The organism is Emergencia sp. JLR.KK010 (assembly GCF_037018265.1).
Taxonomy (GTDB): Bacteria; Bacillota; Clostridia; order Peptostreptococcales; family Anaerovoracaceae; genus Senimuribacter; species Senimuribacter intestinalis.
In genome coordinates this window covers 1093076-1150746 of sequence record NZ_CP143550.1, presented here as the reverse complement: position 1 = coordinate 1150746, position 57671 = coordinate 1093076, and the positions used below count along the sequence as shown (strand labels likewise).

Annotated in this window: 55 protein-coding genes, 1 other RNA gene and 1 pseudogene (2 of these 57 running past the window's edge); 5 read left to right on the top strand and 52 right to left on the bottom strand. The window is 42.7% G+C overall.

Going from position 1 to position 57671, the window contains the following annotated elements:
- On the bottom strand, positions 1–219 hold the start of the coding sequence (locus V1225_RS05440; RefSeq protein WP_160203165.1) for an Asp23/Gls24 family envelope stress response protein. Its footprint begins 585 nt before the window's first position; the window shows 219 of its 804 coding nt (coding positions 1–219); its start codon is at positions 217–219; the stop codon falls past the left edge of the window.
- A gap of 70 nt (positions 220–289) precedes the next feature.
- On the opposite strand from V1225_RS05440, the gene V1225_RS05435 reads away from it, so the two are divergent.
- On the top strand, positions 290–460 hold the full coding sequence (locus V1225_RS05435; protein WP_160203164.1) for a 4Fe-4S binding protein: 171 nt from the start codon (positions 290–292) through the stop codon (positions 458–460).
- A gap of 75 nt (positions 461–535) precedes the next feature.
- Here V1225_RS05435 and V1225_RS05430 read toward each other — a convergent pair whose 3' ends face one another.
- The 12 genes from V1225_RS05430 to V1225_RS05375 all read right to left on the bottom strand — a co-directional run bounded on the left by V1225_RS05430 (position 536) and on the right by V1225_RS05375 (position 9999).
- On the bottom strand, positions 536–1204 hold the full coding sequence (locus V1225_RS05430; RefSeq protein ID WP_160203163.1) for a redox-sensing transcriptional repressor Rex: 669 nt from the start codon (positions 1202–1204) through the stop codon (positions 536–538).
- Between the two features lie 85 nt (positions 1205–1289).
- A complete protein-coding gene (gene acpP / locus V1225_RS05425) occupies positions 1290–1526 on the bottom strand; it encodes an acyl carrier protein (protein WP_160203162.1) in 237 nt (78 codons plus the stop codon).
- Positions 1527–1619: 93 nt separating this feature from the next.
- Positions 1620–3566, bottom strand: coding sequence for an ABC-F family ATP-binding cassette domain-containing protein (locus V1225_RS05420; RefSeq protein ID WP_338547740.1), 1947 nt, complete (start codon positions 3564–3566; stop codon positions 1620–1622).
- Positions 3567–3588: 22 nt separating this feature from the next.
- A complete protein-coding gene (tsaD, locus tag V1225_RS05415) occupies positions 3589–4605 on the bottom strand; it encodes a tRNA (adenosine(37)-N6)-threonylcarbamoyltransferase complex transferase subunit TsaD (protein WP_338547739.1) in 1017 nt (338 codons plus the stop codon).
- Positions 4606–4633: 28 nt separating this feature from the next.
- Positions 4634–4810 (bottom strand): hypothetical protein, encoded by a 177-nt coding sequence (locus V1225_RS05410; RefSeq protein ID WP_160203159.1) that lies wholly within the window; start codon positions 4808–4810, stop codon positions 4634–4636.
- A 67-nt stretch (positions 4811–4877) separates the two neighbouring features.
- Positions 4878–5321: a ribosomal protein S18-alanine N-acetyltransferase gene (gene rimI / locus V1225_RS05405; RefSeq protein ID WP_338547738.1), complete on the bottom strand. Its 444-nt coding sequence runs from the start codon at positions 5319–5321 to the stop codon at positions 4878–4880.
- A 3-nt stretch (positions 5322–5324) separates the two neighbouring features.
- Positions 5325–6122, bottom strand: coding sequence for a tRNA (adenosine(37)-N6)-threonylcarbamoyltransferase complex dimerization subunit type 1 TsaB (tsaB, locus tag V1225_RS05400; RefSeq protein ID WP_338547737.1), 798 nt, complete (start codon positions 6120–6122; stop codon positions 5325–5327).
- Positions 6110–6529, bottom strand: a complete 420-nt coding sequence (gene tsaE / locus V1225_RS05395; protein ID WP_160203156.1) for a tRNA (adenosine(37)-N6)-threonylcarbamoyltransferase complex ATPase subunit type 1 TsaE — start codon at positions 6527–6529, stop codon at positions 6110–6112. The genes tsaB and tsaE overlap by 13 nt, the downstream gene beginning before the upstream one ends.
- Before the next feature lie 16 nt (positions 6530–6545).
- Entirely contained in the window at positions 6546–7085 is a 540-nt protein-coding gene (locus tag V1225_RS05390) for an ECF transporter S component (RefSeq protein WP_160203155.1), read from the bottom strand.
- Positions 7082–8524, bottom strand: a complete 1443-nt coding sequence (gene pepV / locus V1225_RS05385) for a dipeptidase PepV (RefSeq protein ID WP_251631811.1) — start codon at positions 8522–8524, stop codon at positions 7082–7084. Before pepV ends, V1225_RS05390 begins: the two co-directional genes overlap by 4 nt.
- The gene (locus V1225_RS05380) at positions 8524–8748 is read right to left on the bottom strand and encodes a NifU family protein (RefSeq protein WP_160203153.1); all 225 of its coding nucleotides are present in this window, start codon (positions 8746–8748) and stop codon (positions 8524–8526) included. The genes pepV and V1225_RS05380 overlap by 1 nt, the downstream gene beginning before the upstream one ends.
- A gap of 42 nt (positions 8749–8790) precedes the next feature.
- Positions 8791–9999: an ABC transporter substrate-binding protein gene (locus tag V1225_RS05375; protein ID WP_251631813.1), complete on the bottom strand. Its 1209-nt coding sequence runs from the start codon at positions 9997–9999 to the stop codon at positions 8791–8793.
- A gap of 600 nt (positions 10000–10599) precedes the next feature.
- Between V1225_RS05375 and V1225_RS05370 the strand changes: the two genes are divergently transcribed.
- On the top strand, positions 10600–11010 hold the full coding sequence (locus V1225_RS05370) for a hypothetical protein (protein ID WP_251631815.1): 411 nt from the start codon (positions 10600–10602) through the stop codon (positions 11008–11010).
- Positions 11011–11022: 12 nt separating this feature from the next.
- Here the strand turns inward: V1225_RS05370 and V1225_RS05365 are convergent, their stop codons facing one another.
- The 9 genes from V1225_RS05365 to V1225_RS05325 all read right to left on the bottom strand — a co-directional run bounded on the left by V1225_RS05365 (position 11023) and on the right by V1225_RS05325 (position 22111).
- Complete coding sequence (locus tag V1225_RS05365) at positions 11023–11739, bottom strand: hypothetical protein (protein ID WP_338547736.1); 717 nt, start codon at positions 11737–11739, stop codon at positions 11023–11025.
- Positions 11740–11787: 48 nt separating this feature from the next.
- Positions 11788–12252, bottom strand: a complete 465-nt coding sequence (locus tag V1225_RS05360) for a sigma-70 family RNA polymerase sigma factor (protein ID WP_338547735.1) — start codon at positions 12250–12252, stop codon at positions 11788–11790.
- Between the two features lie 806 nt (positions 12253–13058).
- The gene (locus V1225_RS05355) at positions 13059–14138 is read right to left on the bottom strand and encodes a hypothetical protein (protein ID WP_251616326.1); all 1080 of its coding nucleotides are present in this window, start codon (positions 14136–14138) and stop codon (positions 13059–13061) included.
- Between the two features lie 190 nt (positions 14139–14328).
- On the bottom strand, positions 14329–16335 hold the full coding sequence (locus V1225_RS05350; protein WP_251631824.1) for a S9 family peptidase: 2007 nt from the start codon (positions 16333–16335) through the stop codon (positions 14329–14331).
- 21 nt (positions 16336–16356) lie between these two features.
- Positions 16357–18711 (bottom strand): ferrous iron transport protein B, encoded by a 2355-nt coding sequence (gene feoB, locus V1225_RS05345; RefSeq protein WP_338547734.1) that lies wholly within the window; start codon positions 18709–18711, stop codon positions 16357–16359.
- Between the two features lie 167 nt (positions 18712–18878).
- Positions 18879–19064: a hypothetical protein gene (locus V1225_RS05340; RefSeq protein WP_251616320.1), complete on the bottom strand. Its 186-nt coding sequence runs from the start codon at positions 19062–19064 to the stop codon at positions 18879–18881.
- 364 nt (positions 19065–19428) lie between these two features.
- Entirely contained in the window at positions 19429–20766 is a 1338-nt protein-coding gene (locus tag V1225_RS05335; RefSeq protein ID WP_338546076.1) for an IS4 family transposase, read from the bottom strand.
- 212 nt (positions 20767–20978) lie between these two features.
- On the bottom strand, positions 20979–21197 hold the full coding sequence (locus tag V1225_RS05330) for a cold-shock protein (RefSeq protein WP_160203232.1): 219 nt from the start codon (positions 21195–21197) through the stop codon (positions 20979–20981).
- Between the two features lie 206 nt (positions 21198–21403).
- Positions 21404–22111 carry a sulfite exporter TauE/SafE family protein gene (locus V1225_RS05325; RefSeq protein WP_338547733.1) on the bottom strand — a complete coding sequence of 236 codons (708 nt, stop codon included), beginning with the start codon at positions 22109–22111 and terminating at the stop codon, positions 21404–21406.
- Positions 22112–22302: 191 nt separating this feature from the next.
- On the opposite strand from V1225_RS05325, the gene V1225_RS05320 reads away from it, so the two are divergent.
- From V1225_RS05320 to V1225_RS05310, 3 genes are all read left to right on the top strand, one after another.
- Positions 22303–23832 carry a Na+/H+ antiporter NhaC family protein gene (locus V1225_RS05320; RefSeq protein WP_251616315.1) on the top strand — a complete coding sequence of 510 codons (1530 nt, stop codon included), beginning with the start codon at positions 22303–22305 and terminating at the stop codon, positions 23830–23832.
- Positions 23833–23947: 115 nt separating this feature from the next.
- Positions 23948–25342 (top strand): sigma 54-interacting transcriptional regulator, encoded by a 1395-nt coding sequence (locus tag V1225_RS05315; RefSeq protein ID WP_338547732.1) that lies wholly within the window; start codon positions 23948–23950, stop codon positions 25340–25342.
- A gap of 241 nt (positions 25343–25583) precedes the next feature.
- Complete coding sequence (locus tag V1225_RS05310) at positions 25584–26525, top strand: arginine deiminase family protein (protein ID WP_338547730.1); 942 nt, start codon at positions 25584–25586, stop codon at positions 26523–26525.
- A 460-nt stretch (positions 26526–26985) separates the two neighbouring features.
- Here V1225_RS05310 and V1225_RS05305 read toward each other — a convergent pair whose 3' ends face one another.
- The 30 genes and pseudogenes from V1225_RS05305 to V1225_RS05160 form a co-directional block, all read right to left on the bottom strand.
- Positions 26986–27207 carry a hypothetical protein gene (locus V1225_RS05305; protein ID WP_338547729.1) on the bottom strand — a complete coding sequence of 74 codons (222 nt, stop codon included), beginning with the start codon at positions 27205–27207 and terminating at the stop codon, positions 26986–26988.
- Between the two features lie 20 nt (positions 27208–27227).
- Entirely contained in the window at positions 27228–27614 is a 387-nt protein-coding gene (locus V1225_RS05300) for a DUF3592 domain-containing protein (RefSeq protein ID WP_338547728.1), read from the bottom strand.
- A gap of 11 nt (positions 27615–27625) precedes the next feature.
- Positions 27626–28267 (bottom strand): ABC-2 transporter permease, encoded by a 642-nt coding sequence (locus V1225_RS05295; RefSeq protein WP_161909526.1) that lies wholly within the window; start codon positions 28265–28267, stop codon positions 27626–27628.
- Entirely contained in the window at positions 28257–29126 is an 870-nt protein-coding gene (locus V1225_RS05290; protein WP_161909522.1) for an ABC transporter ATP-binding protein, read from the bottom strand. The genes V1225_RS05295 and V1225_RS05290 overlap by 11 nt, the downstream gene beginning before the upstream one ends.
- On the bottom strand, positions 29127–29495 hold the full coding sequence (locus V1225_RS05285) for a GntR family transcriptional regulator (protein ID WP_330588373.1): 369 nt from the start codon (positions 29493–29495) through the stop codon (positions 29127–29129).
- A gap of 156 nt (positions 29496–29651) precedes the next feature.
- Positions 29652–29810, bottom strand: a pseudogene (locus V1225_RS05280) (TnpV protein); the annotation flags it as partial.
- Positions 29811–30149: 339 nt separating this feature from the next.
- On the bottom strand, positions 30150–30404 hold the full coding sequence (locus V1225_RS05275; RefSeq protein ID WP_160203281.1) for a hypothetical protein: 255 nt from the start codon (positions 30402–30404) through the stop codon (positions 30150–30152).
- Positions 30405–30432: 28 nt separating this feature from the next.
- Positions 30433–31425: a virulence RhuM family protein gene (locus V1225_RS05270; RefSeq protein WP_160203280.1), complete on the bottom strand. Its 993-nt coding sequence runs from the start codon at positions 31423–31425 to the stop codon at positions 30433–30435.
- A gap of 771 nt (positions 31426–32196) precedes the next feature.
- Positions 32197–32556: a transfer-messenger RNA gene (gene ssrA / locus V1225_RS05265) on the bottom strand.
- A 123-nt stretch (positions 32557–32679) separates the two neighbouring features.
- Positions 32680–33888, bottom strand: coding sequence for a tyrosine-type recombinase/integrase (locus V1225_RS05260; protein ID WP_161909555.1), 1209 nt, complete (start codon positions 33886–33888; stop codon positions 32680–32682).
- A gap of 45 nt (positions 33889–33933) precedes the next feature.
- The gene (locus tag V1225_RS05255; RefSeq protein ID WP_161909554.1) at positions 33934–34353 is read right to left on the bottom strand and encodes a gamma-glutamylcyclotransferase family protein; all 420 of its coding nucleotides are present in this window, start codon (positions 34351–34353) and stop codon (positions 33934–33936) included.
- A gap of 283 nt (positions 34354–34636) precedes the next feature.
- Entirely contained in the window at positions 34637–34936 is a 300-nt protein-coding gene (locus V1225_RS05250; RefSeq protein ID WP_330588376.1) for an HU family DNA-binding protein, read from the bottom strand.
- 453 nt (positions 34937–35389) lie between these two features.
- Entirely contained in the window at positions 35390–35650 is a 261-nt protein-coding gene (locus tag V1225_RS05245; protein ID WP_161909552.1) for a helix-turn-helix transcriptional regulator, read from the bottom strand.
- A gap of 163 nt (positions 35651–35813) precedes the next feature.
- On the bottom strand, positions 35814–36395 hold the full coding sequence (locus V1225_RS05240) for a recombinase family protein (RefSeq protein WP_338547727.1): 582 nt from the start codon (positions 36393–36395) through the stop codon (positions 35814–35816).
- 273 nt (positions 36396–36668) lie between these two features.
- Positions 36669–37343, bottom strand: a complete 675-nt coding sequence (locus V1225_RS05235; protein WP_338547726.1) for a hypothetical protein — start codon at positions 37341–37343, stop codon at positions 36669–36671.
- 11 nt (positions 37344–37354) lie between these two features.
- Positions 37355–38647, bottom strand: a complete 1293-nt coding sequence (locus tag V1225_RS05230; RefSeq protein ID WP_338547725.1) for an AAA family ATPase — start codon at positions 38645–38647, stop codon at positions 37355–37357.
- A gap of 232 nt (positions 38648–38879) precedes the next feature.
- Complete coding sequence (locus V1225_RS05225) at positions 38880–39461, bottom strand: hypothetical protein (RefSeq protein ID WP_338547724.1); 582 nt, start codon at positions 39459–39461, stop codon at positions 38880–38882.
- A gap of 10 nt (positions 39462–39471) precedes the next feature.
- Entirely contained in the window at positions 39472–39678 is a 207-nt protein-coding gene (locus V1225_RS05220) for a helix-turn-helix domain-containing protein (RefSeq protein ID WP_201759567.1), read from the bottom strand.
- An 80-nt stretch (positions 39679–39758) separates the two neighbouring features.
- Entirely contained in the window at positions 39759–41195 is a 1437-nt protein-coding gene (locus V1225_RS05215) for an amidoligase family protein (protein ID WP_338547723.1), read from the bottom strand.
- Positions 41144–42007: a DUF4417 domain-containing protein gene (locus tag V1225_RS05210; protein WP_338547722.1), complete on the bottom strand. Its 864-nt coding sequence runs from the start codon at positions 42005–42007 to the stop codon at positions 41144–41146. The genes V1225_RS05215 and V1225_RS05210 overlap by 52 nt, the downstream gene beginning before the upstream one ends.
- A gap of 173 nt (positions 42008–42180) precedes the next feature.
- Entirely contained in the window at positions 42181–42348 is a 168-nt protein-coding gene (locus V1225_RS05205) for a hypothetical protein (RefSeq protein WP_338547721.1), read from the bottom strand.
- 501 nt (positions 42349–42849) lie between these two features.
- A complete protein-coding gene (locus tag V1225_RS05200; protein ID WP_338547720.1) occupies positions 42850–43947 on the bottom strand; it encodes a helix-turn-helix domain-containing protein in 1098 nt (365 codons plus the stop codon).
- 155 nt (positions 43948–44102) lie between these two features.
- Complete coding sequence (locus V1225_RS05195; RefSeq protein WP_338547719.1) at positions 44103–45125, bottom strand: hypothetical protein; 1023 nt, start codon at positions 45123–45125, stop codon at positions 44103–44105.
- A 67-nt stretch (positions 45126–45192) separates the two neighbouring features.
- On the bottom strand, positions 45193–46191 hold the full coding sequence (locus tag V1225_RS05190) for a hypothetical protein (RefSeq protein WP_338547718.1): 999 nt from the start codon (positions 46189–46191) through the stop codon (positions 45193–45195).
- A 12-nt stretch (positions 46192–46203) separates the two neighbouring features.
- A complete protein-coding gene (locus V1225_RS05185) occupies positions 46204–48819 on the bottom strand; it encodes a BspA family leucine-rich repeat surface protein (RefSeq protein WP_338547717.1) in 2616 nt (871 codons plus the stop codon).
- 51 nt (positions 48820–48870) lie between these two features.
- Positions 48871–49353, bottom strand: a complete 483-nt coding sequence (locus tag V1225_RS05180; protein ID WP_160200900.1) for a hypothetical protein — start codon at positions 49351–49353, stop codon at positions 48871–48873.
- Between the two features lie 35 nt (positions 49354–49388).
- Positions 49389–49901 carry a hypothetical protein gene (locus V1225_RS05175; protein WP_160200899.1) on the bottom strand — a complete coding sequence of 171 codons (513 nt, stop codon included), beginning with the start codon at positions 49899–49901 and terminating at the stop codon, positions 49389–49391.
- A gap of 18 nt (positions 49902–49919) precedes the next feature.
- A complete protein-coding gene (locus tag V1225_RS05170) occupies positions 49920–50426 on the bottom strand; it encodes a hypothetical protein (RefSeq protein ID WP_160200898.1) in 507 nt (168 codons plus the stop codon).
- 59 nt (positions 50427–50485) lie between these two features.
- On the bottom strand, positions 50486–51535 hold the full coding sequence (locus V1225_RS05165) for a hypothetical protein (RefSeq protein ID WP_338547716.1): 1050 nt from the start codon (positions 51533–51535) through the stop codon (positions 50486–50488).
- Positions 51536–51601: 66 nt separating this feature from the next.
- A protein-coding gene (locus V1225_RS05160; protein ID WP_338547715.1) for a VaFE repeat-containing surface-anchored protein crosses the window boundary here: on the bottom strand, positions 51602–57671 show its 3' portion. The gene runs 881 nt beyond the window's last position; the window shows 6070 of its 6951 coding nt (coding positions 882–6951); the start codon falls outside the window, past its right edge; its stop codon occupies positions 51602–51604.

Here is a 57671-nt window from a genome sequence, read left to right as displayed (position 1 = left end):
TGCCACCGTCTGCGCATGTTCGTCCAGAGTAAACAACGCCGTCTTAATGGCGCCTACCATAGTTTTTTGGCGCTTTGCAGAAATCCCCGCCTCCACGCGATTTTTATAAATAAAAAGCCCATCATCAATGATACTTTCAATATTTCTCGCCTTACACAGATGAATCGCCTGATAGGATTTTCCTGTTCCACTTTTCCCCGTCAAAGTATAAACTTTCATCTTTACTATTACTTGCCCTTCTGTTATAATGGTACTGATTTAAAAAATGTCTTATAAGGAGGATAATATCATGGCTTATAAAATTACAGATGCTTGCATCAGCTGTGGCGCATGTGCTGCAGAATGTCCTGTAGAAGCTATCTCCGAAGGCGAAGGTACATATGTAATCGACGCAGACAAATGCATCGATTGCGGCGCTTGCGCTGGTGCTTGCCCGGTAGATGCTCCGGTAGAAGGTTAATCGAAAACTAACCAAACTGATAAGGCTGTACCCAAAAGGGACAGCCTTATTTTCTTTTGCCATGAAACAGCCGCCTTACTCTTCTCTTTCTTTCTCCTTTAGCGCTGTTTTCTTTTTCTGAATGTCGTTCATGTGATATGCTAAAGAGTGAAGGCTGTCAGAAAGATGTACATTTTCCAGCGCCACATGCTTTGGTACTTCAATATCTGTCGGCGCAAAATTCCAAATCCCCTTTACACCGGCGAAAGAAAGCTTGTCCGCCACCTCCTGCGCATTTTCTCTGCTGACACAGATGATTCCAATATCAATTTCTTCCTCTTCAACAAATTCTACAATATTTTCGTAGTCCATAATTTCCATTCCGTCAAGGTCTTTTCCTATCAGTGTTGGATTGATCTCAAAAACACCGTATACTTTAAATCCCTGCTTATGAAAATGGGTATATTTTGCAATTGCCTGTCCCAGATTGCCCGCCCCCATGATAACCATGCGGTACTCTTTATCCAGGCCTAAAATTGCGCTGATTTCGTCATAAAGCCCTTCTACGCTATAGCCGTAGCCCTGCTGTCCAAAACCGCCAAAGTTATTTAAGTCCTGACGAATCTGAGATGCTGTATAACCAATCAGATTGCTGAATTCTTTGGAGGAAATCTTTTCTACACCCTTTTTCTTAAGTTCAATGAGATAACGTCTGTATCTTGGCAGTCTCTTGATGACTGCGTTGGAAATCTTTGCATTTTTCATTTGACTAATCACCCTCTCTCAAATCATAGCAGTTTTCTTATGTTATTACAAAAAAGCCCGCCATAGGCTGACGGGTTTTCCATAGTTATTCCTGTTCACAATTTTCTTCAACATATCTTACTAAATCGCCTACTAACTGGAACTTCTCTGCATCTTCGTCAGCAATCTCGATATCAAACTCATCTTCGATTGCCATAATAATTTCTACAGCGTCCAGAGAATCAGCCTCGAGATCCTTCATCATATTGGTATCCATCGTTACCATAGATTCTTCTACATCCAGCTGATCCATAATAATAGATCTAATTTTATCAAAAGTCATAACCAACCTCCATTTGTCGTTACATAATTACAGAATTTATTATAGTAGACTGCCCTATGTAATGCAAGAAAAATTTTGGAATTTCTTAGTTTTTTACTCCAATTCCATCCATTTTTCGTATGCATCCGCAAGCTCAGCCTGATATTTCTCGTTCTCCTCCGTTAATTCTGCCAAATACTGATGATTTGTCAGATTCGCTTCATCACACATTTTCAGCTCATTTTCTGAAATCGCATTCTCCAGCTTTGCAATCAATACCTCAAGCCGTTCCTTTTCTCTAGCAATGCGGCGTTCCTCCGCCTCCTGCTTTTTCTTTAGTGCCCGTTCTTCGGCAGCACTCAGCTTTTGATCCTCTTCCTTGCTTAAAACCGGCTGTGCCTCCCTGTGACCCATTTCTTTGAGATACTTTTTCCCGCTTTCCAGGGACGCCTTTTTTTCCACGTAATAATCATATGTACCTAGGTACTCTGTTAGTCCGGTCTTTTCCAGTTCTAAAATTCTAGTCGGAATTTTGTTAAGGAAGTATCGGTCATGAGATACAACGATAATCGTGCCAGGGTAATCCAAAAGCGCCTCTTCGAAGACCTCCTTAGAATCGATATCAAGATGGTTCGTCGGTTCATCCAGAATCAGTACGTTAGCGCCGCTCATCATCAGTTTCAAAAGCGCCAGACGCGCTTTTTCTCCGCCGGAAAGAGAACCCACCTGTAAAAAGACCTGGTCGTTTTTAAATAAAAACCTTCCTAAAATAGAGCGGATTTCCGCATCTTTATACAGGCGATAGGAATCATGCACTTCGTCCATGACTGTAGCGCTGTCATTGAGCAAAAGCTGCCCCTGGTCGTAGTAGCCAAATGCTACGTTATGACCGATTTTCAGGTATCCGTCACTGGGAGAAAGCTCTTCCATCAGAATCCTAAGAAGTGTAGTCTTTCCCACGCCGTTAGGGCCCACGATGCAAATTCGCTCGCCCCGCTTGATATCAAAATTCACGTTGGCAAACAGGTCTTTTCTGCTGGCACCAAAGCCAAAAGACTTTGCCAGATTTTCACCATAGAGCACATCGTTTCCGCTCTGATACTCCTGACGGAAACGAATCTTCATCTTACCCTGCTCCGCTTCCGGACGCTCCAGCCGCTCCAAATGTTCCAGCCGCTTTTCTCTGGAAGCCGCACGCTTAGCAAGCTTTTCCGTGCCTCGCTCTTTAAACCTGCGAATCATATCCTCCTGCCTGCGAATTTCGGTCTGCTGCTTATTATATGCACGCATCTCCGCTTCCCGCAGGGCTCTTTTTTTCTCCGCAAAGGCAGAGTAGTTGCCGTCGTAGCACCTAAGCTTATGGTGAGACACCTCAAAGATTCGGTTGGTCATCTGGTCCAGAAAATACCGGTCGTGGGAAACCATGACAATAGTCCCCTTATATCCCTTCAGATACTGTTCCAGCCACTTTAAAGTACCGATATCCAAATGGTTGGTCGGCTCATCCAAAAACAAAATGTCCGGTTTTTCAAGAAGCAGACACGCCAAAGCAAGGCGGGTTCTCTCACCACCGGAAAGAGTGCTGATTTTTTTGTCGTAGTACTCCGGTCCAAATGCCATACTGTTGAGAATGCCGTACATCTCACTCTTGTAGGCATAGCCGCCTTCATTCGCAAAAGCATCCTGCAGCTTTGCATACTGGTTCATCACGCAGCCGGCGGACGCCCCCATCTCGCTGATTTTCACGGAAAGCTCCGTCAGTTCCTGTTCCATCTCCTCGATGGGCTTAAAAATCTTCTGCACTTCCTCCAGCACTGTAGACTCCGCGTCGAAATTATTTTTTTGTTTCAAATAACCTATAGTTGCGCTTTGGGAGAGAAAAAACTGTCCGCCGTCAGCAGAAAGCTCCCCCGATAAAATATTCAAAAGGGTAGTCTTGCCAGCGCCGTTAGCGCCCACAATACCCACTCTGTCTCCTTCATTGATGTGGAAGGAAACCCCTTCCAAAATAGTATCCACGCCATAGGTCTTCGTAATATCTTTTGCTGATAAAACAATCATGTCATTACTCTCCTATCGCCAGTTAAATTGCCATGCTCGGATCCGCATCCATATACAGGTCGCAAGCCCCGAACGCCTTGTATTTATAGTATGCAGCGCAGGCAATCATTGCTGCATTGTCAGTGCACAAAATCGGCTGGGGAATGTACAGACTCACCCCTGCGTTTTCACAAGCCTTCTGTAAATCCTGCCGCAGCTTAGAATTTGCCGCAACACCCCCTGCCAGCACTAGTTTATCCTGTTTTCTTTCCTTTACTGCTTCCATAGTCTTTGCCACGATTACATCAATGACTGCTGCCTGAAAGCTCGCCGCCACATCCGGCACAGAAATCTCCCGTCCCGCCTGCCGCTCTGTATTCAAATAGTTCAGCACTGCTGTCTTCAGACCGCTGAAACTGAAATCCAGACTGCCTTTTTCCAGAAAAACCCTTTTAAAAGCAATCGCATCCGGATTTCCTTCCTTCGCCACTTTATCGATTTTCGGACCACCTGGATAGCCGAGACCGATGACTCTAGCCACTTTATCATAAGCCTCACCCACTGCATCATCTCTGGTGCTGCCCAGCACTGTACAGCAGTTATAGTCCGTCATCTCCACAATATTGGTATGTCCGCCCGACACGATGAGACACATAAAAGGCGGTGCAAGCTCTGGATAAGCAATGAAATTAGCACTGATATGCCCATGCATGTGATTGACCCCCACCAGCGGAATATCTCTGGCAAAGGCAATCGCTTTGGCTGTTGCCACTCCCATGAGAAGCGCGCCGATAAGCCCAGGACCGTTGGTCACACCGATCAGGTCAATGTCAGAAAGGCTGACGCCCGCCTCAGCCAGCGCCTGGTCGATGACGCCGTTGATATTCTCAAGATGATGGCGAGATGCAATCTCAGGCACCACACCACCGAAAGCCGTATGAATATCAATTTGTGATGAAATAATATTGCTGAGCACCTTTCTGCCGTCCGCCAAGATTGCCACCGATGTTTCATCACAGCTGGACTCAATGCCCATGGTCAAAAATGTTCCGTCTTTCATTACTCTTCCTCTAATTTCTATTCCAACATCACTTTACCATGCAGCGGTCGTCGTGTCCAAGGTGCCTGCAGTTCTCACAGGACTGGTAGTCCGCCATGGTAAACGTGTCAAAGTCGTATCTGCGTTCAAATCTGTTACAATGGGTGCAGATTTCCATCAAATCCCCATATCTGTCAATGTCATCATAAGGTAAATTCTGTTCCATGCTGTTTTCCTCCTTATTACCTAGTTACCGGTATTTTTACCGTCTCCGGGAGGAAATATACAAGGGTTTATCTGCGCCACATAATGATGGCGTCTTCTCCGTTATCCTCATAATAGCCTTTGCGAAGTCCCTCCTCCGCAAAGCCAAATTTCTTATATAGCCCGATGGCAGGCGCATTGCTTGCCCTCACTTCCAAGGTGTGCGCCTTAACACCCTGTTTGCCTGTCACATCAATCATAGTTCCTATCAGCGCCATGCCGATATGTTTTCTGCGAAAGTCCGGTGACACGGCGACATTGGTTATGTGCCCCTCATCCACGATAGACCATACGCCTACATAACCGACAACTCTGCTGTCCACCTCCGCTACGATATAAAGCGACAGAGGATTTTCCGAAAGCTCGTAAGCAAGAGACTCTCTGGACCAGGGAACCGCAAAACACTGCTGCTCCAAAAGCTCCATCTGATCCAAATCTGCGGGCACACCTTTTCTCAAAATCAGCTCCGCCATCTCTTACCTCGCCTTAAAGCGCGCCATCTTCGCCGCACGCTCTTTCTCCAGAGTTCCGTCCTTCAGCTTCTGTTCTGCTTCTGTCGCCCGCATATATTCAGGCAGAAGCTGGGCAAAAGGCAGTATCTCCCCCGCCTTAAACTTTTCCAGTGCGCAAAGTGCCGTCATGGACGCCAGCTGATATCTTTCTTCTTTGTCGGCAAATGCAACTTGCACTGCGCCATACTTTTTCGCCATATCCGCCGCAAAAGCAGCAAGCTCCTTCTCATAAGCGTCAATGCCGTCGCCGTAAACTTTTACGCTCATCGCCTGCGGCATACCGCAAGGAAGTTCACTGCGCTGCGCCTCTAAATATCGGTCCAGCGCCTCAAAACAATCCGTCAGCATATAGGGTCCGCTCTTTAAAATATCTGCGCCATTTTCATCATAAATGCCGCCATATACCTGGCCTCTTCGTGCATTGAAAAGAACCATGACAGCAGCACTTCCGTCACACTTTGTCTTGAAAGAATCCAAAGTCGGCACCGAGACAGCCGGAATGGAAAGAGCCTGGCAAATAGCCCGCGCCGAAGCCACGCCGATTCGGATGCCCGTAAAAGAACCCGGTCCAACCGAAGCGGCAACTGCCGCAAGATCTGATTTTGCAGCACCCTTTTCAGCAAGGAGCGCCTGCGCCATCGGCATTAAATCCTTCAGATGGTTCATTTCTTCCGCAGAAATTTTGCAGAAAACTTCTCCCCTTTCATCTATAAGGGCCGCTGAGCCCTTTGGACCTGTGGTCTCGATTGCTAAAATGTACATTGATAAATCCGCTCTCCTTCGTTTTCGCCATACTCGATGAAAATACACAAGGTCTCATCAGGTAAAATCTCTGCTACCTGATCCGCCCATTCCAAAATGGATACCCCCTGTCCATAAAAGTATTCCTCTGCGCCGATATCAAACAGCTGCGCGGCGCTTTCAAGGCGGTACACGTCAAAATGATACAAGGGCATTCTGCCGGAGTAATACTCTTTGACAATTGTAAAAGTAGGGCTTGTGAGCATTTCTCTCACCCCAAGCCCTTCTGCTATGTATTTGGTTAACGTCGTCTTTCCCGTGCCCAGATTGCCAATCAGCGCAATGACAGTGCCCGGTTTTAGGCTCTTCGCAAGTTCATAGCCAAAAGCCTTCGTATCCGCTTCGTTTCTGATAATAATTTCTCTCATAATTTCCTCAAAGGCTTTACGCTTTGTGCAAAAATCCTGAAATCCGCTTATATACAAGGAAGGTGACGATTGCATTAAGCCCCGCCTTTAAAATATTAAAAGGAATAATGACAGGAATTAACATACCCACAACCACCTTTGTCGGCACGCCCATAAACGCCGGCGTCACAAAATAATTAAACACTACCATAGCAGCTACCGTTACTAAAACACCTGCTACCAGTGCAATTACAGCCTCTTTCTTGGTTTTTTTGTGCCTGTACAGACAGCCTGCAACGATGACAAAAAGTCCCGTAGCCAGCATGTGCATGAGAAATCCATACACGCCGGAGCCGCCCAGCATAAAAGCCTGAATCAGACTGACAATTAAAGTTACCAAAAGACCTGCAATTGGTCCAAAGGCAAAGGTTGTGATATAAATTGGAATATCGGCTGGGTCATACTCCAAAAACGGTGCTGGCGGAAATGGGATTCTGATTAAAAGTACCAGAACACAAGATAATACCACCATCATGGCAAGCTTCGCAAGCTGTGCCGTCGTTAATTTATTCTTCATTCTTCCTCCGTAAATGTAAAATCTTCCTGCGTCAGCTGATAAATCGCCTCCGCATAAATCTTTGTCATAGTCATAAATCGATCTATGGAAATACGTTCGTCTTTCTGGTGCATGCGGTCTTCATCCCCCGGAAAAATTCCGCCGAAAGCAATGATGTTCTTTGCCGCTTTGGCATAAGTACCGCCGCCGATGACGATAGGCTTGCTTTCTGTATCGCCGGTATGCTTCTGATAAATGCCCACTAAAGTCTTTATCATCGGACTGTCCGGCGCCATATAGACAGACGGTTTTCCAGAAACTTTAATCAGCCCCATGTCGTATTCATTCAGTGTTGGCAAAATTCCTTCGTAGACCTGCTCTTCTGTTACTGTGACCGGATATCTTACATTGATATTTAAAGTGATAGAGCCTTTGTCATAGTGCACAAGACCCACATTCAATGTCAGCTTGCCCGACTGCGCATCTTCAAATCCGCAGCCAAGGTTCTTACCGTTGACATCAAAACCGATGTATCTCCGATAAAAATCAAAAAATACATTAAGTTCATCGCTGGAAAAATTCAGATTTCCTAAAAATTCCATCATGACGGAAATAGCATTCACGCCTGCCTGCGGATATGCCCCGTGAGCAGACTTGCCTTCCACGGTGATTTCTAAGGACTTTCCAACACCCTTGGTATTGATCTTAAATCCTCTTTCTGTGCGGAAAGACGCAGCCAGTTCTTTAATCTGGCTGTAAGTTTCAGAACTGTCACTGTTTACCACCGCTCTGGCTTTTTCTGCCACCATGTTGGTTGCACTGCCTCCGCTTAAGCTGCGCAAAGTCAAACCGCCGGACTGCTTAGGAAGCTTTCTGGCAATCTCAAAGACCATCATGCCCTTTTCGCCGTTGAGCGCAGGAAAATCCGCATCCGGTGTAAATCCGTAATCCGGCATAGGCTGACGAGCAAAATAGTATTCCATGCCTTTCCATTCGGTTTCTTCATCCAGCCCTACAATCAGCCGCACTTTCTTTGCCGGCTCATAGCCCGCATCTTTCAGCGCCTTCATGGCATAAAGGGCTGCCACCATAGGTCCCTTGTCATCTAGGGTTCCCCGTCCATAAATGTATCCGTCCGATACCGCTGCGCTATAAGGCGCAAAACTCCAGCCCTCTCCTTCGGGCACCACATCCAGATGTCCCAGAATTCCAACGGTTTCCGTCCCCTGACCGAAGTCCACGTGCCCGCCATAGTTATCTATATTTTGGGTTTCAAAGCCCAGTTCTTTCGCTTTTTTTAAAAAACACGCAAAAGCATCCTGTACACCTTCCCCAAAGGGAAAAAGTTCTCCCTCTCTGGTAGTCACAGGATCTGAAACGACACTTTTGATAGACACAAGGTCTTGCAGCGTTTCAATCTGCAAGTCCTTGTTTAGGTCTATATTTTTGATATAATCCATTAGTCTACTGCTTCCACTCCGGCAATTTCTGGATAGCTTTCCTTCAGAACCTTTTCTACGATTCCTTTTAAAGTCATTCTTGCACCAGGGCAGCCAGCGCAGTGTCCCTGCAGTCTTACTTTTACAATGTTGTCTGCAGTCAGTTCTACGAATTCAATATCTCCGCCGTCTCTCTGCAGAATTGGTCTGATTGTATTCAGCGCATCTTTAATCTTCTGTTCCATTTAAAAAATCTCCTTTATATTAAATTTAATTGTTTAACTAGACTATTTTACGGTATAAATTGAGACAAATCTGTCTTCCTGTATCACATCAATATTGATTGCCTTCTTAGGTTCTCCACTTTCATTAAAAGAAATGTCTCCCGAAGCCCCTCCAAAATTTTCCGTCATCAAAAGTGCATCTTTCACTTTGGTGCCGCTTACATCGCCGGCCTGCTCAATAGCCTGTACTGCAAGCATATATGCATCAAATCCCAGCGCTACGGCCTCAGGCGCCTCATCCTTGCCATAGGCTTTTTTGTATGCGGCAAGAAACTCCTCATAAAGTGAGCCCGTCACAGTTTCGACTTCTGCACCGTCTGCCGTCTCTGCTGTAAAATCTGCAGCAACAGCTATGGTAATCTGCGGATATTTCTGCTGCAGTTTAATCAAGTCGTCACTGTGCCAATCCTTTGGTCCGATAAAGGTTACTGCATTAATACCCGCTTTATCTGCTGCGTCAAACATTTTTTCTGCATAAGACAGAGATACCGGCATAAAAATCGCCTGTGCTCCTGAAACTTTCAGTCGCTCTGCGAACTTTTCGCAAGTTTTTACGTCCTGCGGAAGTTCTATGCTTTCTATAATACAGTCTTCTTCGTCTGTCAGCTTTTCAAGTCTGGCAGAAAACTGGCTCACCATCTCTGTGGAGGTATCCTCATCGCGCACCTTCACGACTGCCGCCTGTTTTAACTGAAGTGCGCTAAACACATACTCCGCCAAGGCTCTGCCTTGACTGGCATCTGTAAATGATACTCTGAAATAGTACGAATTATTGGCAGTAATCAGCGGATTAGTCGCCGTAACTGCAATTGCCGGAATTTGCTTCTCGCCAAGTTTCTGGCTTGCAATCAGCGATACTGCATCCCCATAGCTTCCGAGCACTATAGCCGGCTGCTTCTCTATCAAAGCATCTACTGCGGTTTCTGCCGCATAAATGTTGCTCTGTGTATCAGCATAAATCAGTTCGACTTTCTTTCCTGCTATCTCAGGCACCAGATTGTGCGCCAATTCGATTCCCTGTATTTCCAAGTCGCCCATTGGACTGTCATTTCCCGTCTGCGGCTCCAAAACGCCGATTCTTATCGTGTCGGCAACCTGTCCTTCTTTTTCAAAAAAAGCTTCTTTAAAATTTTGATATGTGCTGCAGCTTGTCATAAAAAAAACGGCACAAACCAATCCCGCCGTCAAAGCCGCAAGTCTTGTTCTTCTCATAGATTCCCCTCTTCTACCCGAAAGTCTGAGTGTTTACATGGGTACACTTTATTATACTATATTTGAAACAATTGTAAACCTTTTTTGTGTGAAGCTCCCGTGTTAAAGGCATGAAAATCCGATTGAGAAGGACACTTAACCTAAATTGCGATTATTGAAAAAAAGTGTATAAGAGACTTCTCCTGAGACTCTGCGAATCTTGCATTTTATGCAAGATTTTAGGCGAATTCATAAAAAACTCACGCAAAATGCAAAACATCAACAAAACAATAGGGGTAAATATCTGCAAGAACAACCATTAAGCAAATTTTTTCAGATGCAGTTATACATTTTTTTAGCATTTTTTATTTCTCGGTTAAGAATCACCAGTTCCCCTTATACACTTTTTCTAAAAAAGTCCGTTTTAGGTTAAGCCATTGCACTGATAAATCACCTTTCAGAGAATCAGTTTTTTCATGCGCTTACCGCCCACATGTATTATAAAAAAGGCGCATTCGACAGAATTTTCTAATTATAGACAAACTTCGAAGTTGACAAGGAAAACAATGCAAGATATACTTGCCTTGCGAAAACTTACTCTCATCAAACGAAAGGATAACCATGAAAAAAAAATTCATCTGCATGTTTCTCATGCTCGCTTTAACCCTGGGAATGACTTCTGTTTTTGCCTTTGCGGATACAGGTTCGACATATAGTACTGGCGTGGTTGGATTTACCACTAAAAGAGTTAGCGATACGAAAGCAACTGCTGGCGCTGTTGTACATTTTTCTTCCACAGCTAAAAGCTACACTGTCACTATCACTTTACAAAAAAAATCCGGCAGCAGTTGGGTAACTGCTACCGATATTACCGGCAATACTATCAAATACACCGGCTCTAATAAATCTAGTGTAATGACTTATGATGAGTGGACTGTAAAAAAAGGGGTTGTCTATAGATTAAAATGTGTTAGTGTTGATAAATATGACGGTATTCAATACTCCAACACTAGCTATTCCGATCCGTTTTAGAGATAGTAATTATCATCTCTCTAAAGCGTCCACAATCCTACCATATTCTTCATCAGAAAAGCTTCCTATCAAAGTACATAAATCCTTCCCGATAATAAAATGTATGCTAGCTTCTATATCATCTTTAAATCTAACCTCCACACCTTCATCAGTTTTAAAAGCTCTATCATAATCTTTGATAATTTCCAACTCAGTTCCTACAGTTTGTGTTAATTGGAATCTTTCCTCATTCTGTACAAATATATACGTATATGTATTAAACAGTTCATTTGCCTCTACAGTCAACTTTGAAAATTCATACCCTTCCGGAACATACTGCGGTATCAAAAGCTGCGGGTATTTCTTTTTCACACTATCAACCTTCTTCCAGTCATCGACGATGATGCTTTCCTCACCTGCATTTTCTCCTGGTTCGCCTCGACCGTCTTTCACAATGGTATTGTTTCCCTCCTCCATTGTAACCGGACCATTTTTCCCAGCAATTGCAGCGTCCGGCACCAGCAAGTTCATCGCACTAAAAGTACCTGCGCAAACAATCACAACACAGGATATCGCAGTCATATACTTTCTCCTTCTAGCTCTACTCCTTTCCTTGGCAGCTGTGACCCAGCCTTCCAACACCTCTGCGTCTAGTTTTGTCTTCTTCTCGTGTCTCTTCAGTGCCGCGCCTATCTCCTCCATAAACTTCTGCTCGTTCTTCTTCATGTTTTCTCTCTCTTCTCGTTTCATGCTTTCCCTCACTTATCATTTTCTCCAGTTCTTTTTTCGCTCTGCGTTCTATCGTTTCACCGTATTGTAATTCATCTTTAAAAGCTTTGCTATCTCCACCATGCTCAATTCCGATACATAGCGGAGTCTGATTATTTCCGGCGCTGGCGGCTTCAGACTATTTACCATTTCAAAGATGTCTTCATCGCTGAAGTCTATCTTTGCCGCATATTCTTCTGCGCTAAGCCTGTCAAGCTCCTGCTCACAGGACTCGTACAAAAGCTCTTTGTCTTCTCGCCTTTTACTTTTCCTCCCGATTCGTCCCGCTTTTCTCATGGCAATTTTATACAACCAAGAATCCATGCTTTCTATGTCCCGCAGCTGATGCAAATGTAAATAAGCTGCAACAAACACTTCCTGCACAACATCATCTCTGTCGCTGTCTGCCACACCAAAGTGATAAGTTAATCCCAGTATCTTGTCATATTTCTCACAAAGTACTGCTCTTCTTTCTGAAAGTTCTTTTTCTGTCAACTCTCCTTCTCGCTTTCTTTTGTTTCTCGCTAAATAGCGGTTCCTCTAGTGTATCTCTTTTTTGCCATTTTGAAAAGGAACTCTCAGGGTACTTTTTGAAATTTCGACAATTTTTTTTGCGAAAAAAGGAGTTTTATCGATAGAATAAAAAAATCCGCACCATTTTAATGTAAATATAAGGCAATAGTGCAAGACAAAATCAAAGAGGTCATCTCACATTGGAGTAAAAAAATCCAGATCAAATGCCGGGATGCAGTTCAATCTGATTTAATATGATTGATATGTAATAGCCTGTGCTGCAGAGAAACCGGCGCGCCATAATCTCAAGATTTTTTTGGATATCCGGCGTTCACCCCATGAAAACCGCCATCTTCTAAGCGTTTTTTTGTATACATGGCGCCAGCCATCCGTCAAACGCCATATTGGGACTCATTTTCTAAAAAACCGGCGCGCACCTGCTGCCTGATACCCACTTTTTTGATATTTTACTGTAGGACGCTAAAGTTTTTCCGACTATCTGTCTGTATTCTGTTCTGCCGCCGCCATTTTTTCTAAAAAAGCTTTTCTACATGGCACTTTCTCATAGGTCCGCGCCATGTATACAGAAATCAAGTCCAAAAGTGGCACGAGGGCAAATTATGGGCATATCTCGATTCTTTTTCTATTAGATTAACTGCTTAAAGAGGGCGCTGACCCAAAGAGCGAAAAATCCCGGCATTTCACCCATTAGAGCCCGACCATGGCGAGCAAACAAAAAAGAACCAGAAAACAGGTCTTCCCGCTCTGATTCTTTTCTCCTTGCTCTACTAGGCAGTTCCTATCTCGTCGATGTGTGCAGCAGATTCTTCTTCAGTTAAGGCATAATACCGCTTCAGCTTCTCTATAATTTGCTCTTTGCTCTTGCCCTCTTCCAAATTATCTGCGATTAAGATTCGAATTGCTTCCTTTGTGACTTCCTTTGTGACTTCTTCAGTGACCTCTTCGGTGACACTTCTGGTGACTTCTTTCGTGACTTCTTTCGTGACCTCTTCGGTAACACTTTTGGTGACTTCTTTTGTCACTCGCTCTGTAGTCTCTTTAGTCGCTTTCTCCGCGGCCTCAGCTGCGGCTTTAGCTGCTGCTATCTCCGCCGCTTCCTCTGCTCTGATTTCTATGAATTCTTCCATGGTTATGCTCCGCCATGCCATCTTCTCCACCTCCGCACTATGGGTTCTCAAAAAATCCGCCAAGATGTTTTCTTTGAGGCAGCGCTCTATGGCAGCATCTACTGCTTCTTTTCTGTCCTTTCCTTCTGCAAGACCTTCTTTCACATATCGGACAAGAATTCCATATTCTCTCAGCTTTGCACTTCGCTGCAGGACAGGGTTTTGTCTCGCTTCCTCTTCTTCTCCCTCATTGTACACCACTTTGATGACTTTTACTACTAATTCTATGGAATTTTCTTTAGGTTCTCCCATGAAGCTGGATGATAATCTCAGTTCGTCCACGTCCCATGGCTCGTTTCCCGTGTAGATAACAAAAAACTGCGGCGTCGGAATTTTCACCTGCCCTTGCTTAAAAAGTTCTCTGCTGTCCAGCAATATTGCGATATTATTAGCCAGATATCGAAGCATGCGCAGGGGAATATTCGCAGATATAGTGCTCTGCTGTTCTCCAAACACTAGATATGCAACTGCAATTTCATAGCTCAGGTCGTTTTTAATTCCATGGTAGATAACATCATCCAGGGTCAAAAAACGAATCTCAGTATCGGGACCGTAGTCGGTTCCTTCCAGTGCATTAAAAAGTTCAATGGCGTTTTCTTTATCTGAAAACAGCATGCGAAAAATGCTGTCCTGATAGGTTCTCTTGGGTTCTGCTGCTGACTTCCACTTATTTTCTGTCATATCCTTCCTCCTTTCTTTTGATTTGTAATTTTTTTACTATGATTCCATTATATCCCAACTCTCACAATCACGCAACACGTTTTCCCTAAAAAGTCAATAATTGGAAATATCCAATTCAATATTCCCACAAAAAAACGCACCCGGGCAGATGTCCTCCCATCTGCCCGGGTGCGCCGCTGCCACCAGCATTTTATTTTAAATACTTATCAAACCAGTCTCTCATCTCTTCCAGCCTGCGCACCCTGTGCTTCGGCTTTCCGGTTCTGCTCATACCGTGATGCTCACCCTTAAATCCGACTACCTTGGAGGGAACTCCGAAATAAGTCAAAGCTGCGTGCATTTGCAGCGCATTATCGACGGTGCATCTGTAGTCATCCATGCCGTGAATCCAAAGGGTTGGCGTCTTAATATTCGGCGCATATTTCAGAGGAGATGAATCCCACAAAAAATCCAAATTACCCCATGGCGTCGTCTCATAAGTATCCAGCGCAAAGGATACACCGATATCCGACATACCAAAATCACTGATATTGTTGGCTGAACTCCTGTCGGAAATCGCCGCCTTAAACAGATCAGTATGACCGATAATCCAGTTGGTCATAATCCCTCCGTAGGAGCCGCCGGTTACACCGAGACGAGTTTCATCCACCCAAGGTAAGCTCTTTGCCGCATAACGGGCAAAGCCCACCAAATCCTCATAGTCGATGGTGCCGTAGCGCATACGAATATCGCCAAAGTCACCGCCGCGTCCCTCAGAACCAGTAGGATTGCAATAAATTACACCGTATCCCAGCGCTGCAAAATACTGCATGTCCAGGTTAAATACTTCTCCGTAAGCCACCTGCGGACCGCCGTGAATAAACAGCACCGTCGGATACTTCTTTCCTTCCTCAAATCCTGCCGGTTTCAGATACCAGCCCTGCAGCTGCACACCTTCGCTGTTGACGTAAGGCAAACATTCCACAGACGCATAGGCGTATTCTTCCTCCAAATGGGTATTTTCAGAGGATAAGAGACGGGCTTTGCCGCAGGCTTTGTCCGAAAGATCCTGTACATAAAGTTCCGTGCCTCCAAGACCTCGTACGGCAATCGTGTAGATTTTCTCGCCTACGATTTCGTAGTCCAAAAGCTTGCCCTTTTCCTTTATCACCGCAACAGGAAGTTCCTCCTCGTCCGCCCAGTAGAAGAGTCTGGAGGACTCCTTATCCAAAGCGATAAAGTAAGTTCCGCCGCTGACCCTGGTCAGCTTGTTCAGATAACCGCTTTTGTAAATAACGTCACAGACCACGCTGTCATAAATGTGATAATCGCCCAGCGAATTTTTTCGCAGATAGCTTCCATCCCTCAAATTCAGCAAATCAATATATTCGTCCTGATACTCCCCGTGAAGCTTTCGATCGTTTCGGCAGACGAAAATTTCATCATCGGATAGAGTATCCACATACGTGTACACATAAGTGTCCGACTCATCCAGCGCCGTCACTGCTTTGCTCTGTATATCATAGCGATACAGCCTGCCCGTGGTATTCTGCACGCCGCCGGAAGCCATGCCGAAGTAAACCACATATTGACTGCGCCATCCTTTCATACCCGTTACAGAAAGACTGTCCGGTGAAATCTGCGTCAGCTCGCCATTCTCCCACAAAAACATCCTGCCCCTTGCACCATCGCAATAACCCACGCCGTTGTACCAAAACGGCACTTCCTCTGCGATAAAGTAGTCCGATTCCTCTGCTTTTATCTCCGCAAAACGCTGCACATCGCCGCCAGCTTTTTTCAGATAGGCATCTTCGTGAAGAGAATCGTCGCAAAGCAGCACATATCGATTCTCTTCAATCTTGTGAAAATCCAATATATTTTTGTAAACTTTCATAAGCAAGGTACGCCTGCCGGTTGCAGGATTCAGACGGTAAAAGCAGGTCAGCGGTACGCCTTTGTCCGCAAGGGCAATATCCTCTTCAGCAAGGAGCGCCGTAAAGATAATCTCCTCGCCATCCCAGCGGTACAGGTCAAACTTCACATCATCAAGCACCTTGCGGGACTCCTCCGTCTCCGTGTCCAAAAGCCACAAATCCGTCTCGTATCCGTTTCTGACCGTCTTTGATTTAGTATACAAAATTTCCGTTTCTTTTCTCTCAAACCCACATAGATTCGTAAACTCCGCAAAAAAATCTGCGCCAATCTTCTTTTTCATCATCAAAGATTCTCCTTTCACGTCCTATCCTATTAACAAACCGCCAACCACATTGACAGCAAAGGCGACAATCCATGCCACCATACACTGCAGTACTACGATAGCAAATGCCCATTTGCCGCCCAGTTCCTTGCGCACAGCACCGATTGCCGCAACACACGGCGTATAAAGCAGCGTAAATACCAGAAATACTACCGCAGTCAGCGGAGTAAACATAGTCGTAAGCCCATCCACGCCGCTGCCAAGAAGCACCGTCATGGTGCTGACTACACTTTCCTTCGCCGTAAATCCTGTAATCAGCGCTGTAGAAACTCTCCAGTCTCCAAAGCCCAGCGGCGCAAAAATCGGCGCAATAAAGCCGCCGACCATGGCAAGCAAGCTGTCATGAGAACTGCTGACCACGTTGAGATGACTGTCAAAAGTCTGCAGGAACCAAATAATCAGCGTAGCCACAAAAATCACCGTAAAAGCCCTTGTTATGAAGTCCTTCGCTTTGTCCCAAATCAGTCTTCCTACGCTTTTCAGTCCCGGAAAACGATAGTTGGGCAGTTCCATCACAAAAGGCACTGGCTCGCCTTTAAACTTGGTATTTCCCAAAATCAGCGCATAGAGCACTGCCACGATAATGCCAGTAAAGTACATCAATGTCATAACCACCGCCCCGTGTTTCGGAAAAAAGGCTGCCGTCAAAAGTCCATAAATAGGCAGCTTTGCAGAGCAGCTCATAAATGGCGTCAGCATGATGGTCATTTTGCGGTCCCGCTCAGAAGGCAAGGTTCGGGTCGCCATGATGGCAGGTACCGTACAGCCAAATCCGATAATCATCGGTACAAAGCTTCGCCCGGACAACCCCAGCTTTCGCAGAATTTTGTCCATAACAAAGGCGACACGTGCCATATATCCGCTATCCTCCAAAAAGGACAGGAAGAAAAACAACGTTACGATAGTCGGCAAGAAACTGAGCACACTTCCCACGCCTGCAAAAGCGCCGTCAATCACCAGAGAATGAATGACCGGGTTAATATCAGCAGCCGTTAAAGCCTGATCCGCCAAGTCAGTCAGCCAGCCGATTCCTGATTCCATCAAATCAGAAAGCCATGCGCCGATTACGCCGAAGGTCAGCCAAAAAATCAGAGCCATAATACCGATAAAGCTGGGAATCGCTGTGAACTTTCCGGTAAGCAGTCTGTCTATAGACTGACTGCGCATATGTTCACGGCTCTCTCTTGGCTTCACTACGGTTGCCTTACAGACTTTATCAATAAATGTAAATCGCATATTAGCAAGGGCTGCGTTTCTGTCTATGCCGCTTTCTTTCTCCAGCTGCAAAATAATATGCTCTAAAAGTTCCTGTTCATTCTGATCCAGTTCCAGCTTTTCCAGAATCAGTCCGTCACCTTCAACCAGTTTGCCGGCTGCAAAGCGAATAGGAATCCCCTTTGCCTTTGCATGGTCTTCAATGAGGTGCATGATAGAGTGCAAGCACCTGTGGAGCGCACCTCCGTCTTCACCCTCAGCATCGCAGAAATCCATTCTGCCCGGGCATTCCTGAAATTTTGCCACGTGGAGCGCATGGTCGATGAGTTCTTCGATGCCTTCGTTTCTTGAAGCAGAAATCGGAATCACCGGAATACCCAGCGCTGCTTCCAACTCGTTAATCTTGATGGTACCGCCGTTAGCATGCACTTCATCCATCATGTTCAGCGCCAAAACCATCGGAATATCCAGCTCAATCAGCTGCAGGGTTAAATACATATTTCGCTCAATATTAGTCGCGTCTACAATGTTGATAATTCCCTTTGGCTTATCGTTTAAGAAAAATTCTCTGGTCACAATTTCTTCGCTGGTGTAGGGAGACATGGAGTAAATGCCCGGGAGATCTGTTACCAGCGTGTTGCTCATCTTACCAATTTGCCCGTCCTTTCGATCAACCGTCACACCAGGAAAATTTCCCACGTGCTGGTTGGAGCCGGTCAGTCTATTGAACAGAGTCGTCTTGCCGCAGTTCTGATTTCCTGCAAGTCCGAAGGTCAGGATTTCGCTTTCTGAAAGCGCTACACCCTTAGGCGAAGTATGGTATTTTCCCATTTCCCCCAGTCCCGGGTGCTCAACTTTGTCAAGGACCAGCGCATTGCCTCCGTCCTCTTCTCCATCGACCGCCGGTTCAACCTGAATTTCCTTTGCATCGGAAAGTCTTAAAGTGAGCTCATAGCCCCAAATCCGATACTCGATTGGATCGCCCATAGGCGCTGCTTTTATGTATGTAATGGCCTTGCCCGGAATCAGCCCCATGTCGAGGAAATGCTGCCGCAGGGAACCGCTTCCTCCCACGGATAGAATCCTGGCTTTTTCACCTTTTTTCAGTTGGTCTAAGGTCATATATATGACTTCCTTTCTACTCTTTTCTATCGTCATAGAATCATTCTACCATCTGGAAAAGTTAGAGTCAACTAACAAGTACATATGATCAATACGATTCGGCACTGAGCACCGCACTGTGCGCCATACTTCATTTGCTCGCCACATTAAAATACTTTCTTTGTAATTTATGGCGGGCACAACTCAGAATCCGCCACATTCGTAAGCTTTTTTACTTTAAATGGCGGGCACAACTCAAAATCCGCCACATTCGTAAGCTTTTTTACTTTAAATGGCGAGCGCACTCCGCTGCGTGCCAGATTTGACAGCTTTAATACTGCAACATGGCACACAGCATCGACTTCTTCAAACAAAACCACCCCTCCTGCAATAAAAATCCCTCTTTTATGCTCATACCCCGCACAAATATCAACACTGTGCGCCAGTTCTTCTTAAAACAGTTCAAAACATGGCGTTTTCCAACAAGCCCACGCCATAATTTCAAAAAATCCTTTTTAATATGGCGCTAGCGCCATTCCCTGCACAAAAAAACCGGGGCAGATATTTCCCAATGGCATTAAGTTAAGGGATTTAAAGAGAAGTTAGTATTGTTCGCGATATTAACTTCTCTTTTTTTCCTTTGATTCAAGCTGATAAATTGTTTTTTTGTAGATTTAAAAACGCAACAAATAGACAAGAGCGTTCCCTTGTCAAAAAAATAATGTATATTTCAAAAATCTATGCTATTCTATACATGAAACTTATTGCCTGTTTGGCTTTCATTTCACGAGGCCTTGAACGTCCAGGCCGAATGGGCGTTATATATCTTGCAATAAGTGATTCAATATTAGGTGGGATATTTATACTAAGCAGGAATTCACGGCATATATGTACTGCGACAGAAAAATTGACTTTATATTCATACTTTCTGTCTTTCTTTTCAATGACTACGTGCGAGGTAATCAATTCTGAAAAGTTATACATGATTAACCGTGCAAAGATTTCTTGAAGTATGTATTCCACCTTTTTTGAATGAAAATGAAGCAGTCCTACTGTATATTTCAAATCTCTAAATGAAGTTTCAATTCCCCACCGCATGCCATACAGTTGTTTCAGAGTATCCGCAGGGAATTCATCAGTATCCAGATTAGTTACTACAACTTCGTAATAATCCTCTGATATTGGAAAGCGTACAATGCGAAATGGCAAATTATAAAGTACTGCAGGATCAGATTTTCTGCTCTTAACAGGCAGATAGTCAAATGGTTTATTATGCGCGATTCTCCGATAGTGATTTCTCTGCTCAAAAAGCTTTTTCATTTCATTAGTCTGTTTCCGAGTTAATTTTAAATCGATATACTCATCGAATTCCTCAGTATCCGGCAGCTCCAAGCCATGCAGAATACCGGATGAATATTGATTAAAATCTTTCACCCGTATTAGATAAAACCATCCTTTTTCTTGGATATGAGCCATGTTGTTATATGCCTCATATCCTCTGTCTGCAATCACAATTACATTTCCCTGCAGAGCGGATCTGTCCACCATTTCAGTCAACGCTTTGTTTTCACCGGCTTCTTTGCGTTTGAAAACGACTGCATCCTCATAAGTGTGAGATTTCAGATTATATAAAGCATTCAAATGCAGCAGATTATAAGGTTTTACACCTTCTGCTATTTGAAAAAGTGAGTCTTTATCGTTTAGATTAGTTGCGATTTGAATATCTGAACCATCAACAGCCAAGAGTTTATATCCTTTATAATTATCATTACTATAAGTTGCTGCTGTAAAATCGTGGAAAAGCGACGCAAATGCTTTAGGAAGTATTTTCTTACGCTGCTGGACAAAAGCAGATGATGTTGCTGTATTTAAGCCATAGCCAAACTGCCGTAAAAGTTCATTTGATAAAGATGCTCCCTCCATTGTCAATAACGAAAGAATCATTTTCTCATATGGTATTTTTCTGTTTCTGGAAAAATCTGTTTTGGGGTTAGAAACAAGGCCTGTTAAATCCTGTTTCTGCTTATTAATAATGTCCATAATCAAATTTTTTAGTTCCAGTGAAGTCCTATTCATGCGGTATCCTCCTTGTAAAAAGATGTTATCTAATTACAAGGGCCGCTTTAGCTGCCTCTAAAATATTCAGCAGCTAAAGCGGCCGCATTTTTTTGTTCATATGTCAATACTTATTCTCAAAAAAATCCCACACCACATTTTCTGTGATGTGAGATTTTCTTAACTTAATGCCATTGAGATATTTCCGCTCCGGTTTATTATATTCTAATTTATTATGCTTCTTTTACTCTTACGTTCACTGCCCTCACTCTCTGGCTGTCTCTCGGATCAGGCTCTACATCGTAGCTAACCTTCTGTCCTTCTACCAGATTTCTGTAACCCTCTCCTTCAATTGATGAGAAATGCACAAACACATCTGCCCCGCCATTGTCGTCCTGGATAAAGCCAAAACCCTTGTCTGCATTAAACCATTTTACTGTACCGTCATACATATTCAGTACCTCCCTTTCTGTCTTTTGTACTCCATCGAATTCTTCCTTCTTAAAGGAAAGGCCCACATCTTGTGAATCATCAAAAATTAACTCACAAAATGGGGCCAGTGCAAATTCTCTATTGATTACACCATCATCATAGCACAAAATGCAGTGAAAAGAAAGCTTTTTGTTAGAGTATTAGCAAAATTGCGGAGAATTTTTTTCTATACCAGAAGGCTAACACCGGAGATTAGCAGCAGCACATAGGTCAGCCGCAAGAAAACCTGCTGACTCATCTTCTTAGCTAAGCGATTGCCAATATAAACGCCGATTAAAAGCGCCGGAATGCTCCAGGCAGTAGTCGTCAGTGTGAAAGCTGTCATCAAACCAGCGCCGGTCTGCTTGATAATCAAATAGATATCCAGCGCTACCCAAATCATCGATAAGGTCGTTCGGAAATTCTGCTTGTCAGGCAGCTTTTTCACTGCATAAATAATCAAAAGCGGTCCTCCGGATACGAACATACCGTGAATAACTCCCGCCAAAAGCAGAATCACATTCAGCGCAGGCTCCGGCAAATTGTACTCTTTCTTCTGAAAAAGACCGGACAGCGCAATGAGAATGACAAAAGCAGCAAAGATTTGCAGCAGCACTTCTGTCTGCAAATACTGATAAATCAATTCCCCTGCGAAAAGCCCTATAAACATCAGAATCAGAATCTTAAAAAACTCTTTCCAGACGATGTCTTTATAACCCCGCACTGCGATCAGCAGTCCTGCCAAAAGAGCAAGAATCGTCAGAGACGGTTTTGCCACATCTATTCCATACAGCAAAATTACAAAAGGCATCGCCAGCACCGTTCCAGCAAAACCAGTAATGCCTTGAATCAAATTCGTCGAAAAAATAACCAGTAAAAATAGCGTCAGTTCCATATCATTATTGTCTCCCTTCCGGAATCTATTTTACAATTCTTCTTTGTAAATTAAAAGCAAATTTTGTGCCAACCTTTTGTCGGCAACCTCCCCCTCCGTCCTGCCTTTAAACTTGGCACATTCGTTGCATAATAAGTATGGCAGTTGATCAACTCGTTATTTCTGTATTGAAAGTAGAAAGGAGAGCTACCATGGATTCACTAGGTATTTTATCTTTGATTCCACCATTGCTGGCCATCGGGCTTGCAATCTATACAAAAGACGTTATCATTTCTTTAGTTATCGCTGTTATCGTAGCTGCCATTATGGCGTGCGGCGGGAATCCTTATGAGGCTGGTATCACCCTCTTACAGGACTGGGTATTCCCAAATGTTGCAGATTCCACCAATGCACAGTCCATGGTCATGTTAGTCGTAGTAGGCGGATTTACCGAACTGATTACACAGTCCGGCAGCGGACTTGCATTTACCAATGTCGTAACCAGAGGTTTAAATAGCCGTTCAAAATGCGAAACTGCTATGTGGCTCAGCGGCTTATTTATCTGGTTTACAGACCTTGGAAACTCCCTCATTATCGGACCGATTTTCGAAAAGGTCGGAGATAAAGTCAAGGTTTCCAGAGAAAAATTCGCATACATTTTGGACTGCACCACTTCTCCAATCTGCGCACTGGTGCCAATCGTAGGTTTCGGTATCTACATCATGGGACTGATTGACGTAGAAATAGAAGCTGCAGGTATTTCAGGCAGTGGCTGGGATCTGTTCCTCTCATCCGCTCCGTTTAACTTCTACACAGTATTGACACTGATCATGTGCGGATTTATGGCAATCACACAGCTGGACTTTGGTCCTATGCTGAAAGCACAGAACAGAGCAAAGTTTGAAGGCAAAATTCTCAAAGAAGGCTCCACGCCGATGAGAAAAACACAGCAAATTGTGCTGCCGGAAGGTGTAACCCCTAAGATGAGCACAATGCTGGCGCCAATTGCAGTGCTTCTGATCGTCATCTTCGTTGAAATGTTCCGCCACGGATTCCCATTTGAGCCAATTGACGGAACTGTTACACGTACAGCAATCATGTGGGGCTTCCTGCTGGCTACAGTACTGCTCGTTATCCTTTGCATCAGAACAAAGGTAATGAACTTTAAAGAATGCATGGGAACCATGCAAAAAGGCTGGGAAGGCATGATGTACATGCTGGTGGTTCTGACGCTTGCATGGGCTCTTGGAAGCGGCTGCAAAGCCATCGGTACAGCTGCTTATCTGGTGCAGGTTACCAGCGGATTCTTAAATCCGGCTCTGCTTCCAGTTCTTCTATTTATCATCGGTGCAGTCATGTCTCTGGCTACCGGTACTTCCTGGGGAACTATGGCAATTCTCATGCCGATTGCCTTCCCAATGGCACTGGCAATGGGCGTTCCGCTCCCGCTTACAATCGGCGCCGTTGTCAGCGGCGGTCTCTTTGGTGACCACATTTCACCAATTTCCGATACCACCATTATGGCGTCCATGGGAGCAGCCTGCGACCATATCGATCACTTCGAAACACAGACACCGTATGGGTTCGTATGTGCAATTGTTTCTGCGATCGGCTTCTTGATCAGCGGTTTTATGAACAGCTGGAGCGTACTTCTGATCTCTGCAGTTATTCTGTTTGTGCTGATTTTCGTACTTCACAGAGTCGATACGAAACGATTTGGCACACCGGAAAAAAACGCATAATTCAATATATGATTTCGAAAAGCCGCAGTGATTTGTATACTGCGGCTTTTTGTTGACAATTGCAGATTCAATCGGTTACTATTTTAAGTAAGAAACATTGAAAGGGAGATTCATCATGTTAAGACGCTATGCAGAGCAAATTCTCAATGTATTCAACTATATAGACGCCATTATCGTCACAAACAGCAGTGGAATCATCGAATACTATGTCAATCGCAGACCTCATCTGAACCGGCTGCGTGAGGAAGATATCAGAGGTATGCACATTCTAGAGCTTTATCCCGATTTGACAGAGGAAACCAGCAGCATCTGCCGGGTTCTGCGCAGTGGACAGCCGATTTACAACGAATATCAATCCATGCGAGCCATCAAGACCGGTCAGGTTTTTAACGGTATTAATACCACCATTCCCATCAAACACAACGATGAGGTCATCGGCGTTGCCGAGGTGACCCGCTGGGCTGACGACGACCTGCAGCGCAAAGACATCCCGCTTTCCCTGAAGCACACCCAGGAAAAAGAAGAGAAATCCATACGGCTGTATACTGTCGATGATATCATCACCTGTGCGCCGCAGATGAAAGAGATCAAAGAGCGAATTAAACGCATTGCAGAAACCGATTCTACCGTCTTAATCTACGGGCAGACTGGTACGGGAAAAGAACTGATCGCCCAGTCCATTCATACTGCCGGAAAACGAAGTTCCAAACGCTTTGTTTCGCAAAACTGCGCCGCTATTCCGGAAACCCTTTTGGAAAGTATTCTGTTCGGCACTACGAAAGGCAGCTATACCGGTGCAGAAAACCGTCCCGGGCTCTTTGAGGTCGCCAACAGCGGCACGCTATTTCTGGACGAAATCAATTCTATGGAACTGGGAATGCAGGCAAAGCTTTTGAAAGTCATTGAAGAAAAGAAAGTGACCAGAATCGGCAGCACACAGCCGATTCCTATTGACGTCAAAGTCATCTCCGCCGTCAATGAGCAGCCAGAGAACTGTGTCAGCGCCAAGAAACTGCGGGAAGACCTTTTTTACAGACTCAGCGTGGTGCGTCTTGATATCCCGCCGCTTTCTGCCCGTCCCGGCGATGTAAAGCTGCTGACACGCTATTTCCTTGATTATTTCAATGCCAGAATGGACAGAGACGTTATGGACGTTTCCGAAGAAGTCGAACAGCTTTTCCAAAACTATACGTGGCCAGGCAATGTGCGGGAAATGAAAAATATCATCGAGGGCGCTTATAATCTGATTTCTTCCCGCATTATTCAGATGCAGGATTTACCGGGATATCTGACGCGCAGCGATACCAAGACGCCTTTGCAAGCCTTTTACGGCGCAAAACTTCCTGAGGGGAAATCCCTTGCTGAGATGACCGCCGCCTTTGAAAAAGAAATCATTACGCATACCCTTGCGGGGGCAAAATCCCTTTCAGAAGCTGCCAGAACCCTCCGTATCACCAAACAGGGACTCAGCTACAAGATGCTAAAATACGATATTCAATTTAAAGAGTAACAAAACAAACGTCAAAAAATTTTGACTCAATCGTCAGGATTTTTTGACGTTTTTGCAATGAAAATTCCTATAATTATAGAATTTTTTGACGATATATTCACTGCCAAAAAAAATTTTTTCTTTTTTTTGCATTTATCACCAAACCTCAGATACCTTCAGCAAACAAACTGCATTGTGCCTATATTGGCATGAATATTGCTTTTATTATAAAGCAGTGAAGACAAATAAAAGGAGGAAAACTATGAGCAAATTTATAGATATTGATGCGATTCCCGGCGAACGCTGGTTTCCAAAAGAAACAGGATTTGAAGAAGACCTGCCGCTGTACTGGGGAGACTTTGGTGTAGCATCTGAAGTAGATACCCTGCGCGCAGTTTTGATGCGTCGTCCGGGTAAAGAAATAGAAAACTTTAATGCTGCTGAGGTTCGCTTTTCTGATGAACCCATCGATGTAGAATTAATGCGTGCACAGCATGACGCACTCGCAGATATCTACCGCGACCACGGCGTAAAAGTCTACTATGTAGAAGAACAACGCGAAGATCGTCCTAATGCAATTTTCTGCCGCGACCTGGTTTTTATGACGCCGGAGGGTGCAATTTTAACAAGACCGGGTATGGCAGCCCGCCGCGGTGAAGAGCGTTACATCGCAAAAGCATTATCCGACATCGGCGTACCTATTATCAAGACTGTCAGCGGCGACGGTATGTTTGAAGGCGCGAATGCCATGTGGGTTGACCGCCACAATTGTGTCGTTTCTACTGGAAGCCGCTGTAACCAAAGCGGCTATGAGCAGGTGAAGCATGAGCTGGAACGCATGGGCGTTACTGTTTGGCATATGCAGCAGCCTTACAGCAATATTCACATTGATGGTCTGATGAATCCTGCCAGCAACGATGTGATCATGCTCCACGCATCACAAGTGCCTTATGATATTGTAGACATGCTGAAAAAGAAAGGTTACAAGATTCTGGAGGTTCCATCAAGAACGGAGGTCCGCGAAAACTTCTGCTGCAATTTCGTAGCCCTGGAGCCGGGTCTTATCGTTATGCCGGAGGGCAGCCCTCGCGCACAGGAACTGCTTGAAGCCAACGGCATCAAAGTTATCACAGTAAACGTTTCCGAAATCATTAAAGGACGCGGCGCTCTCCACTGCATCACCGCATTCTTAAAGAGAGGATAACCGTCGCTAAAAAGCAAGCCCCATGCCAGCGTTTCCCCCAAAGCGCCAGGCAAAGCGCTTGCTTTTTCTTTATTTTAATGGTTTTCATCTGAAAACTGGTCTATCAACATAATATTTTTAACCTAAAACGGACATCTTTGAAAAAAGTGTATAAGAAGATGAGCGATTCTTAACCGAGGATTGAAAAATACTAAAAAAATGTATAAACGCAATCGAAAAAATATACTAAACGGTCACCCTTACAGCCATTTATCGTTGCTGCTTTGCTGATATATTGCATTTTACGTAAGATTTTTACAGGTTTATTTACATTCTTGCATAAGACGCAAGATATGTAAAATCTTAAGATCAGCTTTTTATACACTTTTTTTCAAAAATCGCAATATAGGTTAAGGTTTTCTTCTTTTCCAAATTTTCCGCGCATTTACTATGAGGTGACGACTGATGATATATTCGTCTTCTAACTGTTACGCTGCATACACTTTACCGAAATTGCTTCATTCTTTTGATACCACTGTGCCTGCGCATGGTACATTTCTGCATAATATCCGTCTTTTTCCATCAGGCTGTCGTGGGTTCCATCTTCCACCAGCTTTCCTTCACAAAAAACCAGAATCCGATCCACCATATGAGTAATTCCAAGGCGATGGGAAATTAGCAAGGTCGTCTTTCCTGCAGTCATCTTTGCAAAATTCCCTTTCTCTAATGGATTTGCATAAATACAGCTATCAATACGCTGCCTATGCCAATTAAAAATCCCTTGATGATTCGTTTCGCTGAATAACTGTATATTCTCTCTGGTTTGTTCCGGTCATAACGAACGGTAATCGGTGTTCCTATCTTGGATGTCAAAGGAACTTGTATGCGATTTTTAGATACAATGTTTCTGTCATTAACCCGATACGAAATCTCTGCCAATTTTGCATTACGCCAGTTTTCATTTGTCGGATTTGTTGATTTTATGGAAACAATCGTTCCATTCGTTTTCATTGTCTTTCCATGTTTTATTGCAGAAAGAATACAGTTGAATAAGGCAAAGGAAAACGATACGCCCGCTATTATATACAGGACTATTACATCTCGTTCCATATGAAAACCTCCTATGTCAAATCACTGTTTTCAAAAAACCGAATTGACAGAATGGCTGATATTGAAAAGGTGACAAGACTGATGATAACGCTTAAAATTGCTATTGTTGTTGTAGAGATAGTGTCTAAAAAGCTAAATCTTACCGCATTTTCTGGTTTAAACAGAAAGGCAAATAAAACAGGGGATGCCATAATAATTATGACAAATACAAATTTTGTCTTTTCGTATCCCAACTTGTACAGGGCAGGAAAATAGAACGATAATGGTATCGTGATTACTAAAAAAGCAATAGCCGCCATTCTTATATCAAATGTTCCTAATTTCGAGAAAATGATTGTGTCAATCCCAAAAACCAAACAGCAGACCGCATAAATAATCAAACAAAAACAGTATTTTGAAAGCACAATCATTTTACGGAGATAGGGCAATGCACAAAGCAGGGTAGTTGCTTTTGGATACTGGTATTCCTTTAAAGAAACATACTGAGTCAACATGAAAACGCTAAAAATAACAGTAAGTGTAAATCCCATTGCCCCCGCCGCTTCTGGCATCCGCCAAAGCATAACGGGCGGAATCAGAAATGACACGATAAGCATGATGCCTACATATTTCTTCACAATCAGAAATTCTTTTTTCACTAAGCTAATGAACATCCTTTTTTCTCCTTTCCACATTGGCAACCATGATGTCCTCGATTGTCGGTCTTTCTGTAAGAACATCCTGCATATGCTCCATAACATCAGAACCCTGTTTTGTGATTCCCGTAAAGCCAAACGCACTTTCCTCAATGTTCAAAAAATACCTTCTTGTATCCGTATTCAGTTTTTCAGTGCTGCCCTTTATGATTCGGTAACTGTCAAGCAACTGGTCTTTTTCCTCTTGAAAAACAATCTCACCGCCATCAATCATAATCAGCATATCTGCAATCTTTTCCAAATCGGAAGTAATATGTGTAGAGAAAAATACGCCCTTTCCACCTTTGCCCATATAGTCCTTTAATATATTTAAAAGCTGGCCTCGGACTAATGGGTCAAGACCGCTTGTTGGCTCGTCCATGATAAGCAGTTCCGCTTTATGGGAGAGTGCCAGAGCTAAAGCGTATTTCATCCGCATTCCTTTTGACAGGGTATGGATTTTCTGTTTCGGATTCAATGAAAACTGTTCCATGTAATCTATAAAGTCCTGTTCGCACCAATTCCTGTAAGCAGGGGCAATTACATTTTTCATTTCTGAGAGCGTTAATTCATCATAAAAGCATCCCTCATCAAGCACAATGCCAATGCGGTCTTTTATTTTACTTTCATTCCCATCCATATCCATGCCAAAAAAGTTTATATTTCCAGACACTTTGTTTGTAAGCCCTAAGATACTTCGGAGAGTTGTCGTTTTTCCTGCTCCATTGATTCCGACAAATCCCGTGATGCAGCCCTCTGGCAAATAAAAGGAGATGTCTTTCAAGGCAAAATTACCATACCTTTTACTTAATCCAGATACTTCTAAAATGTTATCCATTTAGTTTTCCTCCTCGTATAAAATGTCCATCATGGCATTTAATTCATCTTTACTAATGCCCAAAGATTTCGCTGTCTGAATCATATCAAGCATTTTTTTCTCCACAAGCCGCCGCTTGGAATCCCGCAATAATTCAATATTGCTTGTAGAAACAAAAGTGCCGATACCGACTTGGCTTGTTACAAATCCCTCTTGTTCCAATTCATCATAGACTCTCCGTATTGTTAAGACGCTGACCTTTAAATCATTTGCAAAGGCACGAATAGAGGGAAGTGCGTCGCCCTCTACTAATTCTTCTTTTAAAATAGCGTCTTTTATCTGGTCTTTGATTTGTTGGTAAAGAGGAACTTCTGATGTGTTAGATATCACAATCTTCAAATATCCTGCCTCCTTCAGTGTGATGTTTATACATACACATTATATACAAATAGCACTTTCAAGTCAATACCCTTTCACTTTTTCTAAGAGATACCTATATATCTCTCGAAAAAAGACAGAGCTTTTACACTCTGTCTTTTTATCTGCTTATACAAAGATAATTTCCCCATTCACAATCTCCTTCGCACAAGCTCTTATGTTGTTGGGTCGCTCTGTCCATTCTAAGGCATTTTCTTCCTTTAAGCATTCCCTTCCTTGTGCCTGTTTCATGCTTCCTATGAGCCTTTCAAATCGTCCCTGTGCCTGCCATCGGAATAGTCGAGGACACGCCAAAACTGGAAAGCTCTACAAGAATCATAACTGTACCATCTTTTATTATGGACATGCTTGCCGAACTGCAGGAACTACAAAAAAGAAGCATGCGTATCATACAGGGAGATTAGAAAGATAATAGCTATGTCTTTACAACTGCTGAGGGCACCCCACAATATCCCAAGAACACTTATGGCTGGTTTAAGGCACCCATATGTCAAGCCCACGACAAAAATAATTAAAAACAGCAATTGCAAACATATTTCTTTATGCTTACAATTGCTGTTCATACCCTCATGGAAATAGGTGACAAATAAAGCTAATACAAAATCTTCACGACTGAATTATACTGATGATCTTTTGAAGTTCCTCGTAAATTATCTCTTCTGCAATGAAGCCTTCTGTTTGGCTGGTTTCTTTGTTTCTTCTCATTGCAATAAGAAAGGCAACAACATCCTTCTTGGTTTCTTTTGAAAGAATCAAAAATTCATGAGTTGTTACAAATACATTCATACGCGAATAGGCGTACTCTACATCAATAAATTCACTGAGAGTTGGCTGATAAATAATTCCTGCTCTGCAACCCACCTTTCTGCTTGCGTCAGATTAGGCAAAATTATTTTTTATCTTCCAACCCTTGTAATTCTTCTATACTTTCAAGAAAATGACATTCCACCGGAGAAAGGATATCCTCCTGCTTTTTCCGATATTTCTCGTATTCTCCATGCGCCTTTTCAAGAGCCTGTTTATGTGTAACTCTTCCTTTTGTAGTTAAAATATCCCTTCTTGTCATTTTCAGATAGTCGTCAATTGTTTCCAGCCAGTCTTTCATATACATTGGTTCTTGATTCAAGGCATGGACTTCCGCAATATCTAAATACGCCATAACGATTTTATTTAACGCATCTATTTCTTTTTCGTTTAAATAATTCTTTGCAACCTCTACATCAGAACGTTTAATCTCCTTTCCAGCCCATGCTGTTAATCCCATATTGTCTTTGTCCGCATCTGCCCGTTGATAAATTACTTCTGCTGCTGTTTGCTTATGAGCTGCCCAGTGCATTTTATTTTGTACTTGTTTAAAAAATATAATTGAATTCTCTGCTTTCGGATTGTAATCAATGCTGGTTGCATATATTTCCAATACTTTTCTCCAAAATACTTTTTCGGAAGAGCGAATATCACGGATGCGAGCTAACAATTCATCAAAATAGTTTCCGCCTCCGAGATTCTTAAGTCGATTATCATCTAATGCGAATCCTTTTTTCATATATTCCTTCAAAATAGAAGTAGCCCATATTCTAAACTGTGTTCCTCTCAGGGATTTTACCCGATAACCAACGGAAATAATAACATCTAAATTATAGAAATCTACCTGATAGGTCTTACCGTCAGAAGCAGTGTAGGCAAATTTTGCCCAAACTGCTTCTTTTGCCAATTCTCCTTCTTTAAAAATATTTCTTACATGTTTTCCAATTACACTTTTATCTCGTTGAAATAATTCGGCCATTTGATCTATGGAGAGCCAAACTGTGTCATGGTCAAATGTAACTTCTATTTTTGTGACTCCATCTTCTGTCGTGTACATGATGATATTTGATTGCGTCATTATATCCTCCGAATATTAGATATTTATAGATGCCTGAAGTTCAGGAATAAACAGCCGATAACTTAATCTTATTGAATATTCCCTAAAAATGAACATTATTCTTGTATAAAGAGAGAGGCAAGAGAAGCATACTCCCAAATACGATTCCTCACGTTATCATTTTTTGAATGACGATACTATTCTCGCTTAATACGTGCACATCCATTGATATTGAATTGAACGAACTTCCCAACTGCTTTGCAGCATGGGAAATGCTAGTCACAGGAAAGAGCTTAAGGTAATCATATGCGATCCAAACGTTCTTAGTCAGCAATCGTATATCTTTTAAATGATTATTTTATCTTTGACCATAATAGTTTCATACTGTATCAGCAACTGATCTGATCTTTTTGCAACTTTGCCTATAGCATCTACAAAGAACTTAATCCAACGAATCTATTTTCAGTATATCACTAATATCGAAATAAATGAAGTGCGATTTATAGAGTTTATTTCAAAAAATAAAGAAATAATACAATATAATTTCAAAAGCAAGTTTCATGACTTCGGCACACTCATGCAGCTATATTATCCTCTATTGGCGTACAAATCGTTGATGTGTCCAAATGATTGGGCATAGCAACACAAGAATCACGCAAGAAATATATGAGTATTATTTTAGAAGTTCTGATAAGGGTGTGTCAGATAAATTAGAGCAATTTTATGAAGACATAACAAAATGTAGTCAATAAAAAACCAACGCATAAAAACGTTGGTTTTGCAATGTTTTTGTGGTGGAGATGAGGAGAGTCGAACTCCTGTCCGAAAGCATTTCCACAGGACTTTCTCCGAGCGCAGCTGATGATTTAAAGTTCGCGCTTCTGACCGCCCGTCAGCAAGCTGACAGAAGCACTATTCCGTAAGTCCCTTACGATACCGGAAACTCTCGCAAGGTTTTCCTGTATAATCGATGCCAGATCTCCAGCCTACAGGTAAACCGGAGCTGACACGCGCGCTGCGTTAATTAAGCAGCAAATGCGAAATTGTTATTCTTTTTAGCGTTTATATTTAAACGGCCACTTTTAACGTAGACTTGGCGACTACGGCTCGCTGGTCCGGCTTCTACACCCCCGTCGAAACCTTTACACCCCCATAAATGTTTATATGGCTATTTTACAACACTTTCAGCAGATTTTCAATAAGAAAAAACTGGATTAATTTGAAGTTTTTGTTAAAAAAATGTCGCTAGTTCTCTACATTTGTCAAAAAAATTCTTCATCCATGGTCTCGCAAAAGAGCATTTTCAATGCATGAAGCCGTATGCAATTTTGAAAACTGTTCTCCTATATGTGCATACCGCATCGTCGATTGAATGTTTGCATGTCCCAGCCAAAGCTGAATATCCTTAAGTGATACCCTGCGCTCCGGATCTGCAAGTAAAACACTGGCGCAGCTATGACGGAGATCATGGAAACGTATAGGTGGAAACCCATGCCGCGTCAAATGCCGTCTAAACTCACCCGAAATATAACCCGGTGTGTAAGGCATTCCATTATCTTTTGTAAAAACATATCCACTGTCATAATACTTTTTTGCTTTCATTGCCTGCTGCTTCTGTTTAGTTTGCTGTCGCAACAACATTTCTTCTATCGGAGTCAGCAAAGGAAAAGTCCTATGACTCGCAAAGTTTTTTGTACGATCCTTCGCATCATATACGGTCTTATGCCCCTTCATCTGTACTGCGACAACCACATGACTAATTGTGAGTTGTCTATTCTTAAAATCGATAGCCTTCCACGTAAGTCCTGCGATTTCCGAACGTCTAAGCCCATAGTATAATGCTAGAAATACCGGAATTTCGATTCTGCTCCCAATTACACTATCCAGCAGCGCAATTGCAGTATCTGCTTCATAATACGCATTCACATTCGTCGGAACCTTCAATTTCGGTACACGTTGAACAGGATTCTGCCACGGAGGTACAATTTGTAATATCACTGCATACTTGAACATATCATTCAACATGTCCCTTTGATCCATCGCTGACTTGATAGATTGTTCTTCAGCAAGCAAGTATTCAATGTATTCCTGAATGTCCCCGCTACCAATCTGCCTGACCGTATAGCTATGCGCCAGAAAGTATGGTCTCATCCACTTACATACACGGTTATAGTATCCGGCATAGGTGGATGCTTCTACAGTAAATTTTTTATAATTCAACCACCTAACACAAAGTTCATGCATCTCCATATCATCAGTTACTTTAGAATTTTCAAAGTACGCAACATCAACTTTGCCGTTTTCATTTCTAAGCGGATCAAATTCTCGCCGATACTGCTCCAATAGTTTTTCGGCGTTCCGTTTATTCCCTTTGATTTTAAGACCTGTTGATTTCCACTTTGCTACAGGTTTTCCATTTGCATCAGTGTAGGTTAATACTATATACCAATACCCTTTCTTCTGTTGTAAATGTCCCGCAACCACTTTACCTCCTTTCTCACGCTCACATAAAGTATCGCATGGTACAAATCACGAGTCAAGGCAAAGCAGCTTGCCTATTTCCAATTTATGTTCAGTATATCCTTCCAAAATGCATTTCAAATACTGTTCTGACGGCATTTGAATCACTCTTCCATAGGGTTCTTTCAGAACATAGACCAGCATCTGCTGCTCTGTATCCTGCCATTTAACCCGCACCATTCGTTTTATATATAAATTTGGATATCCTTCATACCGATCCAGTGCCTTTATACATTCTTCCGTTAATTTCCAAATAACGACTGGAACCCGTTCATCAGAATTCGGTTGAATATTTGCAACTCCTTTATACGAAAAATACATCTCATAACCCTCAATTTCACCGACACCTAATTCTATTGCTGCCGGACATCGGAATGACATTTGTGCCACGTTCATATTACTTCCATATGCTGCATAAATCATTTTCATCTACACTCCTTCCTTTCCTGGCAGTCAAAGTAAGCTGCTGCCGCTGCTGCAAACACAACCATCACAGGCATCACAACAAAGGTAAAAAATATTCCAAAGTAATTCATAGTTCTTGACTCCTTTCCTTACTTCATACAAAAAACACTTGCAATTAGAAAGCAGCCTTATTATAATAAATTTGAAAAGACTGCTTTATTTGCATTTAGAATCATGTAAAATTAGTAGTTATTGGATTTTAAGGTTTACGCAACTTTGACCGGAAACGTAAACCTTTTTCATTTTTCTAATCTTTTTTTCGTAATGCCGTCTTTAAGTTTTTACCCGGTTTAAACGCTACAACTTTCATTTCAGGAATAATCATCTGCTGCCCAGACTTAGGGTTCACGGCCATACGCTCTGCTCTGGTTTTTACACCAAAACTTCCAAACCCCAACATCTGAATTTTTCCTCCGTTCTGTAATTCAGATGTAATTACATCCAGAAAACTCGAAATGACAGCATCCACATCTTTTTGTGTGTGAGACGTTCTCTGTGCAACTTCCATGACTAACTCTTTCTTATTCATTTTGTCACCTCTATTAATATAATAATAATTTGTGCTGGCAGCACATTGCAGGGGGCTTAACCCCCTGTATATCTACTGCCATTACGCAGTAATTTTCGTTTTGAAACCATATTTGCTCTTCCTGCACCCCTGGTTCGGGCAACAATACCACATTCACACCGCTATTTATTTCCTGTCTCGGACACTTTGGTCTGTGCCGGCTCTTATCTTGGCTATTTTCCCTGTGGTTGGGACGGTCTTCCTCAGCGGACCCGATAACATAGGCGACCAGGTCTTATCTCGTGTGCCTGGCTAATGTGTCGATCATCGCGATCAGATATCTCTATAAGACTGCTCCCCTCCTTAATGCCGCCATTTAGCTGGCAAGCAGTTCAACACTAACATGCAGAAGGCTCCTGGCAAATCTGTATCGCAAATCGCAGTAAAGTTGGAATATGTAGTTGTCAAAGTGCAGAAATATATAAAATCCCCTTAAAGAGACTTTATGCTATGAAAAACGCCATCACCGTCTATCTGGATAACCTCAAGCAAATCCATGCCTGGTGAAACTTTAAAAAAAGCCTCCAGCCGCCGATATACCTGCAAACTAGGCGTACGCTGCAGCAGCTCATATGTTTTTATGGCCTCTTTGGTCACACCTACCGCATCGCCTACTTGAGCCAGGGTGTATCCACGAGAAAGTCTCTCTGCTCGCAGTCTTGTTACCTTTATTTTTTCTTTTTTCTTTGTCATGTAACTACCTCACTCAGCTAAAATAAGCAGACTTTTTGTTTAAGGTGTGGTAAACTGAAAGTACATAAAGAGATTGTTGGAATTTCAACAATCAAAAATAAGCGCCAACTCGAAACATAAAGTCTACCTTTTGTTTCAAAAAACTTCTAAAAAATTTCAAACATTAATTAAGCCACCGCAAAAATGTAGGCTGCGACACCTGCAACATTGCAGCGGCTTCTCTGGATGTGATTTGTTTTGTCTCATATAAAGTCTTGCATTGTGCAAACTCCTCTGGGATCTGCAATTTTGGTCTGCCGAACTGCACGCCCCGCTGTTTTGCTGCAGCAATACCTTCAGCTTGTCTTTTTTTAATGTACTCCCGCTCCGTTTGCGCAACATACGACAATATCTGCAGCACCAGATCAGCAATGAAAGTCCCGGTCAAATCTTTCCCCTTTTGTCTCGTATCAAGAAGCGGCATATCAAGCACGACAACATCTACACGTTTCTCTTTTGTAATAAGTCTCCATTGATCCAATATCTCATCGTAGTTTCGTCCCAAACGGTCAATACTGCCGATTACCAGTATATCTTGCGGCTTCAGACGACGAATCAGTTTCTTGTATCCTGGCCTTTCAAAATCTTTTCCGGATTTACGGTCTACATAAATGTGCTTATCAGAAATGCCAAACTCCTGAAGCACTAATAACTGCCGTTCCAGATTTTGATCCTTACTGGATACTCTTGCATAGCCATAGTTCATAAAAAGAACCTCCTTAATATAATTTTTACCTAATTATATCAAAGAGGTTTTCCTTCGTCCCACGGTGGGACATACACTTATTTCGTTGAATTCATTTAAACCAAACTTTTTAACTTGGGATTCCAACATAAAATCCTGCTTGCGAAATTACCCCACAAAGAATTATAATCAAAATAGAAAGAACGCCATTATACAGTTCGCCCTAAGTAGTTTTAAAATTCAATTTAAAACCACTCTGAACAGCAACGCATGAGTGGTTTTATATGATTTCCTTCAGATTCTATGTATTTTCTTTTTTAACCAATAAATTAAAATCCCCACATATGGTGGCTTTTTACCGGTTTGAGTTGTATATCGATCCAACAATTTTTGAAAATAATCTTGAGGGACATCTTTATTTGGATACTTTTTACTAATATTACATTGTAATGCGTTCAATGCTTGCTTTCGGCAATCCCCCAGTCGTAAAGTTTCACAGTTTAAGTTCAACCGCTCATTTAAATCTTCATCGACATCGGGGTCTTTTGAAAAAATCCCGCCATCCGATCCATATTGAATGAGGTCTAAGGTATGACCATCAAATACATCAATTTTCTTCATTCGCTGTTGTTCTGATGGCAAGCTCCCTCTTTTTGCATCACAAGTCTTATCCTTGTTTAAATGGGCGTCCCTGTTGCCGCTGCATACAGCAACCATATTTTTATAATTTAGACGATTAACATCTGAAACAGCCTGCGGTAGACAATGCTCAATTGTAGCTCTCCGTTCTTTCTTCCCATTAAGTTCAATTCTTCTCATACAATATGCACATAAATGCCCCTGTTCTAACATCAAGCTGCTTAATACATCCCGCTTTACCTCTGAAGGCATATCTTTGTAGGATGAAAATTCTTGTTTCCGATATTCCAAGAGTGCACGGGGTTCTTTGCCTTTTTTTATCTGTATCATGTTACACCTTCTTAAAATTGTTCTAATTCAAGCTGTACACGCATCGATACAAGTTCTGGATCAGCGCCGATGCATTCTTCAAGTTCATCTAATATACGCTCCGCAACTTCATAATCTGCTCTATCTATTGCGGCATAGAAATCCGAAAATCTCCTCATAATCTTCTCAGGTCTCTCACTTACACCCATAATGGTTCGTAAAATACCATTAGCATCTTTCCCATAGGTCTCAACTGGCACACGAATCAGTTGATTATTTTCAATTACAGCCACATTTTCCATCGAAACAGAATTGATGACCTCTGGGGCATGTGTGCTTACAATAAATTGAACTCTAGGGAAAATCGTCCTCAAATCCCCCAAAATTCGTTGCTGCCACGCTGGATGTAAATGCAAATCAACCTCATCAATTAAAATAATACCATCTGTGTTTTGACACACATTTCCCAAGCACTGAGGATTTAAAACCGCCATACGATAAGCAATATCTGCCACAAGACTAATAGTTCCTTTATATCCATCACTCAGCTGGTTAATTGGAATCCGCATTCGTTTGCCAGATTCATCAATATAGGAAACATCCAATTCTTTTGTTCCCATGTTATACTGGATTTTTGCATTATCAAATCCTGTGATGAGATTGTAGCACTTTTCCATCGCTGCAAAGACTGCTTCCAATTCAGGAATTGGCCCCAAACCATTTTCTAGGTTCTGGTACTTCTGAACCGTCATCTTTGCAAACCAGTTCATCATCAACTTAACATTTGCAGTCCCATCAACACTATCAATATAACCATTATTTCTTGTATTCGCTTCAAGGATATCGCTTTGTTTTTTACGGTGAAAGTCCCATAAGCGTCCAGTCCCATAATAAGCGAGAATTGGAAGCATTAGTGTAGTATCACCTTCGCGAAGTCTTTTTTGATAGTCAGCAGCTATAGAAATCAATTCCTTCGCGTCCTTCGTTGTGGTTTGTCCTTGAGCACTATTCAATCCCCTCTCCCACAAAACATGCTTTCCATCAATCATAGCCGTTGCAGAAATCTTTACCGGGTATTGTGCCTGTACATCACTAAGGCTGCCAATATTATATGCTTTCAAGCGTGCCTGCGATTTATCAATACCTGTTCCCTTAACTCCCTCCATAGGAACAAACATAGTACTAATAGCAATCGCAACAGCTTCTAGCAGTGATGTTTTTCCTGCACCATTCGCACCTATAATAAGAGTCAATTCTTTATCAAATTTTATATCCAATGTCTCATAACACTTAAAGTTCTGTAGGCTTATTTTTTCAAGATACATAATGCTCTCCTCGTACCGTATAATAGATTTCTGAAACTCCCTAAAATCTGCTGTCTGCACTTTGTAAGACAGAATAAATTTTCTTTTTTATTTTTCCCATCTTTCATTATTTTACTCAACTCTTGCCTTTATGAAGTGAAAAATATTTCCCTTATAGCTTAACTTAAATTTTGAAGAAAGTAAATATAATTCAAGAAAAGACTGTAAATTTTAGCGAACCTATCTCTATGTCTTATTCCTCCAACTTTTTAAACAGCGGCACCCTTGTCTGATCACCATGCTGTCGAAAGTATTCTGTTTCCGCAGCAATCAACCCATCCAGATTAAGATAATTTAGCCATCTGATATAGTCACCTTTATCTTCGTCATACTCGAACACTGCAATCAGCTGCGCTTTCTCCAGCGTCCAGAGCAGATTCTTATCACTTTCTACCCGAATCAGCTCTGGATTATCAACGTGAATGTCATAATCCGCATCTGGTCCAGTCAAAGAATATGGTATCTTTCCAATCCGCTCATCATAAAGGATAATAAATTCATCCAACTCCTCGTCTTCTCCAAGCTCCCCTGCCATTTCTGCTTCCACCTCGGTCGAAGCAATCAGCGCCAGGCACAGTTCCTTTGCAGCGTCCACTCTCATATGCCAATCCGTTTCTGCGGACTGGCTTTCATAGTAGTCAGTGCCACAGAGAATTGCTACCAAATCCCTATAATCATCCGCTTCATACATATTATCATCCATTGCCTTCATCATTTGAAACCGCTTTTCCGGCTCTTTTACCTGAACTTGTCCGTTATGCACTACGCTAAACATCTCGCACCTCCTAAATTTTCATCCCATCCTTAGTGATAAAGCGAATCTCCAGCTCCGACTCTGTAGCCTCCGCAATATCCTCTAAATCCTTAACCTTGAAATTGTCCCTAGATAACTTGTTATACAAATTCTGAGACGATGTGCCCAAACACTTTGCCAAATCCACCACATTCATGTCATTAGCGGCAAGCAGCACTTCTATCTTTTTCTTCATCATCAGTACTATGCTCCGATTATCATTTTGAAATTTCATTTTAACACTTTTTCATTTTAAAATAACACGAATTAGTTTGTTTGTCAATGCCTGCTCCAAGAATTTTTTGCTATGACAGATAATACATGCTGCTTGTCCTCTTTCCGGGAAAAAACTACATCCAAAGTGCGCATAATCGCTTCATTTGACCTCTGATTGTTTTCCTCATACGCATTGATAATATTGGCACGCTTTTTATCTGAGTCCGTTGATATCAGTGATTCCGTGCTACGCAATCTTGACCGTTCCGCGGAAAGAACCATGCCAGCTGCGAATTTAACATTGGCCTGAATGACCCCAGGAGTTAGTGTTCCGTTAAAGCCTCGAAATTCCACTGTTTTTTTGGATCCCAGCGGGGTAAAATTAATCATGCGGTATTTCTGCCCAAGTCTTCTGCTGATTCTGGAGAAAAAATCACTGGTATCTCCTTCGCCTGGAAGCCTCATAACAATACCTGTACGATTTAGATCTTCTGAAGATGCGGCATAATGACCTCCCCTGAACACGCCTTGCTCTCCTCCGGATATTCTTTTATAAACCTGCTCAAAACCAGCACCCATTTTAAAAAGGCGTCGCCATCTCTGTTTTTTGCCATCCAAAGCTTCGGAAGCGCCTATATGTACATGACCACCAGTTTGAAAATTCACCTGTGCCCCATGTTGTTTTGCCACATCGCAGACCTTTTCAATCGTCCGCCACGTCTCCGGCGTATCCGTAAGGATTGGTGATATCAACTCCCCACCTCGGCTGCCTGAAGTAACACTTCCGTCTCTCTCCAGCGCCCATTTACCCGGAACGCGTCTGCCATGATACCCTGACATAGAATCATTTCCGCAGATACCCATCTGATACAGTTCTGCAGCAATCGCATCACTATCCCCATGGACAAATTCGAGTTCAATACCGAAGGTGATGTCAGATCCATTCAGTACATTCTCATAAGTATACGGCACCGGCTCGCCTTGCAACCGCGCCATATCGCTTTCAAATATATCAGGATGTTCCGTATAAAAAAAATCATCGTCGGTACGCGCTCTTGCCGCATTACGCAGCTCAGCCGCCGTCTCCGCCCTTTGATGCTCTGACAAAACCTGTCCGTTGGACATTTCTATATCTTCTCTGCTGCCCGGCATGATACCCTGTCTTGCCTGTTCACTAGCCACCTCCACAGCCTCAACATGCCGACATCTGCCCTGACGATGCATATAATCCGGACATGTACAAGTGCCTTCCCAGATATTTACCCGATAAGAACCTCCTTCTGTGTTTACCTCAGCTTGATCTCTATCCACAAAATCAACGGTGACTTGTTCACGCCTATGTCTGGTTCGACTATCAATTTCTACTGTAATCGGATCCATGGCCTGCAATCGTCTCTCCAGTCGATCGCTCATCTCCTGGTCATTTCTGTTCTCCTGCTCAGTTCGATCTATTTCGTAAGTTCTTCCTGCAATAGTTCCGCTGTTCCTGTTCTTTGGCATATTTCTGCCTCCCTTCTGTATGATTTATCATAGTACGCGAGATTTCTCAGCAAAATTTGATTTTTAGTTAATTCTCCCGGCGCTTTCCCCGTTTCCGACAGAATCCCACGGCGGCTATGGACATATGCCGACTGATTCAGCACCGACAAAGGATTGCTGCAGACATCCTTTAAGAACTGCACCCTTTTGGATGATACCATTCCAGCCACGATGATTTCTGTTTCTGCAGGAATTCGTTCTGTAAGATACTTAAAAGCGGCGAGGTAATGCACATAGAAGTTAGATGCCCTAAGACCCGTGCCAACGGTCTGAAAGCTAAAGGCAACGCATCTGACATCTTTGCTATTAATTTCCTGGATCCACTGGTCCAGGTCAATCTTATTGTACCAAGAGATGTCCGGCACTGCCGGAAGCCCAGCATCCAACATCTCGTTATACACGATACTGCTGCGCTTAATGTTATATAGGTGGTCGATTCGCGGCGCATCTTCATAAACGCTGTAGTTCGGAGCTATAATCGCCTGCCAGGGAAATTCCTGCAGCTGTGCGTAGATTTCCCTGCGCTTATCCCAAATACCTTCCAAGGTTCGATCTTTGACGTAAAATTGCAATACACCCTTCACTGGCTGCAACAGATTCAGTGTGTCCTGTATGCCTTTACGCCTATACACCGGCGCTACACGCTCACCGTTTTCGCTGAAAAAATTACCACCGTGGATTCCTACGACTTGGCCGACATCAATAGCCGCAGGCATGTGATCCGGCAGCACGGGAATCAATGCTGGCAGCTGCCGAGACAGATTTCCTTGCAATGTGACTTGACCGCCGCCTACTTGAGCCAGATAATGCCAAGAGGAACCTCGTCGCGGGCAAAGAGAAAAGCACTGTTTACAATCAAATTTGCAAAAAGGCATCTCACATAGACTACAACCTTGGCAATACATACGCAGATTACAGATATCACAGCTCCGTTCACACAAATTATTCATAGTCTGAACACCTCAAATTCCGCTTCCACCGCTTCAATGGCTTTGAGCAGCTTTGTCCTTTCCTCCTGGTTCATCGGCACACCGCGCAGCAAAAGCAGCTGCCTTTTCACAATACGCAGCAATCTGACCAGTTCGATTACCGCCATTTCATAAACCTTATCCATATTCCTCCTCCGTTTACATGTCTGTCTAAGGCCCAAAATTGCACCTAGGATCGTTTTTGGCATCTTTTTCGATGATCTATTCGCCCGGGACGATAAAACCGCTTAAAGCGCAAAATAACAGTTCGCATCTGCGCCCGCATTTTTGAGAACCTAATCCCATTCACCCTCTCCTTCCTCACTTCGCGCACACGCGCGTTGACTGTTGAGGATGTTTTTCTAGTAATTAAAGTTTTTTGTTGTAGTTCTAGTAATTCTATATAGATATACTGTTTATATTAGTGTGGTCAAAACGACTACATGGACCCATTTCAACGGTTTGCGGGTTTTTTGCATTTTTTGCCCATGTGGTCATTTTAACTACATGGACGAATTTCAACGTTTTTACCGCGTGTTCGTTTTGACTACATGGACAAATTTCAACGTTTTTACCGTGTGGTCGTTTTGACCACATGGATCCGCTCCAATGTTCCCAGTCATTTTTCCACGTTTTCAAAGCACATCTCAAACGATATCCGGCAGTCCGTGGTCTTCCAAATAGGTTCGACGCCGGATATCTATTTCATCACGTTTTCTCATCAGTTGTTCTTTTTCCGCCGCATTGTCTGTCAGCATTACTCTCGTAAGTCTACGCATCACTTCGGTATAATCAGATTCAAGACCGCGTAGCTCCGGATGCGCATTCAGAATCTCATCTCGCCGCGTCTTTTCCTCCTGTTCCCGTTCATCTTTCTTTGCATCCTCTGCTTTCTGCTGCTGCACATCCTGATATGTCAGAAAATCATCTATCTCAAACGGGCTGTTACAAATCAACGCCTGCAGAAAACTTCTCATATTACGAATTCTGTATTCTTTATTCTTTAATATTTTCTTAAATTTAAAAAGTACAGTTCTTGTTGTATCTGCGTTTAAATTGTTCAAAACTGTGGCTATCTGCTCCTTTGACTTTATTGTTCCTCCAACCTTAATCTGCTCAGAATCAGCCATATCTGTGGCTGCCATATAGATCTTCTCTAAATACTTTTTGTCGTTTGGCTGCTGCTGTGAAATCTCATCGATTGCCATGACTTCACGCAGCCAGCTGTTGCCCCTTCCGGTTTCAGGCATTGGCGCCTGCCGTCTTCCCCGCTGTTTGGAATTTCCCGATTTGGAGTAATTGATTCTACTTCGTTTTGCTTGTTTTCTCTCTGCCGCATCTCCCACCGAACATTCTACCTGTTCTCTTGCGGCTGTCCCGCATAGCTCCGTCTCACTATTTGTCTGCAAATCCTCTTCCTCTGGAACGGGATTACTTACAAGAGTATAAATATTTCGGTCAAAAGAACCATACCTGTCTCTCTGTTTTGTAACAGTAATATATCCGCATTGCTGCAACAGCGAAAAATGCTTATAATAGCGCTTTGATGACATCCCTAGTTCTTCCAGCATAATATCGCGGCTCGGAAATGCTGAATTTCCATTCCCAGCAAATGACGCTATGTACCCATATATAGCTTTCGCTTCCGGCGACAAACGTCGATCCCTGTAAAGAATCTTAGGACTGATGCCGAAGCCCTGTGATAATATCCCTTCTGTTCTCAAGATTTCAGTTATTTCTTTCATGATTATACCTCTCTTCTTTGACGTTTGACGCAAAAAGCGAAAAAGGGGGCCATCACAACAGACGTTAAAACATCTGGAGCAATGGCCCCACATCAATCCACATATTCAGTTTTCCTATAAAAGCAGTGTTCTTCTCAAATGATTATCCTGAATTTTTAATGAACAGTTTTCTTATTTTTTTCCATTTTCTTTTTTAGAATCATCAATATAAGCCCTATAATAATGGACAAAATTGCAATTCCCGCTGTTACAATCAATACCTTCTGTAACAGCGAAAGTCCCACTTCTTCGTAATCCACAGTTATCATCACTTCATAGCTGGTATCTTTAATACCATTGGTATATGTTGCTACTGCATCATAAGTCGCAAGTGCAGGACTATCTGTTGACAATTCTTCTTCGTAATAGGCCGTCCAGTCGCTCGCTTTCCGTAATCCACTAAACTCTGCGTACCGAACTGTCCGCCCATTTTCTGTTACATAATTGCTACTCCATTTTCCATCGGTAATGCGGTAATCAGCCGGATTATAGTTCAAATGCCGCAAAATAGTTTCTTGATAACCTTCAAACGTTGGTGTTTTAGGGTTGTTTGGAATTTGCGTATCATCTAATTTGTAATAAGCGACATCTGAATCACCGATAAACTTTGCAGTCACTGTGAATGGTTTGCTATAACTGCTGCCAGTCTGCTTGATATCCTGTAACTTTCCAACAACGGATATTTCACTTCCATCCGGTAAAGATGTCGTAATTTCTTTTGTCTTGGGCGCATCCGGTCTTTTATCACTTCCCTTATAGGTAAGTGTTCCTGTTGCAGCATGGCGGTGATGCTCTGTCCACTCTACATCATCAAGTTTCAGCTTTTCACCCGATTTCGTAATACTTTTCTTCACCTTTTTATCAGTAAGATTTGTATAGGTCTTTTTTACTGTAACAGGCTTACTTTTGCTGATTACATCTGCAGTCACTTTTATGGCCTTATATGTCTTGCCATCCTCATGAATTTCTGCAGTCATATTGGCAAGCTCACCTTTGTCGAGATCGTCAAGCGTGATATTTGCATAGTCCTGACCCGTTGTGATAGTCCATACCTTTGTTGTCATGCTCCCTGCATAAGCGGTCGATGTAAGCGATAACAGTAGTATAAGGCACAACCCCATCACTCGCTTTTTCTTCATCCTCCTCACCTCCGATTTTTATATCACAAAAGGCAGCTTACTGCTGCCTTTTGTCTCTCATTATTTATCATTTATCCAATTTTCTCGCTGCAGCCAGAAGAGTTCCTGCTGCAAAAAGAATTAACAAATATTTTAGTAATGCAAAATCATCGCCTGTTTGTGGCGTACTGCCAGGTTGATTATCCTGCCCGCCCTCAGTCGGTTTTATCTCGCCCTGATTGCTACCGTTATTCGGCTTCTCCGGCTTAGTAACATCTTCTTTTACTTTATCTTTATGCGTCAGAATATATGTGCCGGCAGAAGATGTTTTTACAGTGATCCAGTTACCGCCATCCTTGTCGTAACGGTTATTGGCAAGCTCCTGCCCTTTTCCATCCTTTAGGTGTATTGCGATGATTTCATCATCCAGCAGTTTTCCATCGGCTTTTAACAGCAGTGTGATTGTACCGTTTATAGTCTCAATCTCTTTTCCGCCGATGGTGATAATCACCCGGTAGACAATTCCGTCTTTGCCGGCAATTTCTTTTTCCTTGCCAGTTGGGTTATCATCTCTAATGATAGTAACCACGATGTCGTCCTGCCCAGCCTTTTCAGCAAGGTCTAAAACGCCATCGGTGTCTATTACGACTTTGCCGATCGGCGTGTTGATAGACAGGTCAAGATCCGGTCTTTTACTGATTTCGTCCAGCAACGAACCAGGAATTTTTGTACTGATGTCATCGTCATCTTCTGCTGGTTTAATAACCACAACGTCAGAATCATATAGATCAGCTTGTTTAATCAGCTCACGCTGGTTTTCTTCTTTTACCTTATTTGTACCATCATCATCTGGTACAGTCGGCGTTGTTGTCGTCGTAATATCGCCGCTATCATCGTATTTTGGTACAATCTCAGTAATAACTTCTGTTGTCTCCGGGAAAATAAAGTTAAATTTACTCCTTGGCATTGTCAGATAACCGCCGGTCTCGGCGCTGGAACTTTGCGCATAAGCACAGGTAGGGACAGCAATCAGGATAGACATTACCAAAGCCATGATGAGGCTTCTTCTCGTTTTCTTTCTTTTCATCTGCTCCCCTCCTTACTCCGTCTCAACCGTTACTATTAGATTTGCAACCTGTTGCTGATTGATGGATTTGCTCACAATACCGGTTTTCCCAGTTAGCTTAAACACCTTTTGCCCATCGACTGCAATAGTGCCGCCAGCGGTATATGCACCTTTGGACAAATCAAATTCGCCTATTACAAGCGAGAACATTTTACTATCCTTTGCAAGTGCGGCAAAGTCAGTACTGTTTGCAGCAAGCGTCCAACCATTTAATATATTGTCCACCTGCACGCTGCTGACCGTAATTGCCTTTGAACCAAGATTTTCCACTGTTAAGTCACTTACTGTTAGATTAGCGGAATTTGCAGTACCAGTCATTGTGATAGATTCAGATACAGTAAAATCAAGCATTTTGCGGAGATATACATGACCCTGCGTAACGCTGCCATTGATGCCATATTTACTCTCTATATCTTCCGCTTGGCTATATGCTGCATCATCTGGCACAAGGTAGAGCGCTCCTTTCCCCAGATTTGCATTTTTTGCAAAGCCGTTCCATTCGCCCTCTTCGGTGCAAGTCTGCACACCGTTTATGATTAGCTCACCGTAAACTTCCGATGAACTATTAAACATATTGCTAATGTCACATGCTTCTGGAATGGTAAAGCTGTCAAATCGCACCGCTCCGCTGCTCATAAACATTCCGCTTAAATTTGCTCCACCTGGGAATTTCCAGTTTTCAATTCCGGAAAGCTCTACTGGGGTTGTTGCGCCCATGCAAAGCCAACCAAACATGTTATGTGCGTCCCTTACATTTGACATATCCCAGTTTTCCAATCCTACAATTTCTTCTACAGTAGTTTCTCCAAACATCTCCTCCGTAGAGGTTACATTTGACATATCCAGAAGAGATACATCAATCGAAGATACATGCATGCCGAAAAACCAGCGCGAGGTATTCAAAGGTGAAATTTTGCTGCCAACTTCTATAGCGGCTATTTCGTCTAGCCAACTCCATGGTACGCCATTGCCGGCTATGTTGTAATCATTTTTTGCGCCGTCCCAAGCTGGGTATTCTTTTTTGACTGCACCGTGCTTTGCTTCGTTAGCTTCCTGATCTTTTCCAGACTCATTGATGAGCAGAGTTCCATCTTCATAGAGGATAGTTCGCATGATATGGTCTTTCAACAAATATACATTTCCCTGAGATTCATTTCCAGAAGGACCATATTTGTCAATAGTTTCCTGCGCCCAGGTCAATGTTGCTGCGTTAGTTGGTGCGAGATATAAGGCTCCTCCAGTTCTATTTGCACCCCATGCAAGGTTAATATCTCCACCATATTCAGAAATAGGCATACCATCAATTTTTAGGGTGCCTTTTACATTATCAGCAAAGTTAAACATGCTATCAACAATACAGCCGCCCGGAATTGTTAAAAGGCCAATGTTATATTCTGATACTAACGGAGTAATGCCTGTTATTCCCGACATTGAAAACATACCGCTCAAATTTGCGTTACTATTGAATTTCCAATTTTCAAGGCCTAAGAAAATGACTTTGTCCGCAGATATTTTAAACTGACAAAATATGTTTCGCATGTTCGTAACATTTGATACATCCCAATTCGATAAATCTATAGTTACATTCTTGGTATCTGTACTTGCGCAGCCTTCAAACATGCTTTCCATGTTCTCCACATTACTAGTATCAATACATTCAATGCCTGGTATCTCTACTGTTCCTGCTTGATTACCAAAAAAGTAAAACATTTTTCTCATGTTTTTAACTTTGCTTGTATTCCATTTATTAAGACCAGAAAGGACGACTGATGTGGCCCGACTGCCTACACTGTCAAACATTTCAGTCATGTTTTCGACATTTGAAGTATTCCAGCTTTCTAAACCTGAAATCAATATACTTCCAGTCGCACTTTGACCTGTCCATTGAAACATTCCCTGCATATTTGTAACGCAGCCAGTATTCCAGCTTTCTAAACCTGAAATCGTTACATCGGAAGCAACGCTCCCGAAATTATAAAACATCATCTCCATAGTGGTGACCTTTGAGGTATCCAGATTTGCTAGTTCTGCCCTAATAGCGTTCGTACAATCAAAAAACCACTTTGAAGTGTCAACTGGAGATATTTTACTGCCTATTTCAACTGCCTTTATATTGTAACGAAATTTAAACCATGGAACCCCGGTATCTCCGAAGACATAGTCGTTTTCTTCGCCATCCCAAGCCGGATATTCTTTAGTCACAGCACCATGGGCAGATTCATTAGCTGCACTATCTGCTTCCAATTCATTGAGTATTAAAGTGCCATCTTCATAGAGGACTGTTCTAGTTCCATCAGCTGTGGTAACTCTCGGAGCTGCCTTTTTTGGCTTTCCAGAGGATTCCTGAGATACTTGCTCAGAATCGGCTTCATCATCTGTTGCCTCTACTTGGTCAGAATCTTGAGTCTCAGATAAACTGGTATCATCCACGTCATTCATTACAGTATCTTCTTGATCTTCTTGCACTGCGTCAATGAGAGTCTGCTCCATATAGCTATCCAGCTCTTCTGCAAAGGCTGGAACTGCCATTGCTAAAAGCATGGTCATAGTAAGCAAAAGCGAAAGCCATCTCTTAGATTTCTTTTTCAACGTTTTTCCTCCTTCCTATATAAAAGGGCGTCCATTTAGACGCCCTACTCATTAGTCATTTAGATATAGGGCGATAATCGTGTTAGTCTGTCCGATTAGATCTTTGCCCATATCGTAGCTATAAATCTCTGCCGTTGCAGTGTTTTTGCCTTGTTGCAGAGCTGACGTATCAATAACATCTGCCTGTACAATATCCCCGGATTTAATAAGCCCGGAATTATAAACGTAGGTATCTCCCACTTTGATTTTGCATTGCAGCTGCCTGTCCTCATTAAGATTTGCAAAAGCAAGATCCTGCATGGTATCCTCATAAACCTGTACCGCTGAATTGATACGGATTCTTACTTGTCCCCCGTTTGTGTCGCTTAGCTCCTCATTTGTCTGCACGATAACAGCTGTTTTGCTAGTCTCAAGGTCATCTGAATGCAGGGCATGAAATAGTCCTACTCCCAGCATAACAACTGCAATCAGCAAAACTATAATCAGTATTTTTTGTTTTTTGTTCTTTTCGTTTGTATTTTCTGTACTTTCCATTACGTACCACCTTTCTGCTTATAGTAATAACGGATTTATGCCAGGCTCAAAGTGACCACGATAGTGGCTGCCTGTACATGGTTTACGGCAGTTGTTACAACGCCGGTTTTTCCTGTAAAGGTAATGTCCTTTGATGCACCGGCAGACACACTACTGTCAGCCTTAGCAAAAGTCGGACAAGTTTTGGTAATATCCCAGGTGGAGCTTCCCAGTGTTGGTGTCAGGGACAGCTTTTTGGCGTTTGCATTCAGTGCTTTAAAGTCTGTAGCTGCGTCAACCAAAGCCCAACCTGTTGCAACGGTTGCCGCTACCTTGTCAATGTTAATAACACCAGCTGCGCTGTTATTAGTAACGGTTACTTTGTCCACCATTAAGTCTACAGCATTTGCAGAGCCTGTCATATCAATGGATTCAGTCACTGTCACATCAATCGCAGTTGCCGGCACAGTCATATATGCTGCTACATTGCTGTCGTCTGCAAAAGCGACAGCAGATGAGCAAAGCACCATGCTAAGTATGCAAATAACGGATAAAATTTTCTTTTTCATATTCTGCACCTCTTTCCTTTATTCTTCCACTACACTAACTGTTGTTACAAAGTTAACCACCTTTGCTTTATCAAGCGCAGTAGTTACTCTACCAGTCTTACCAGTAAGACCAACTGTTACCTTATCTTGTGGATTGATGTTACCGGCACCGGTGTATGCACCAGTAGACATATCGTGGCTTCCTGCTGCCATGATGCCAATCTTCTTAGCATTTGCGCCTAATCTTGCGAAGTCAGTAGAATCAGCAACTACTGTCCAGCCATTGTCTCCGGTTACTTCGATAGAAGCAGTCAGTACACCGATTTTGCTGTTGTTGGTGATTTCTAGGTCATTGGCTGTTAAGTCAGCGGAATCAGCAGTACCCGCAAAGATGACTTCCTCTGTTACGCTAAAATCGATTGCAGTGGCAGGAATATTGATGTAAGCCTGTGTCGTCTGTGGATTAGTTTCGGCTGCAAAGCAGCTTCCTGCAGTACCGAGGGTTAAAGTAAGTGCGCAAAGCGCAGTAATCATTTTCTTTTTCATTTTTGTTTTTCCTTTCGCTTTTAAAATTTAAGTATTTAGATATATTTTTTCGTGCCAGATTAAGCAGCGGCACGTAATGGACTTTCGTTTGTGTTAAACACTTCTTCCACCAATAACTGATAAGTCATTGGTGCTTTATTTTGCAGCATTTTTGGATCTTTGATTAAAATATCAATGCATTCAGCGAGCCATTCCGCTGCATTGCTTGCATAATACGCACCGAGCTGCAATTTCTTGTTTTCCTGTATGAGATATTCCAGTTCATTTATGCTTTGTCCTGGCCACAAATGCCGACTAAGCGCATGTCCAATTTCATGATGCAGTGTATACTCCAAATTGTATGACGAGGAGTTTTCTTTTACATAGATTGTTGCCTTTGCTACTGCGGAAGTGGTATAACCACCATTGCCATTCGTTTCAAATGGTTCTTTTAGCTTCTGCTGTATATATATTTCGGCATCTCTTTTTACTAGACCGTCCCGCATATAGGACGGTAAAAGTGCATATTGCATATAAAATCTATTCTTAATCTGTTTTTGCTTCGCAGAGGAAAAATCCTTACTGCTGATATGCAGCGGAACATATGCAGGTTTCTTCACCTTCTTAATCGCTGATGATTTTTTCGAAATATATCTCAGTTTCCCGCTTACAAATGCTACATACCAGCTTTTGGTCTCTCCTATGGTGTAAATGCTGGTTTCATTTGTTTGCTTTTTTGCAGCCGAAAGACTCGGCAATGCATATAAGTACAGTTTTGGTGTGACTTCCAGTTCCTGAAAACTATAAGTAAGCGCATATGCGTTTTTCGGCTTTTCCGTTGTCAGCTTTGCGGCTGGAATATAAAAGGTTTTGCCAAAGTAAGATGTTTGATAATAGTAGTCCTTTTTTCCACCTGGCATGGTGGCATATACCTTTTTTCCAACCTTGATTTGTTGATTTTTTCCTACTGGACAAACCGCATATTTTGCGGTTTGATGACCGCTGCTATAGATCCAGGTCTGCTGCTTTGCATACATGGTTTTCTCGCTAGTTCCAGCAAATGTGATGCTTGCGCAGCACAGATTCAAAACCAAGAGAAAACATAGCAGTAAGATGATCTTCCTTTTCATCGTTTTATCTCCAACTAAAAGAGGACAGCTAAAAAGCTGCCCTCTAGGGTAATAACGGATATTCTTTTATTCTTTTCTCCTTATTTTGCGATAGATTTCAAATATGGCAAGTAGTGCCATCACAGCAAGGGCAATCCATATCAATAGATTTGCGGTATCGCCAGTTTTTGGTGTGATAGTCTCAACTGTAATGCTTGTATCATCGTAAGGATTCGGTCCTTTTGGTGGTGTCAACTCGACAGTACCGATTTTCTTTTTAAAGATCACTGTCTGATTCTTATCCTTGATATCCTTATGAACCGCAACTTCTTTGCCATCATATTTGAGACTTTCAAATACAACGGTTGCTTTTCCAGCAAGTGCAGATGCGTCCAGAGTAAATTCTAAGGTCACACTTCCGTTTGCGGAGTCTGCAACGAAGGTCTTTTCTGCGGTTATTTTTTTGCCGTCAACCAAGAGCGCCTTACCAGTTTCCTTGTCCATCAGCACGCCGCTTACGGTATATTCCTTGCCAGGGAGCAGGTTGAAGTATGTCACTTTGTCCTTAATTGTAACCTTTTTATCTGCATTAGAGATGCGATCTTCTGTCTCACTATCTGTTGCATTGGTTTTAATTTCTGGGAAGTAAATGGTCTGTCCCTCATCGGTAATCTCCTTATGGACTGCTGCCTGCTTATCTTCCGGTGTATCCGGCTTACCGTCTTTATCGGTGTCAATATTTTTATATAACTCCTCAAATACAACGGTTGCCATATTTTCTAACTTGGAACCATCGAAGGTGAATTCCATATCAACGGTGCCGGAGGATTTTTCCGGTATGAACACTTTCTCGGCAGTCACAGGTTTACCATTTACCAGTAATTCTTTACCGGTTGCCTTATCCATTAACACGCCTTTTAAGGTGTATTCCTGACCAGGGGTTAATCCGGTATAGGATACGGTATCAATGATTGTAACCTTACTATCAGCTTTTGAGATGTGCTCATGAGTTTCACTGTCCTTTGCAGTTGTGCGAATAGATGGAGTATCCGGTGTCCCTGGAATATCCGGGATTTCCGGTACATCAGTCGGAATTCTGTCATTTTTGATGTTGTTTACAGTGATATTTAGCACGCCCGCATCGGTATTGTTTCTTGCATAGGTTTTAGCAGTGGTGTTTTTGATGTTAATCAGCTTCATTGTTTTGAGGAAATCGGCTGTTACTGGATTTCCGTCAACAGACAAGATGCTTTCTGTTTCCAAGTCATCATCAACATAACCGGAAGCATCCATATAGAAGTTGCCAGAAGCATCAAACTGAACGGTATAAGTAACGCCGTCAGCAAAGTTGATAACAGCTTTTGTAGCATTTACAGCGGTTTCATATACAGGTTTTCCGTCTTTATCTACCTTCTGGATTTTTTCTCCATCCGGATTATCTGGGTTTTCGACCATTACAGGTGTTTTAATAATTCGCTTCAACGTGATGCCATCTGCATAATCTGCAGCATCTAATTCGTTTTCATCTACGGTTACACCAGTTACAGTGCCTTTAGTAAAGGTCAACTCTGCTGCAGCATAAGCGTAGTCAATAGACGCAGTGACTTCGGAAGTTCCAACTGCACTTGTCAGTGCCAGCTTCTTGTTTGCAGGCCGCACTACAGTAAAACCACCTTCACCCTTATCGGTGTTTTTAGGAGGTTCGTATTCATAAGACACCTCGCTGAGCCAATTTGTTTTAGTTACTTTCGGGCTGTAGGCAACAATTGTCTTTGTTCCTTCAACGGTTTTTGCTAAAGTCGTTTCGTTGCCAAGCTCTAATTCAGGGGCTGCACCACCATCGAAAGTTGCAGTATATGTTGTCTTAGTAGCTGCAATATTTAATGTGCTGCCGTTTGCAAATGTAACAGTGCTGCTCTTTCCCGCAGGAACCGTAACTTTCGTTCTGGTTCTGCCGTCCAGTTTTTCTACAACGACATTTTCTGTAGTCACTGACTGCAGCAGATCATATTCTGTGCCATCTACTTTCAGATTGTTCATCGGCTTACTGTACAGGCTTTCGATATTAACAATCGTCTGGTCGTTGCCATCCTGCGTTACATAACCGCTTACGCCAATATCATCGTAAGCAAAATCAATCTGATCCGCAGTCAAAATATCCACGGCGTCAAAATAGTATTTTGCGCCATTCAGCTTATATCCTTCCGGTGCAGATAACTCCTTAATATAGTATTTGCCAAGCGGCAACTTCACGATTGCTGTACCGCTGCCATCTTCTCTGGTTGTGATTGTACCAACTAAAGAGTCTGAGCCAATCTTCTTTGTATCAATTTTTTTCTCGGTTTTCGTTTTGGCAGTGATTTCTTCTGCAGAAAAAACACCAAATACAGCACCGGCACCCGGCTGGTACTCTTTGCTCTTGTATGCGGTTTCAAATAACTTAGAAAGGTCAACTTTTACACTGACTGCTGAGTTATCCAGTGTCGCTTCGTCCCAAATGAGAGGCGTATACTGATCCGCATATTTCAGTTCAAATTCTCTCCACTGCGAGCTGTTTACATGACCGTTTCCAGATTTCACTTCCTGGATGTAATATTTACCAAGCGGCAGGTTTGGTGTTGTTGCAATACCATTTTCATCGGTGGTAATTGTAGCAACCGGACTACCTAATGGATATACCATTGTTCCCTCAATGCTCTTAAACACGAGCTTACCGGCTTCTTCACCGTCATCGGTGCAGTTTATCGGCTGAAGGGTTGTAGTATCCGGAAACGTTACCTTAAAGCCACGGTTTTCATCCTTGTTATCAGTTACAATCACGATTTCATAGGATACTTCGTCTTTGCTTTCCGGGCTGACTTCATGACGGATTACCTTGACATAGTTTGATTCATCAAATACTCTGTCAAACTTTGTGTTATCCGGCGTCAGGCCTTTGCACCACTCAATCAGCTCTGTTTCCTCGTCAGTTGTATATTCGATGGTCGGATACAGCTTTTCAACTGAAGTTGTATCTTCTGGTTTACTATCCACACCAAAGTTATATAACTGGCTCTGTTTTGCGTTAATGGTTGTAATCGTTTGGCCGCCCTGATAAATCATAGACGTTTTAATACCGTTATTTACCTTAAAGTAAACAGGAGCTGCATCAGTCGGTGCAGCAGTAAATGTTGTGATATTATCAGTTGTTTCATACTGATACGCATCAGAGTGCGTAATTTCCGGAGTTACTTTCCATGGGTTTGTTACTACAGTTTTAGCAATCTGTGCTTCATTGTCAGCAGCAGCATCTACGATCAAACCGTCAAAGGAAAACACAAAGCCGTCTGCACAGTCAAAGTGCTGAGACAGTGTGAAATCCCATTCCTGATGATAGGATTTGTAGAAGTTGCCATCCGCATCACAGTTGATCCAGCGACCTGCACCGCCATCAACAGTCCATACCATATATACTGCTTTGCCGGATTCTGCATCAGTTTTTGTAATCTGATACATATCAGCTTTATCAGTTTTTACAAAACCTTCCGGAATTTTTTTCGGTGTATTTGCATCTTCAAATACGCCATCTTCATCGGATGCTACCCATTTCTTTTTGCCATTGTCATTTACATAAACCTTATAAATAGTTTTTGTAACCGGTTCGTTGGTTTCTTCGTCAAGGATTGGATTTCCATCATCATCAACCTGTGGTTCTTCAAAGGTTGCCAGATACTTGTCAGCTTTCTTCACAAGTGTCCAGCCATCTTTGACCTCCGGATCTTTATCCTCGTCAAGAGGTACAACAAGTGTCATTGGTTTCAAAATTCTGGCGGTAATATCATCATTACCATATTCATCAACAACTTTCTTGTTTAATTTCACCATGTTTTTATTCGGCAAAATCAGGTCCATAATATCAACATCTTCTTCCCCACTTTTTAATGTTGGAGTTGTGTAGTCGATACCTGCAACATAATCATCCGCTACCATGTCTTTCTTCACATGGATATTGGTATAGTTCATGCCGCCCTTTGTATAGCTGAGGGAGTAATCTACCGTGTATGTAGATGTGGTTCCTTCCTTGTCCTTTACAGAGTATTTTGCGGAATAAGTCGCACCTTTTTCAGACTTTGCAATGTATTCGGTTCTGCATTCATTGTCATCACCGATGTCAAGCCCAAACCAGCGCAAAATCTTTTCGCCAGTCTTCAGAAGCTTTTCCCAGAAGCTCAGTGCGCCGTTCTTTTTGCTATGGTCACGGGTGACTTCTTCTAGCGCCACTTCTTCATTTGTTTTGCTGTCATATGCTTTGATTCTCTGCACATCATCGACCTGCAGAATATCTTCTGCTGCGTATACGTTGAATTTAGCATTCTTTAATCTTGTTTTGCCCCATACTGCAGAGAAGCCTTTGTTTCCACCAAATTCTTCATTCAGCCAGCCTGCGAGAGATTCACCATTTTTGGTAATCTGGATTTTTCCTTTGACCGGATTGTTCGGCATTTTAATAGTCAGATAGTAGGTCACATAGTCCTTGCCGTCCTGATGCGGCGTCTGCTCTGTAACAGCAAACTTATATTTGTTAAAAATAACCTTCTTGTTACTGGTAAAGTCCGTTACTCTATCACCAGAAGCATCGTAGATAACAACAGCATCTTCGAATTTCTTCGGCATATTTGTGCTGCTGCCGACACCTTTTTCATCGTATTCGCCGATAAAGTATCCTTCTGGGGCAGTCACTTCTTCAATCTGATAATTACCGTACTCAAGCTCATATGGCAGCACAATTTGACCGTCCGCATTACACTTGAAAATGTAATTGTTCTTGCCGGCAGCATCGCCATCGGTGTAGCTGCTGCCGTTTGGCAGATACTTACCGTAGTTCGGAGATAATGTTGGGTCTGCTAAATCCGGGTTTCCAAGATACTTAATCCGGAATGCTGCGTTTTCGTTTAATCTGACAGGCTTTCCTGTCTCTGAGTTTGTTTTGATAATCTGTACTTTGTTCTTCTTTGGTACATTATCGGTATCAGTCGAAATCAGCTGTCCATCTTCGGTTACTGTTACTTCATGGGATTCCAAAACATATCCGTTAGAATCTGCAGAAATTTCTTTTACGAGGTAGTTACCATAAGGCAGATCAATAATCCTAATCTGACCAAACTTGCTGACAGTTAAAGGATGTTCATCATCTGCAGGTGTACCGCTATTGTCTCTTACAACACGATAGCAGTTAGCAAATTCATCATAGCCCCTTTCCCCTTCTTTTACAGGTACAACTTTGATATATGGGTGATCTTCAAAACCGCCAGAGGTAAGCTCAATGGTCCACTTAGAATTTGTCGAGTATTCGAGTTTACCGCTTCCGTTATCTGGAGTGAACGGGTCAAGGTCTGTTTTTGTTTTTACAATCTGCAAACGCCCACGGTAGTTATCATTCACGTATGCCTGACTTCCCATATCATCCAACATCGGCTGCGGATTTTCCGGATCGATATCTGCAGCGTCTGTTAAAGTACCGTTTTCATAAGTGATGTTGTACTCAATCGGACCATCGTCTACAGCGTGCGCATAATATGTGATGGTTCCGTGGTCACGAGTACCGCCCTTTTCATCCGGGAAACGGCCATCCGGTACGCCGGATTCCTCGGTGCTGACCGTCTTAGTTCCCCGCCAGTAGTGGTGTACAGTGACTTTCTCAGTTCCCGTATCCTTTTTCTCTACTTTTTCATAATCCAGTTCAGATACATCATCCCAAGGCATAAAATAAAACGGCTCATCGCTATATCCATTTACGTCCAGTGTTTTGGAATCAACTACTTCGCCGTCTACGAGAAGGTCAATCGTCGCATCCAGCGGCGCATCACCCATACCGGTATGCGTATTATTGTCAAAGCCTAAATTGGCATCCAGTTTCTCAACGTCCAGCTCAAAGGACGGCAGTTTCGGTTCCTCCGGCTCTCCTGGCTCCGGTTCTGTTTCTGCTGCTGTTACTTTAAAATACATCTCTACTGGGTCATCTCCGCCTGTTGCCACGGTCTGCAAGTGATTAGAATCTGCAACCGGACTTTTCTGATTGGTAGACCATACCAAAAGATCCTGCTTTGGTTTTGACACATCGATATTCTTTTTAGCCAGAATCGGCTTTGTAATCGTTTTCGGATTTACATCACAGGTA

Excerpts from the sequence above, each read along its gene's own strand:
- V1225_RS05295 (WP_161909526.1), bottom strand. The coding sequence starts at position 28,267 with ATGTTCATTAGCTTAGTGAAAAAAGAATTTCTGATTGTGAAGAAATAT.
- V1225_RS05240 (WP_338547727.1), bottom strand. The coding sequence starts at position 36,395 with ATGAACTATGGCTATGCAAGAGTATCCAGTAAGGATCAAAATCTGGAA.
- V1225_RS05170 (WP_160200898.1), bottom strand. The coding sequence starts at position 50,426 with ATGAAAAAGAAAATGATTACTGCGCTTTGCGCACTTACTTTAACCCTC.
- acpP (WP_160203162.1), bottom strand. The coding sequence starts at position 1,526 with ATGACTTTTGATAAAATTAGATCTATTATTATGGATCAGCTGGATGTA.
- tsaE (WP_160203156.1), bottom strand. The coding sequence starts at position 6,529 with ATGAGAGAAATTATTATCAGAAACGAAGCGGATACGAAGGCTTTTGGC.
- V1225_RS05330 (WP_160203232.1), bottom strand. The coding sequence starts at position 21,197 with ATGTATGACGGTACAGTAAAATGGTTTAATGCAGACAAGGGTTTTGGC.
- rimI (WP_338547738.1), bottom strand. The coding sequence starts at position 5,321 with ATGGCGGAGCTGATTTTGAGAAAAGGTGTGCCCGCAGATTTGGATCAG.
- V1225_RS05305 (WP_338547729.1), bottom strand. The coding sequence starts at position 27,207 with ATGACTGCAGGAAAGACGACCTTGCTAATTTCCCATCGCCTTGGAATT.
- V1225_RS05225 (WP_338547724.1), bottom strand. The coding sequence starts at position 39,461 with ATGTTTAGCGTAGTGCATAACGGACAAGTTCAGGTAAAAGAGCCGGAA.
- feoB (WP_338547734.1), bottom strand. The coding sequence starts at position 18,711 with ATGACCTTAGACCAACTGAAAAAAGGTGAAAAAGCCAGGATTCTATCC.
- tsaB (WP_338547737.1), bottom strand. The coding sequence starts at position 6,122 with ATGTACATTTTAGCAATCGAGACCACAGGTCCAAAGGGCTCAGCGGCC.
- V1225_RS05350 (WP_251631824.1), bottom strand. The coding sequence starts at position 16,335 with ATGATGAAAAAGAAGATTGGCGCAGATTTTTTTGCGGAGTTTACGAAT.
- V1225_RS05245 (WP_161909552.1), bottom strand. The coding sequence starts at position 35,650 with ATGACAAAGAAAAAAGAAAAAATAAAGGTAACAAGACTGCGAGCAGAG.
- V1225_RS05255 (WP_161909554.1), bottom strand. The coding sequence starts at position 34,353 with ATGAAAATGATTTATGCAGCATATGGAAGTAATATGAACGTGGCACAA.
- V1225_RS05315 (WP_338547732.1), top strand. The coding sequence starts at position 23,948 with ATGTTAAGACGCTATGCAGAGCAAATTCTCAATGTATTCAACTATATA.
- V1225_RS05370 (WP_251631815.1), top strand. The coding sequence starts at position 10,600 with ATGAAAAAAAAATTCATCTGCATGTTTCTCATGCTCGCTTTAACCCTG.
- V1225_RS05195 (WP_338547719.1), bottom strand. The coding sequence starts at position 45,125 with ATGAAGAAAAAGCGAGTGATGGGGTTGTGCCTTATACTACTGTTATCG.
- V1225_RS05180 (WP_160200900.1), bottom strand. The coding sequence starts at position 49,353 with ATGGAAAGTACAGAAAATACAAACGAAAAGAACAAAAAACAAAAAATA.
- V1225_RS05300 (WP_338547728.1), bottom strand. The coding sequence starts at position 27,614 with ATGGAACGAGATGTAATAGTCCTGTATATAATAGCGGGCGTATCGTTT.
- V1225_RS05435 (WP_160203164.1), top strand. The coding sequence starts at position 290 with ATGGCTTATAAAATTACAGATGCTTGCATCAGCTGTGGCGCATGTGCT.
- V1225_RS05365 (WP_338547736.1), bottom strand. The coding sequence starts at position 11,739 with ATGAAACGAGAAGAGAGAGAAAACATGAAGAAGAACGAGCAGAAGTTT.
- V1225_RS05270 (WP_160203280.1), bottom strand. The coding sequence starts at position 31,425 with ATGACGCAATCAAATATCATCATGTACACGACAGAAGATGGAGTCACA.
- V1225_RS05320 (WP_251616315.1), top strand. The coding sequence starts at position 22,303 with ATGGATTCACTAGGTATTTTATCTTTGATTCCACCATTGCTGGCCATC.
- V1225_RS05235 (WP_338547726.1), bottom strand. The coding sequence starts at position 37,343 with ATGATACAGATAAAAAAAGGCAAAGAACCCCGTGCACTCTTGGAATAT.
- V1225_RS05230 (WP_338547725.1), bottom strand. The coding sequence starts at position 38,647 with ATGTATCTTGAAAAAATAAGCCTACAGAACTTTAAGTGTTATGAGACA.
- V1225_RS05310 (WP_338547730.1), top strand. The coding sequence starts at position 25,584 with ATGAGCAAATTTATAGATATTGATGCGATTCCCGGCGAACGCTGGTTT.
- V1225_RS05290 (WP_161909522.1), bottom strand. The coding sequence starts at position 29,126 with ATGGATAACATTTTAGAAGTATCTGGATTAAGTAAAAGGTATGGTAAT.
- V1225_RS05335 (WP_338546076.1), bottom strand. The coding sequence starts at position 20,766 with ATGAATAGGACTTCACTGGAACTAAAAAATTTGATTATGGACATTATT.
- V1225_RS05220 (WP_201759567.1), bottom strand. The coding sequence starts at position 39,678 with ATGATGAAGAAAAAGATAGAAGTGCTGCTTGCCGCTAATGACATGAAT.
- tsaD (WP_338547739.1), bottom strand. The coding sequence starts at position 4,605 with ATGAAAGACGGAACATTTTTGACCATGGGCATTGAGTCCAGCTGTGAT.
- V1225_RS05215 (WP_338547723.1), bottom strand. The coding sequence starts at position 41,195 with ATGCCAAAGAACAGGAACAGCGGAACTATTGCAGGAAGAACTTACGAA.
- V1225_RS05430 (WP_160203163.1), bottom strand. The coding sequence starts at position 1,204 with ATGAAAAATGCAAAGATTTCCAACGCAGTCATCAAGAGACTGCCAAGA.
- V1225_RS05380 (WP_160203153.1), bottom strand. The coding sequence starts at position 8,748 with ATGGAACAGAAGATTAAAGATGCGCTGAATACAATCAGACCAATTCTG.
- V1225_RS05190 (WP_338547718.1), bottom strand. The coding sequence starts at position 46,191 with ATGAAAAGAAAGAAAACGAGAAGAAGCCTCATCATGGCTTTGGTAATG.
- V1225_RS05175 (WP_160200899.1), bottom strand. The coding sequence starts at position 49,901 with ATGAAAAAGAAAATTTTATCCGTTATTTGCATACTTAGCATGGTGCTT.
- V1225_RS05375 (WP_251631813.1), bottom strand. The coding sequence starts at position 9,999 with ATGAGAAGAACAAGACTTGCGGCTTTGACGGCGGGATTGGTTTGTGCC.
- V1225_RS05355 (WP_251616326.1), bottom strand. The coding sequence starts at position 14,138 with ATGACAGAAAATAAGTGGAAGTCAGCAGCAGAACCCAAGAGAACCTAT.
- V1225_RS05420 (WP_338547740.1), bottom strand. The coding sequence starts at position 3,566 with ATGATTGTTTTATCAGCAAAAGATATTACGAAGACCTATGGCGTGGAT.
- V1225_RS05325 (WP_338547733.1), bottom strand. The coding sequence starts at position 22,111 with ATGGAACTGACGCTATTTTTACTGGTTATTTTTTCGACGAATTTGATT.
- pepV (WP_251631811.1), bottom strand. The coding sequence starts at position 8,524 with ATGGATTATATCAAAAATATAGACCTAAACAAGGACTTGCAGATTGAA.
- V1225_RS05165 (WP_338547716.1), bottom strand. The coding sequence starts at position 51,535 with ATGAAAAGGAAGATCATCTTACTGCTATGTTTTCTCTTGGTTTTGAAT.
- V1225_RS05200 (WP_338547720.1), bottom strand. The coding sequence starts at position 43,947 with ATGAAAGAAATAACTGAAATCTTGAGAACAGAAGGGATATTATCACAG.
- V1225_RS05205 (WP_338547721.1), bottom strand. The coding sequence starts at position 42,348 with ATGGATAAGGTTTATGAAATGGCGGTAATCGAACTGGTCAGATTGCTG.
- V1225_RS05390 (WP_160203155.1), bottom strand. The coding sequence starts at position 7,085 with ATGAAGAATAAATTAACGACGGCACAGCTTGCGAAGCTTGCCATGATG.
- V1225_RS05410 (WP_160203159.1), bottom strand. The coding sequence starts at position 4,810 with ATGGAACAGAATTTACCTTATGATGACATTGACAGATATGGGGATTTG.